Annotated in this window: 49 protein-coding genes and 2 pseudogenes; 22 read left to right on the forward strand and 29 right to left on the reverse strand. The window is 57.4% G+C overall.

Going from position 1 to position 57671, the window contains the following annotated elements:
- From KGA98_RS20825 to KGA98_RS20840, 4 genes and pseudogenes are all read left to right on the forward strand, one after another.
- Positions 1-120, forward strand: a pseudogene (locus KGA98_RS20825) (IS110 family transposase); the annotation flags it as partial.
- A 123-nt stretch (positions 121-243) separates the two neighbouring features.
- A complete protein-coding gene (kynU, locus tag KGA98_RS20830) occupies positions 244-1494 on the forward strand; it encodes a kynureninase (protein ID WP_223503531.1) in 1251 nt (416 codons plus the stop codon).
- A 99-nt stretch (positions 1495-1593) separates the two neighbouring features.
- Positions 1594-2907 carry an OprD family porin gene (locus KGA98_RS20835; protein ID WP_223503533.1) on the forward strand — a complete coding sequence of 438 codons (1314 nt, stop codon included), beginning with the start codon at positions 1594-1596 and terminating at the stop codon, positions 2905-2907.
- Between the two features lie 85 nt (positions 2908-2992).
- Positions 2993-4402 (forward strand): amino acid permease, encoded by a 1410-nt coding sequence (locus tag KGA98_RS20840; protein WP_223503535.1) that lies wholly within the window; start codon positions 2993-2995, stop codon positions 4400-4402.
- 57 nt (positions 4403-4459) lie between these two features.
- Here KGA98_RS20840 and KGA98_RS20845 read toward each other — a convergent pair whose 3' ends face one another.
- From KGA98_RS20845 to KGA98_RS20895, 11 genes are all read right to left on the reverse strand, one after another.
- Positions 4460-5368: a MurR/RpiR family transcriptional regulator gene (locus KGA98_RS20845; RefSeq protein WP_057715361.1), complete on the reverse strand. Its 909-nt coding sequence runs from the start codon at positions 5366-5368 to the stop codon at positions 4460-4462.
- A 127-nt stretch (positions 5369-5495) separates the two neighbouring features.
- A complete protein-coding gene (locus KGA98_RS20850; RefSeq protein ID WP_057715360.1) occupies positions 5496-6260 on the reverse strand; it encodes an ABC transporter ATP-binding protein in 765 nt (254 codons plus the stop codon).
- 18 nt (positions 6261-6278) lie between these two features.
- Positions 6279-7391, reverse strand: a complete 1113-nt coding sequence (locus tag KGA98_RS20855; protein WP_223503537.1) for a succinylglutamate desuccinylase/aspartoacylase family protein — start codon at positions 7389-7391, stop codon at positions 6279-6281.
- A gap of 9 nt (positions 7392-7400) precedes the next feature.
- Positions 7401-8099, reverse strand: coding sequence for an ABC transporter permease (locus KGA98_RS20860; RefSeq protein WP_090454843.1), 699 nt, complete (start codon positions 8097-8099; stop codon positions 7401-7403).
- A gap of 12 nt (positions 8100-8111) precedes the next feature.
- Positions 8112-8801, reverse strand: coding sequence for an ABC transporter permease (locus KGA98_RS20865; RefSeq protein WP_057715357.1), 690 nt, complete (start codon positions 8799-8801; stop codon positions 8112-8114).
- A gap of 91 nt (positions 8802-8892) precedes the next feature.
- Positions 8893-9669, reverse strand: a complete 777-nt coding sequence (locus KGA98_RS20870) for an ABC transporter substrate-binding protein (protein ID WP_057715356.1) — start codon at positions 9667-9669, stop codon at positions 8893-8895.
- Between the two features lie 459 nt (positions 9670-10128).
- Entirely contained in the window at positions 10129-10929 is an 801-nt protein-coding gene (locus tag KGA98_RS28760) for a hypothetical protein (RefSeq protein WP_411736675.1), read from the reverse strand.
- A 75-nt stretch (positions 10930-11004) separates the two neighbouring features.
- The gene (arsH, locus tag KGA98_RS20880; RefSeq protein ID WP_057715353.1) at positions 11005-11700 is read right to left on the reverse strand and encodes an arsenical resistance protein ArsH; all 696 of its coding nucleotides are present in this window, start codon (positions 11698-11700) and stop codon (positions 11005-11007) included.
- Between the two features lie 11 nt (positions 11701-11711).
- A complete protein-coding gene (locus KGA98_RS20885; protein ID WP_090454846.1) occupies positions 11712-12182 on the reverse strand; it encodes an arsenate reductase ArsC in 471 nt (156 codons plus the stop codon).
- A 28-nt stretch (positions 12183-12210) separates the two neighbouring features.
- Positions 12211-13494 (reverse strand): arsenic transporter, encoded by a 1284-nt coding sequence (locus tag KGA98_RS20890; RefSeq protein WP_218498394.1) that lies wholly within the window; start codon positions 13492-13494, stop codon positions 12211-12213.
- Between the two features lie 23 nt (positions 13495-13517).
- Positions 13518-13865, reverse strand: coding sequence for a metalloregulator ArsR/SmtB family transcription factor (locus tag KGA98_RS20895; RefSeq protein WP_090454848.1), 348 nt, complete (start codon positions 13863-13865; stop codon positions 13518-13520).
- 158 nt (positions 13866-14023) lie between these two features.
- Here KGA98_RS20895 and KGA98_RS20900 point away from each other — a divergent pair, with 158 nt between their 5' ends.
- Positions 14024-14524, forward strand: a complete 501-nt coding sequence (locus tag KGA98_RS20900; protein ID WP_223503541.1) for a GNAT family N-acetyltransferase — start codon at positions 14024-14026, stop codon at positions 14522-14524.
- On the opposite strand, the pseudogene KGA98_RS20905 reads toward KGA98_RS20900, so the two are convergent.
- The 5 genes and pseudogenes from KGA98_RS20905 to KGA98_RS20925 all read right to left on the reverse strand — a co-directional run.
- Positions 14520-14616: pseudogene (locus KGA98_RS20905) on the reverse strand (DeoR/GlpR transcriptional regulator); the annotation flags it as partial. The gene KGA98_RS20900 and the pseudogene KGA98_RS20905 sit on opposite strands and share 5 nt — an antisense overlap.
- Before the next feature lie 114 nt (positions 14617-14730).
- Complete coding sequence (locus tag KGA98_RS20910) at positions 14731-16068, reverse strand: CitMHS family transporter (RefSeq protein WP_150814835.1); 1338 nt, start codon at positions 16066-16068, stop codon at positions 14731-14733.
- A 118-nt stretch (positions 16069-16186) separates the two neighbouring features.
- Positions 16187-16930, reverse strand: coding sequence for an acetoacetyl-CoA reductase (gene phbB / locus KGA98_RS20915; protein ID WP_154862222.1), 744 nt, complete (start codon positions 16928-16930; stop codon positions 16187-16189).
- A 132-nt stretch (positions 16931-17062) separates the two neighbouring features.
- On the reverse strand, positions 17063-17851 hold the full coding sequence (locus KGA98_RS20920; protein ID WP_223503543.1) for a hydroxypyruvate isomerase family protein: 789 nt from the start codon (positions 17849-17851) through the stop codon (positions 17063-17065).
- A 28-nt stretch (positions 17852-17879) separates the two neighbouring features.
- Positions 17880-18539 (reverse strand): aspartate/glutamate racemase family protein, encoded by a 660-nt coding sequence (locus tag KGA98_RS20925; RefSeq protein ID WP_150814833.1) that lies wholly within the window; start codon positions 18537-18539, stop codon positions 17880-17882.
- A 228-nt stretch (positions 18540-18767) separates the two neighbouring features.
- On the opposite strand from KGA98_RS20925, the gene KGA98_RS20930 reads away from it, so the two are divergent.
- Entirely contained in the window at positions 18768-19706 is a 939-nt protein-coding gene (locus KGA98_RS20930; protein ID WP_043302255.1) for a GntR family transcriptional regulator, read from the forward strand.
- Here the strand turns inward: KGA98_RS20930 and rraA are convergent.
- Entirely contained in the window at positions 19699-20181 is a 483-nt protein-coding gene (rraA, locus tag KGA98_RS20935; RefSeq protein ID WP_223503545.1) for a ribonuclease E activity regulator RraA, read from the reverse strand. The two genes, KGA98_RS20930 and rraA, sit on opposite strands and share 8 nt — an antisense overlap.
- A gap of 194 nt (positions 20182-20375) precedes the next feature.
- Here rraA and KGA98_RS20940 point away from each other — a divergent pair, with 194 nt between their 5' ends.
- The 5 genes from KGA98_RS20940 to KGA98_RS20960 all read left to right on the forward strand — a co-directional run bounded on the left by KGA98_RS20940 (position 20376) and on the right by KGA98_RS20960 (position 25911).
- Positions 20376-21512, forward strand: a complete 1137-nt coding sequence (locus KGA98_RS20940) for an isocitrate/isopropylmalate dehydrogenase family protein (protein ID WP_223503547.1) — start codon at positions 20376-20378, stop codon at positions 21510-21512.
- Between the two features lie 116 nt (positions 21513-21628).
- Positions 21629-22897 carry a 3-oxo-tetronate kinase gene (otnK, locus tag KGA98_RS20945; RefSeq protein ID WP_223503549.1) on the forward strand — a complete coding sequence of 423 codons (1269 nt, stop codon included), beginning with the start codon at positions 21629-21631 and terminating at the stop codon, positions 22895-22897.
- On the forward strand, positions 22887-23768 hold the full coding sequence (locus KGA98_RS20950) for a LysR family transcriptional regulator (RefSeq protein ID WP_223503551.1): 882 nt from the start codon (positions 22887-22889) through the stop codon (positions 23766-23768). The genes otnK and KGA98_RS20950 overlap by 11 nt, the downstream gene beginning before the upstream one ends.
- Positions 23769-23809: 41 nt before the next feature.
- Positions 23810-24874: a lactonase family protein gene (locus KGA98_RS20955; protein WP_223503553.1), complete on the forward strand. Its 1065-nt coding sequence runs from the start codon at positions 23810-23812 to the stop codon at positions 24872-24874.
- On the forward strand, positions 24871-25911 hold the full coding sequence (locus KGA98_RS20960) for an AbrB family transcriptional regulator (protein WP_223503555.1): 1041 nt from the start codon (positions 24871-24873) through the stop codon (positions 25909-25911). The genes KGA98_RS20955 and KGA98_RS20960 overlap by 4 nt, the downstream gene beginning before the upstream one ends.
- Before the next feature lie 49 nt (positions 25912-25960).
- Here the strand turns inward: KGA98_RS20960 and KGA98_RS20965 are convergent, their stop codons facing one another.
- Entirely contained in the window at positions 25961-26689 is a 729-nt protein-coding gene (locus KGA98_RS20965) for an ABC transporter substrate-binding protein (protein WP_223503557.1), read from the reverse strand.
- A gap of 215 nt (positions 26690-26904) precedes the next feature.
- On the opposite strand from KGA98_RS20965, the gene acnA reads away from it, so the two are divergent.
- Positions 26905-29583, forward strand: a complete 2679-nt coding sequence (gene acnA, locus KGA98_RS20970) for an aconitate hydratase AcnA (RefSeq protein WP_223503559.1) — start codon at positions 26905-26907, stop codon at positions 29581-29583.
- Positions 29584-29904: 321 nt separating this feature from the next.
- Here the strand turns inward: acnA and KGA98_RS20975 are convergent, their stop codons facing one another.
- A complete protein-coding gene (locus tag KGA98_RS20975) occupies positions 29905-30156 on the reverse strand; it encodes a hypothetical protein (RefSeq protein ID WP_150813717.1) in 252 nt (83 codons plus the stop codon).
- A 343-nt stretch (positions 30157-30499) separates the two neighbouring features.
- Between KGA98_RS20975 and KGA98_RS20980 the strand changes: the two genes are divergently transcribed.
- Positions 30500-30979: a hypothetical protein gene (locus KGA98_RS20980; RefSeq protein ID WP_223503561.1), complete on the forward strand. Its 480-nt coding sequence runs from the start codon at positions 30500-30502 to the stop codon at positions 30977-30979.
- Positions 30980-31263: 284 nt separating this feature from the next.
- Here KGA98_RS20980 and KGA98_RS20985 read toward each other — a convergent pair whose 3' ends face one another.
- The 3 genes from KGA98_RS20985 to KGA98_RS20995 form a co-directional block, all read right to left on the reverse strand.
- Positions 31264-31902 (reverse strand): aldolase, encoded by a 639-nt coding sequence (locus tag KGA98_RS20985; protein WP_150813715.1) that lies wholly within the window; start codon positions 31900-31902, stop codon positions 31264-31266.
- Positions 31899-32864 carry a GntR family transcriptional regulator gene (locus KGA98_RS20990; RefSeq protein WP_111281955.1) on the reverse strand — a complete coding sequence of 322 codons (966 nt, stop codon included), beginning with the start codon at positions 32862-32864 and terminating at the stop codon, positions 31899-31901. Before KGA98_RS20990 ends, KGA98_RS20985 begins: the two co-directional genes overlap by 4 nt.
- A gap of 155 nt (positions 32865-33019) precedes the next feature.
- The gene (locus KGA98_RS20995) at positions 33020-34642 is read right to left on the reverse strand and encodes a methyl-accepting chemotaxis protein (protein ID WP_223503564.1); all 1623 of its coding nucleotides are present in this window, start codon (positions 34640-34642) and stop codon (positions 33020-33022) included.
- A 317-nt stretch (positions 34643-34959) separates the two neighbouring features.
- Between KGA98_RS20995 and pyk the strand changes: the two genes are divergently transcribed.
- The 7 genes from pyk (at position 34960) to KGA98_RS21030 (ending at position 42791) form a co-directional block, all read left to right on the forward strand.
- Positions 34960-36408, forward strand: coding sequence for a pyruvate kinase (gene pyk, locus KGA98_RS21000; RefSeq protein ID WP_223503566.1), 1449 nt, complete (start codon positions 34960-34962; stop codon positions 36406-36408).
- Positions 36409-36422: 14 nt separating this feature from the next.
- Positions 36423-36584, forward strand: a complete 162-nt coding sequence (locus KGA98_RS21005; RefSeq protein WP_008017143.1) for a hypothetical protein — start codon at positions 36423-36425, stop codon at positions 36582-36584.
- Positions 36577-37878, forward strand: coding sequence for a phosphopyruvate hydratase (eno, locus tag KGA98_RS21010; protein ID WP_223503567.1), 1302 nt, complete (start codon positions 36577-36579; stop codon positions 37876-37878). Before KGA98_RS21005 ends, eno begins: the two co-directional genes overlap by 8 nt.
- A gap of 3 nt (positions 37879-37881) precedes the next feature.
- Positions 37882-38679: a triose-phosphate isomerase gene (gene tpiA / locus KGA98_RS21015; RefSeq protein ID WP_223503569.1), complete on the forward strand. Its 798-nt coding sequence runs from the start codon at positions 37882-37884 to the stop codon at positions 38677-38679.
- A gap of 79 nt (positions 38680-38758) precedes the next feature.
- Positions 38759-40384, forward strand: coding sequence for an NADP-dependent glyceraldehyde-3-phosphate dehydrogenase (locus KGA98_RS21020; RefSeq protein WP_223503571.1), 1626 nt, complete (start codon positions 38759-38761; stop codon positions 40382-40384).
- An 8-nt stretch (positions 40385-40392) separates the two neighbouring features.
- A complete protein-coding gene (gene gpmI / locus KGA98_RS21025; protein WP_223503573.1) occupies positions 40393-41916 on the forward strand; it encodes a 2,3-bisphosphoglycerate-independent phosphoglycerate mutase in 1524 nt (507 codons plus the stop codon).
- Between the two features lie 158 nt (positions 41917-42074).
- Complete coding sequence (locus KGA98_RS21030) at positions 42075-42791, forward strand: TerC family protein (RefSeq protein WP_223503576.1); 717 nt, start codon at positions 42075-42077, stop codon at positions 42789-42791.
- Positions 42792-42865: 74 nt separating this feature from the next.
- On the opposite strand, the gene KGA98_RS21035 is transcribed toward KGA98_RS21030, so the two are convergent.
- The 7 genes from KGA98_RS21035 to KGA98_RS21065 all read right to left on the reverse strand — a co-directional run bounded on the left by KGA98_RS21035 (position 42866) and on the right by KGA98_RS21065 (position 56028).
- Entirely contained in the window at positions 42866-43717 is an 852-nt protein-coding gene (locus KGA98_RS21035) for a DUF2950 domain-containing protein (protein WP_223503578.1), read from the reverse strand.
- An 80-nt stretch (positions 43718-43797) separates the two neighbouring features.
- Positions 43798-45357, reverse strand: a complete 1560-nt coding sequence (locus KGA98_RS21040) for a DUF3300 domain-containing protein (RefSeq protein ID WP_223503581.1) — start codon at positions 45355-45357, stop codon at positions 43798-43800.
- Between the two features lie 165 nt (positions 45358-45522).
- A complete protein-coding gene (locus KGA98_RS21045) occupies positions 45523-46797 on the reverse strand; it encodes a flavohemoglobin expression-modulating QEGLA motif protein (protein ID WP_223503583.1) in 1275 nt (424 codons plus the stop codon).
- A gap of 87 nt (positions 46798-46884) precedes the next feature.
- Positions 46885-49011 (reverse strand): TonB-dependent receptor family protein, encoded by a 2127-nt coding sequence (locus KGA98_RS21050; RefSeq protein WP_223503586.1) that lies wholly within the window; start codon positions 49009-49011, stop codon positions 46885-46887.
- A gap of 106 nt (positions 49012-49117) precedes the next feature.
- Complete coding sequence (locus KGA98_RS21055; RefSeq protein ID WP_057715344.1) at positions 49118-49858, reverse strand: Mut7-C RNAse domain-containing protein; 741 nt, start codon at positions 49856-49858, stop codon at positions 49118-49120.
- A gap of 56 nt (positions 49859-49914) precedes the next feature.
- Positions 49915-51048, reverse strand: a complete 1134-nt coding sequence (locus KGA98_RS21060; RefSeq protein WP_150813700.1) for a response regulator — start codon at positions 51046-51048, stop codon at positions 49915-49917.
- Positions 51049-51165: 117 nt separating this feature from the next.
- A complete protein-coding gene (locus tag KGA98_RS21065) occupies positions 51166-56028 on the reverse strand; it encodes a HAMP domain-containing protein (RefSeq protein ID WP_223503588.1) in 4863 nt (1620 codons plus the stop codon).
- Between the two features lie 283 nt (positions 56029-56311).
- On the opposite strand from KGA98_RS21065, the gene KGA98_RS21070 reads away from it, so the two are divergent.
- The gene (locus tag KGA98_RS21070) at positions 56312-56953 is read left to right on the forward strand and encodes a response regulator transcription factor (protein ID WP_057715341.1); all 642 of its coding nucleotides are present in this window, start codon (positions 56312-56314) and stop codon (positions 56951-56953) included.
- Between the two features lie 319 nt (positions 56954-57272).
- The gene (locus KGA98_RS21075; protein ID WP_150813722.1) at positions 57273-57572 is read left to right on the forward strand and encodes a hypothetical protein; all 300 of its coding nucleotides are present in this window, start codon (positions 57273-57275) and stop codon (positions 57570-57572) included.
- The last annotated feature ends 99 nt before the right edge of the window (positions 57573-57671 follow it).

The raw sequence follows: 57671 nt of genomic DNA on the forward strand, positions 1-57671 counted from the left end.
GCCAGAACTCAGGCCTTGGTCATTCTTGCCCGCAAGCTTTGCCGAGTGGCATTCGCCCTCATGAAAAACCAGAGCGAATACCAGCCGAATTTGAAGTTGCAGGGTTCCCCTGCAACATAGAATCTCCCACAGGTTTTGAGTGTTAACTGATCAGTATCAGATGAATTGCCTTTATTCAGGGCGCCTGAACCGGCTGATGCAACCTGCCCGGATGGCGTCGCATAACAAAAAACAGGACACCCGATGACGACAAGAAACAGTTGCCTGGCGCTTGATGCCCAGGACGCGCTGGCGCCCCTGCGCCAGCAATTTGCGCTCCCCGAAGGGATTATCTATCTCGATGGCAATTCCCTGGGTGCGCGGCCGGTCGCTGCATTGGCTCGTGCGCAAGCGGTGGTTGCCGAGGAATGGGGCAATGGCTTGATCCGCAGCTGGAACAGCGCAGGCTGGCGCGAGCTGTCCGAGCGATTGGGCAATCGCCTGGCCGGTTTGATCGGCGCGGGGGAGGGTGAAGTCGTGGTGACCGATACCACCTCGATCAACCTGTTCAAGGTGCTGAGCGCTGCCTTGCGCGTACAGGCTACAAGGTCGCCGCAGCGGCGAGTGATCGTCAGCGAATCGAGCAACTTCCCCACCGACCTGTACATCGCCGAAGGCCTGGCGCAGATGCTGCAACAGGGTTACACCCTGCGTCTGGTCGACAGTCCGCAAGCGTTGCCGCAAGCCATTGACCAGGACACGGCAGTGGTCATGCTCACCCACGTCAACTACAAGAGCGGCTACATGCACGACATGCAGGCCCTGACCGCGCTGACCCACGAATGTGGCGCGCTGGCCATCTGGGACCTGGCCCATTCCGCTGGCGCGGTGCCGGTCGACCTGCACCAGGCGGGTGCCGATTACGCCATCGGCTGCACCTACAAATACCTCAATGGCGGGCCGGGCTCCCAGGCCTTTGTCTGGGTTTCGCCGCAGTTGTGCGATCTGGTGCCACAACCCTTGTCCGGTTGGTTCGGCCATTCGCGGCAGTTCGCCATGGAGTCGCATTACGAACCGAGCAGCGGCATCGCGCGTTACCTGTGCGGCACCCAACCGATTACCTCATTGGCGATGGTCGAGTGTGGCCTGGATGTGTTCGCCCAGACCGACATGGCCAGCTTGCGCCGCAAATCCCTGGCCCTGACGGACTTGTTCATCGAATTGGTCGAGCAGCGTTGCGCGGCGCACGAGCTGAAGTTGATCACGCCCCGTGAGCACGCCAAACGTGGCAGCCACGTCAGCTTCGAACACCCCGAAGGTTATGCGGTAATCCAGGCCCTGATCGAGCGGGGCGTGATAGGTGACTACCGCGAGCCGCGCATCATGCGTTTCGGTTTCACCCCGCTGTACACGACCTTCACCGAAGTCTGGGATGCGGTACAGATCCTCGGCGAGATCCTCGACCGGAACACCTGGTCGCAAGCGCAATTCCAGGTTCGCCACAGCGTGACCTGAACCCCCGATGTCCGTGTCCTGCTGCGGGATTTTCCACGCGGCAGGGTTTCGGTCGTCCAATAACCAGTTCTGCAATCACAATAATAAGGAGCACGCAGAATGAAACTGTCCCTCTGGCCTGCCTTGCCGCTCGCCATCTCCAGTTGCCTTGGCCAAATGGCCTGTGCTGCCTCTGACAACGGATTTGTCGAAGACAGTAACCTGACCCTGACCAACCGTAACTTCTATTTTTACCGCAATAACCTCAACAACCCGGGCGGGCAGAACTATCGGGACGAGTGGGCCCACGGGATCATGCTCGATTACCGCTCCGGCTACACCCAGGGAACGGTGGGGTTCGGCGTCGATGCCTATGCGCAGTTGGGCCTCAAGCTCGACAGTGGCAAGGGACGCACGGGCACGGGTTTGTTGCCGGTCGACTCCGATGGTCGTCCCGAGGATGAGTACTCCGAAGCGGGCGGTGCGGTGAAGGCGCGGATTTCGCAGACCGAGCTCAAGTACGGCAACCTGACACCGCTCAACCCGGTGTTCGGCACCGGCAATGCGCGATTGTTTACCAGTGTTGCCACCGGCTTTCAGCTGACCAGCAATGAACTCAAGGCGTTGCAACTGGACATCGGTCACTTCACAGCCGGTAACGACAGCAATTCGACCAATGCCGATGGCGCGCTCAAAGCGCTGTACGCCGGCGTGGAAACCCGCAGCGTCGATTATCTGGGCGGCAGTTACGCCCTGAGCGATCAACTGAGTGTCAGCCTCTACGGCTCGCAGTTCACCGACATCTGGCGCCAGTACTACGGCAACGCCAACTACACCTATGCCTTTGGTGAAGGCCAGTCGCTGAACCTGGATTTCAATCTCTATCGCACCAACGACAGCGGCCAGAGCCTGGCCGGCAAGATCGACAACACCACCTGGTCGCTGTCCACCGCGTACAGGTTCGGCGCCCATCGAGTGACCCTGGCGTACCAGCGGGTCGATGGCGATGAGCCGTTCGATTACCTGGGGTTCGATCGGCAACCGGGCACCTCGATTATCCTCGCCAACTCGATTCAGGTCCTCGACTTCAACGCCCCCAACGAACGGTCCTGGCAACTGCGTTACGACCTGGACATGGCACCTTTCGGCGTGCCGGGCCTGAGCTTCATGTCGCGTTACGTCAGTGGCGACCACATCGATGACAGCCAATACGACGGCGGCCCCAATGGCGCCTACGGACGTTACGGCGATGACGGCAAGCGCTGGGAGCGCGACATCGAGGCGCGCTACGTCGTGCAGTCGGGCAAGGCCCGAGATCTTTCAATCCGCGTGCGTCAGGCCAGTGTGCGTTCCACCGCGCAGGTCGCCCGCGCCGACACCACGGACAACAACGAAGTCCGGGTGATCATCGAGTATCCACTGAGTATTTTCTGATCCGTGTCCTGCTGTGTGTGGCTGATCCCCACCGTTAAACCCACGACGTGCTCTTCAAGAAAGACAAAATCCAGAGGACATAAAAATGACCGATAACTCCGGTTTCGAAACGATATCCAACCGTGAACACGGCCTGCGGCGTCAGCTGACGTCGGGGCAGATGAGCATGATCGCCATTGGCGGTGCAATCGGCACCGGGCTGTTCATGGGCAGCGCCTATGCCATCGGTTATGCCGGGCCGAGCGTATTGCTCAGCTATGCCATTGGCGCAATCATCACGTTGCTGCTGATGGGCTGCCTGGCGGAAATGACCGTGGCCCATTCGACCTCGGGTTCGTTCGGCGCCTACGCCGAATTTTATGTCAGCCCGCTGGCCGGGTTCCTGGTGCGTTATGCCTACTGGGCGGCGATTGTGCTCGCGGTGGGCACGGAAGTGACGGCGGTGGCGATGTACATGAAGTACTGGTTTGCCAACGTGCCGGAGTGGATATGGATCGTCTCGTTCTCCAGCGTGCTGATCGTGCTCAATGCCATCAGCGTGAAGACTTTCGGCACCTTCGAGTACTGGTTCTCGACCATCAAGATCGGCGCGATTGTCGGCTTCATCATCCTGGCGGTGTACGTGGTGTTCGGTTCCGGCAATCCGGAATACGGCGTGCACAATTACACCGCTCACGGCGGCTTCTTTCCCAATGGTCTGCAAGGGATGTGGATAGCGGTGATCGTGTCGATCTTCAGCTACCTGAGCGTGGAGATGATCGCGGTGGCTGCCGGTGAGGCAAAAGACCCGGAGCAAGCGGTGAAGAAAGCCTTTCGCGGGACTATCGTGCGCCTGGTGGTGTTCTACCTGCTGACCCTGGCGTTGATGCTGGCGATCGTGCCTTGGGTCCAGGCTGGCCATGCCCAGAGTCCGTTCGTCACGGTGATGCAAGCCATCGGCATTCCCGGCGCCACTGGCGTGATGAATTTCGTGATCCTGATTGCGGCGTTGTCAGCCATGAACAGCCAGTTGTACATCACCACGCGCATGATGTTCAGCCTGTCCCGTGCCGGCTACGCGCCAAAATCCATGGGGGTGTTGAGCAAGACCGGGATCCCGCTGAACGCGCTGTTGCTCTCCAGTTCAGGAATCGCCCTGGCGACCTTGCTCAACATCCTGTACCCGGAAAGTTCGTTCACCCTGATGATGGCGATCTCGATGTTCGGCGCGATCTTTACCTGGTTCATGATCTTCCTGACGCACTTCTGTTTCCGTCGTTTTCACGAACGCAATGGCAACCGCAAACTGTCGTTCCGCATGCGCCTGTTTCCCTACAGCACATTGCTGGGGCTGGTACTGATGGGGGCCGTGATGATCACGACGTACTTCACTGAAGCCTTCAAGATGACCCTGGTATTCGGTGTGCCGTTCCTGCTGGTGCTGTCGATTGTCTACGGTGTTTTCTTCAGGAAAACCAGGGCCGTTGCGGTGCTGAGTGCGCAGCCCAAGCCATAGCCTGAAGGGCGTGCCGGGGCGGCAATCAGCAAGAAGCGGGCGCTGGATTTCCATCGCTCACTTTTTCGCTGGTTTACCGCTGGCAGGGATGTGCAGGTACGACATCACGCTTTCAGTCAGTTCGGTTGCCAGTTTGACCGCTTCTTTATTGCGTGCCATCACGCCGGCGACCAAGCCTTCGATCAAGGCCAGTACGGCGATGTTGGAACTGGTCAGCACCGGGTGATCGCAAGGCGCAAACAGCGTGTGCTCGGCAATGCCGGTGAGCGGCGAGGCGGGTGAGTCGGTAATTGCCAGCACTGATGCGCCACGTTCATTGGCGAAGCGTGCCAGTTGCAGGGTGTCGAGGGAGTAGCGTGGCAGGGAGATCGCCAGCAGCACGTCCTGGTCGGTGATGGCGGCCAGACGGTAAGCGGCGTTTTCGTTACCGCCCTCCATGCTGATGGCAGTGGCGTCCGCGCAAAAGGGCATCAGGGTCGAGGCGGCGAGACCGGCGAAGTAGACACTGTTGCCAAAGCCCAGGATGTAGATTTTGCGCGCTTTGGTCAGGCGAGTGACGAAGGCTTCAAAGGTGTCGGCGTGGTTGTTGCTCGCCGCGGTGGCCAGGTTGCTGCTGGCGCTCTGGAGTTGCTCATGCAGACCAAACGCGCCGCCCGGGCGATGGGCAAGTTCGTTGCGCAGTTTGTCGACCGGCGACACCATCTGCTGCAACGTTGCGACCAGTTCGGCCTTCATGCCGCTGTAGCCACCGAGGTCCAGTGCTTTGGCCAGGCGGTTGACGGCGGCGGGTGAGGTCAATGTTTCGTGAGCCATCTCCTCGATGGTCAGCGTCGCGGCTTTGAGCGGGTGACGCAGGATAAAGTCCGCGACCTTGCGCAATGACGGCGGCAGTTCGGAAACGATTTCCGTCAGTTTGCGCATGACCGGCGCGGCATAGACTGTGGTGTCTTTCGATGGGGTGGGCATATCCGGCTCAACATTTCCTGAAGGTGAGAGAAGGGCTGTGCCTGATGCCCTGACAAGGTTGGCTGGAGTGTATCCGAAGCCAACCTTGTCAGGGCAGCGCCGAGCAGTCGATGGGTAGGCGGCGGTCTTACTTCAAGCTCCCGGCCAGAAACTGCCGGAGGCGTTCGGACTGCGGGTTGACCAGCACTTCGCGCGGGTCGCCGCGCTCTTCGACAACGCCCTTGTGCAGGAACACCAGTTGGTTCGAAACCTCGCGGGCAAAGCCCATTTCGTGAGTCACCACCACCATGGTGCGGCCTTCCTGCGCCAGATCCTGCATGACTTTAAGCACTTCGCCGACCAGTTCGGGGTCGAGCGCCGAAGTCGGCTCATCAAACAGCATCACTTGCGGTTCCATCGCCAGTGCGCGGGCAATGGCCACGCGCTGCTGCTCGCCACCGGACATATGCGCCGGCCAGGCGTTCATGCGGTGCGCTACACCAACTTTGTTCAGGTAGTGCTCGGCCTTTTCCCGTGCCTCTTTCTTGCCCAGGCCCAGCACATGCACCGGGGCTTCCATGACGTTTTCCAGAGCGCTCATGTGTGACCAGAGGTTGAAGTGTTGAAATACCATCGATAGCTGCGAACGCATGCGTTGCAACTGCCTGGGTTCGGCCGCCTTCAGCCCGCCAAGCTTGTTGGCCACCAGCTTGAGCGGTTCGCCATTGAGCACGATATTGCCCGCATTGGGTTGCTCCAACAGGTTGATGCAGCGCAGGAACGTACTTTTGCCAGAGCCGCTGGAGCCGATGATACTGATCACGTCACCGGCTTGTGCTTGCAGGGACACGCCGTTGAGCACCTGGTGCGCGCCGTAACTTTTATGCAGGTCCTGAACTTCAAGTTTGTACATGGTTTGAACTCTCTGGAATCAGTCGCTGAGCAAGCGACCCTGGCGAATGGGGGTAGAACCGGCAACTTTGGCCAGCCACAATCCAGGCTGGGCAAAGCGCAGCCGTTCGCGGGCATAGAGAATGCCGTCGGTGCTGGCGCTCACCACGCTATGGCGGTCGGTCAGCGGGTCGATGACCTCGAACAGCGGATCGCCGACCTTGACCTGCGCGCCCAGCGGTTGCAGAAAACTCACCACACCGGGATGGGGCGCACAGGCGTACTGCGCGCCGGCGAATGGCACGGCCTGGCAATGGCTCGGCGGTGCCGCTGGCCAGTCACCGCTGATCAGGCCTTGTTCGGCGAGATACCCGAGAATGGCTTGTGCACTGTCGACGCATTGCTCGCGTTCGGTGTCTGCCATGCCACGCAGTTCGATGGTGGTGGCCACGCACGCCAGGGGAATGCTGGCTTGGGGAAACAGCTCGGCCAGGCGTAGCCATGCAATGGCGCAGGCTTCGTCGAAGGCGCTGCCGCCCGCATCCTCGGCCAATAACGTGACCCCGGCACCGAGGCGAGCGGCCAATGACTGCAGGCGTGGCCAGTTTTGCGGCATCGCATACAACAACATGATCGATTCGAAATCGCAGTGCAGGTCCAGCACCACATCGGCGTCGCAGGCATGCTGCAGCAACAGGCGGCGCAGGCCGTCGAGTTCCGAGGTCGGTGCCGGCATGGCGGCGAGGGCATCGCCCATGGCGCGGCGGATGAGTGCGATGTTGGCGTCGGCATCGCTTCCCAATCGGCCTTCCAGCAGCGGTGCAACGGCATCGACCAACTCCGGGAAGTCGCGATTGAAGTTCTTGCCGCTGGAGAACTCGAAGCGCCCCTGATGGGTGGCCTGGAACATCTGGGCGATACCGATCGGATTGGCCATTGGCACCAACTCGATCACCCCGGTCAGGCGGCCTTGTGTTTCCAGTTCCAGAAGACGGCGCTTGAGCTCGACGGCGACGCGCATCCCTGGCAATTCGTCGGCATGCAATGACGCCTGGATGTACGCTTTGCGTGCTCCACTGCCAAAACGAAACAGTGACAGTGTTCGTTCGGTGCCCGAGGCACTCCACGGCAACAGGTATTGAATGTGCTCCATAGCAGCTCCTTAGTGCTTGCGCGGTGCCAGATACGCCAGCCAATGGCGCTCGGCCAGCTTGAACAGGCGCACCAGAATGAAGGTCAGGGCGAGGTAGAAAAGGCCGGCGGTGATAAACGCCTCGAACGGTAGATAGAACCGTGAGCTGACAGTACGCGCGGCCCCGGTGATGTCGACGAGGGTGACGATGGAGGCCAGGCTGGTGGTTTGCAGCATCATCAGCACCTCGTTGCTGTACTGCGGCAATGCCCGGCGCAAGGCCGACGGCATGAGAATGCGGCGATACAGGGTCAGGCGTGACATGCCCATGGCCCTGGCGGCTTCGATCTCGCCATGGGGGGTGGATTTCAAACTGCCGGCCAGCAGCTCTGCGCTATAGGCGCTGGTGTTGATCGCGAAGGCCAGGCAGGCGCAAAAGGTGGCGCTGGAGAGGTAAGGCCAGAGCACGCTTTGGCGCACTGCTTCGAACTGCGCCAGGCCGTAATAGATCAGGAACAATTGCACCAGCATCGGCGTGCCGCGAATCACGTAGGTATAGAGCCAGGCCGGGAAGTTGATCAGCGGTGATCGCGACACCCGCATCAACGCCAGTGGAATAGCCAATACCAAGCCCAGGGCCAGGGAAATAAGCAGGACTTTGAGGGTCAACAAGGCGCCATTGAAGTACAGCGGCAGGTTTTCCCAAATCAGGTTGTAGTCGAGAATCATGGGCGGCTCCCCTCACAATTCGGCGGCTTTGATGCCGACCGAGTAGTGTTTTTCCAGATAGCGCAGCACCAGCAATGACAGGCTGGTGAGCATCAGATACAGCGCCGCCACCGCGAGGAAAAACGTGAATGGCTCGTGTGTGGCATCCGCTGCGTTCTTGGCTTTGAACATCATGTCCTGCAAGCCGATCACCGAAATCAGCGCGGTGGATTTGGTCAGTACCAGCCAATTGTTGGTGAACCCGGGAATGGCGAAACGAATCATCTGCGGTACCAGAATTCGCCAGAACACCTGCGCACCGCCCATGCCATAGGCCACGCCGGCTTCGGCCTGACCTTTGGGGATTGCCATGAAGGCGCCGCGAAAGGTTTCCGAGAGGTAGGCGCCAAAAATGAAGCCCATGGTGCAGACGCCGGCGATAAAGGGGTTGATGTCGATGTAGCGGGTGTAACCGAGCGCCAGGGCAATGCGGTTCACCAGATCCTGGCCGCCGTAGAAGATCAGCAGGATCAGCACCAGGTCTGGAATGCCGCGAATCAGGGTGGTGTAACTTTCCCCGAGCAGGGCCAGCCATTTGAGCGGTGACAGGCGAAAGGCCGCGCCGACCAGGCCCAGGGCAATCGCCAGGGACATGGAAGTCAGGGCCAGGTTTATGGTCAGCCAGGCGCCATCGAGAATGCTCGATCCGTAGCCGTGAAGCATGATGAAGTTCCTCAAGCGAGCGCCGCGAGGCGCGCAAGACAAGCCCGAATCGGCGCCTGCAATAGGCCGGCACCGGGGCTATGGGTAAGGCTTACTCGCCGTAGATATCGAACGCGAAGTACCTGGCCATCACTTGCTGGTACTTGCCATTGGCGCGAATGGCGTCGATCGCGGCACTCAGGCGCGCAACGTTGGCACTGTCGCCTTTGCGCACGGCGATCCCGGCGCCACGGCCAAAATACTTCGGGTCGTTGATGTCCGGCCCGGTCAACGCAAAACCCTGGCCGGCCGCTGTCTTGATAAAGCTTTCGTCGGTGTTGACGATGTCGGCGAGGGTGGCGTCCAGACGACCCGAGGCAAGATCGAGAAAGGCTTCATTTTGTGAGGAGTAGCGCACCACGACGACGCCGGCTTTTTCCAGTTGCTCGGTGGCAAAACGATCGTAAGTCGAGGAGCGTTGCACGCCGACTTTCTTGCCCTTGAGGTCCACCAAAGGATCATTGATCACGTTGCCGGCCTTCATCGCGAACTTGCCCGGTGTGTGGTAGTACTTTTTGCTGAAGTCCACGGACTTCATCCGGTCTTCGGTGATTGACATCGACGACAGCACGGCATCGATCTTGCGCACTTTGAGCGACGGGATCATGCCGTCGAACTCCTGAATGACCCACTCGCACTTGACCTTCATTTCTTCGCACAAGGCGTTGCCGATGTCGTAATCGAACCCGCTGACGTTGCCCTCCGGTGTCTTGAAGGAGAAGGGTGGGTAGGCGGCTTCGATACCGATACGCAGGCTGTCTTCGTCGGCATGTGCCAGGAAGCTGAAAGCGCATAGCGCCAGAGCACCTAGAAGTTCTGTCTTGTTCATATTGTTGACTCCTTGGAAGGCATTTGGGGGAAACGGGTGCCCGCCATCCAGGTTGGCGTGGTGGATCAGTCCTGTGATCGGCGAAGCTATAAATGACACAATAAAATTCTATTTGCAAATAAACTGAAAATAAACATATCAGTTTTGATCGCGACGATGCTCCATTGGGCCCGGTAGACGTTTTTGCTCAACCCATGGGTAAGCCCTGATGCTCATTTTTTGAACTCGGGCTGAAAGCACTTATCCAAAAAAATATGGGAATGTTTCCCACGCAACGATGCCAACTGGCTTTCAGGGATCGTGCGGATACCGCAGTAGCTCGTTCATGCTGCAGATTGATGGCCGTGCCGGTTGGCCGGCTGCTCCAACGGGCGGCCGGGAACTCACTGGACATTGCGTTCGATACGGAGATGAGTACGCAACTCCATGCGGAGGTGCATCATGCTGCTCAAGAAATGTTTATTGGCTCTGGCAATCGGCGGAGTCCTGTCGGCTTCGACTGTCCTGGTGCCCGATTACATCGGTAGTTTCTCCAGCGCGTATGCCAAGGATGGCGGCAGCGGTGGAGGCGGTGGAGGTCACGGCGGTGGCGGTGGCTCCGGCGGTGGCGGTCACGGTGCCGGCGGCCATGGAGGAGAGGGTGGCGATCATGGTGCTGCAGGCCATGACGGTGACGGTCATGGAGGTCCGGGGCGCGGCGACGCTGACCATGGTGGTGTAGCCGGGAACAAAGGCCCGGGCAATGCCCATGACAACGATGCCGCCGATGCAGCCAGGGACGCAGCCAGAGCTGATGCCAATGCAGCCCGGGACACCGCCAGAGCGACTGCGGATGCCGCCCGTGATGCGGCAAAAGCCACTGCCGATGCCGCACGGGATGCCGCCAGGGCTGAAGCAGATGCCGCCCGGGATGCCGCAAGAGCGGCTGGCGTACCGCGCGCAGAAGCGGATGCAGCCAGGGACGCTGCCCGGGCCACTGCAGATGCAGCGAGGGACGCCGCCAAGGCTGAAGCAGATGCCGCCAGGGATGCTGCCCGGGCTACCGCGGATGCTGCCAGGGACGCCGCCAAAGCCGAGGCGAACGCAGCCAGAGAAGCTGCCAAAGTTGAGGCGAAAGACGCCCGAGAGGATGTGGCGGACGCCCCGGACGAACCGGATTTCGACGCGGTTGAGGTAGAGAACTAGACCTGCACGTTCGGCAATGAACACGGCAGGCATACCGTAGAAAACGTCCCGGGAGCTTGAGGGACGTATCGGCAAAGAGTCGCAAGCCCCGAAGCATCGTGGGGTTTGCGACTTGTTTCGGCTATCGAGCCAAGGCGAACATTTCTACAGTCAGATCGACCGCTGATTCACGCGCTGACTCAGTTCCTGCGCGGACTCTTTGCGTTCCGAGTAGCGGTCAACCAGATCGGGGCGATCCCGTAGCAGCAGGGTGAATTTCACCAGTTCCTCCATGACGTCCACCACCCTGTCGTACAGCGACGAGGGTTTCATGCGATTGGTGTCGTCAAACTCCAGAAAAGCCTTGGGCACGGAGGATTGATTGGGGATGGTGAACATGCGCATCCAGCGCCCCAGTACACGAAGCTGATTCACCACATTGAAGGACTGGGAACCGCCGCAGACTTGCATGACCGCGAGGGTTTTCCCTTGGGTTGGGCGAACGGCCCCCAACGCCAACGGCACCCAGTCGATTTGCGCCTTGAACACCGCAGACATGGAGCCGTGGCGCTCTGGCGAGCACCAGACCTGTCCTTCGGACCATTGCATCAGTTCGAGCAGCTCCTGGACTTTTGGGTGATCGGAGGGCGCGTCGTCCGGTAGCGGCAGGCCTGACGGGTTGAAGATCCGTGTCTCGGCGCCGAAGTGTTCGAGCAACCGGGCTGCTTCCTCGACCAGCAGGCGACTGAACGACCGCGCACGAGTCGAACCGTATAGCAACAGGATGCGCGGTTTGTGCTGGTCGTCGCGCCCACTGTCGATGGGCTGGGTCAGTGATGTGTCGAGATTGGGCAGGGGATGAGTCATGGGGGCTCCGGTCATAGCGTGCCGATGCGGTCGAGTTCCCGCTTCAGCGCATCGCGGTCGAGTTGTGCAAAAGGCAGGTCGAGGAATGCCCGGCAGCGCGTTTCGATGCGCGCCAGGGTTGAGTGGAACGCCGCCGATACCGTCGCGTCATCCCCCTTTATGTCCGATGGGTCTTCCAGGCCCCAATGAGCTTTCAACGCCGGCCCGAAGTACACGGGGCACGCCTCACCAGCGGCCTTGTCGCAGACCGTGATGACGATGTCCGGCGGGTTGGCTTCGAAAGCCTCATTGCCTTTGCTGCTCAAGCCGTCGATGGCGATGCCGGCTTCTTGCAACGTGCTCAGGCTGCGGGGCAGCACCTGTCCCTTGGGGAAGCTGCCGGCACTGATCGCCTCGAAACCTTGCGGGGCGAGATGGTTGAACATGGCTTCGGACAGGATGCTGCGACAGCTATTGGCGGTACACATAAACAGAACGCGCATGATGATTCCTCTTTGCAGTCGCACTGGGCTAAACGCTCAGGCGCAGGGCCAGGGCAGACAAGGTGATGAACAGAATCGGCAGCGTCAGGACCACGCCGACCTTGAAGTAGTAACCCCAGGTAATGCGGATGCCCTTGCGCTCCAGCACATGCAGCCAGAGCAAGGTGGCAAGACTGCCGATGGGGGTGATTTTGGGACCGAGGTCAGAACCGATGACATTGGCGTAGATCATGGCTTCTCGCACCACACCGGTGGCGTCACTGGCCTGAATCGACAGGGCACCCACCAGCACCGTGGGCATGTTGTTCATGGCCGATGACAGCAACGCCGTGAGCAGGCCAGTGCCCAGCGCGGCACCCCAGATGCCGAATTCGGCCATGTGGTTCAGCGCCATGGTCATGTAGGTGGTCAGTCCGGCGTTTTTCAGCCCGTACACCACCAGGTACATGCCCAGCGAAAAGATCACGACCTGCCAGGGCGCCTCGCGCAGCACCCGTCGCGTTGAAATCACATGCCCACGTGCAGCCACGGCGAACAGCATCGCGGCACAGACCGCTGCAATGGCACTGATGGGAATGCCCAAGGGTTCCAGTGCAAACAGCCCGATCAGCAACAGGGCCAGGACAATCCAGCCGACACGGAAGGTCAGGGGATCACGCACGGCGCGTCGCGGGTCCATCACGTCATCGAGAGAGTAGTGCCTGGGGATGTCACGCCGGAAAAACCAGTACAGCACCACGAGCGTGGTCGCCACGGCAACGAAATTGACCGGCACCATGATGGCGGCGTACTCGCTGAAGCCCAGGTCGAAGTAGTCGGCCGAAACGATGTTGACGAGGTTGGACACCACCAGGGGCAGGCTCGCCGTGTCGGCAATGAAACCGGCCGCCATGACGAACGCCAGGGTAGACGCTGGCGAAAAACGCAGTGCGAGCAGTATTGAAACAACGATGGGGGTCAGGATCAGGGCTGCACCGTCGTTGGCAAACAGCGCGGATACGCCGGCCCCCAGCAGAATCGTGAAGACGAACAGGCGCCGCCCGTCACCCTTGGCCCAGCGCGCCACATGCAATGCCGCCCACTGGAAAAACCCGGCCTCATCGAGCAGCAGACTGATGATGATGAGCGAGATGAAGGTCGCGGTGGCGTTCCAGACAATGGCCCACACCAGTGGAATATCGTCCAGCGTCACGACGCCTGCCAGCAGGGCCAGGATGGCTCCCAGGGAGGCGCTCCAACCGACGCCCAGGCCCTTGGGTTGCCAGATGACCAACACCATGGTGAGCAGGAAAATGATAAACGCAGTAAACATGCGGAGTCTCGATGAATGAAGGGTCAGCAGCAGGCGGAAGTGTTGAGCGGACGGTCGCCCATCGCGGCAAGGCGAGTGCTGTCGTCCGCAAGCCAGTCGGCGTTTGCCAGCAAGGTTGTCTCGAGAACGTCGCGAACCCACGCGGGCAGATCGGGATTGAGCCGGTAATACACCCACTGCCCCTGGCGGCGGTCGAGAAGCAGGCCGCAGCCGCGAAGCTGGGCAAGGTGGCGGGAAATTTTGGGCTGACTGTCGTCCAGGGCGCAGACCAGCTCACACACGCATAACTCGCCTTCACGAGTGATGAGCAAAGTGGCCCGGGCGCGGGTTTCGTCGGACAGACATTTGAATACGGCGGCAGGATTGAGCATTGGCGTGGCTCGATACATATGGTTATTCGAATATACGATTTTCCATATGTGTTGTGCAAGCCGCTCGGGCTTGCGAAGGGAAGGCTCGGCCCGACCAGGTTGTTCAGGTATGAGATAGACTCGAGCCCATTCGGCACAAGGCACAGGAGAGGCGGTGAATGGAATCATTTAGCGTACGCGAGCTGAAAATGACTGATGCTCAAGCGTTGCTGGCTTTCGAAATCCAGAACCGTGAATGGTTCGAATCCCATATCGATGCGCGCGCCCCTGCTTTTTACTCGTTGCAGGGTGTCGCCGATCATATCGAAAGCTATTTGTCCGATTTCGCCATCGGCGCCTGGCACCCCTTTGTCATCGAGGATTCCAGTCAGAGAATCGTCGGTCGAGCCAATCTGAAAAGCATCGACTCATCGACGGGTTCTGCCGAAGTCGGCTATCGGATCGATCAACGCGTGTGCGGGCAGGGGCTGGCAACACGGGCGCTGAGGCACCTGATCCAGGAGGCCCGGATACGCTGGGGACTTGCGCAACTGGTTGCGTATGCCTTCAGGGAGAACGCCGGCTCCAGAAAAGTCCTGGATCGGTGCGGATTCAAGCTTGAGCAACTCTCCTGCAACAACACAGGGGGCGAAGATCGATTCGTCCTGTCGATCAGATGATGCTTGCGCAACTGTCGCAGCATCATTTCACGGCGTTGTTCAGGGATCATCGGTGCGGCGATATCGGCGGCGATGTCATTTTGGCTAAACATTCGGGCTCCAAAGTGATCCTTGATTGAGCGAACACAAAAAATCCCGAAAACATTTCTGTTTCCAGGATTTTTCATTGTTTCGATGCGGTGATGCTATTTGCTCTCGATTTTCCCTTAGACACCAACTGCCAGAGGGAACAATCCCAGCAGCAGACAGGCGAGCAAGATCAGGAAGCTCAGCGCGAACGCCCATTTCATTGTGTATTTCTGGTGGTCGCTGAATTCCACACCTGCCAAGCCACAGAGCAGGTAGGTCGAGGCCACGAGAGGGCTGAGCAAGTGGACCGGTTGACCCACCAGTGAAGCCCGTCCAATTTCTGCCGCGGAGATGCCATAGGCCGCTGCAGCTTTGGCAAGCACTGGCAGCACACCATAGTAGAAGGCGTCATTGGACATGAAGAAGGTGCCCGGAATACTCGCCAACGCGGTGATTGGCGCCATGTACGGACCCCAGGTCGCCGGTAACATTGCCAGGAAGCTCGCTGACATCGCATTGACCATGCCCGTACCGGACAGAATACCTGCCAGGATGCCGGCTGCCAGGAAGATCGCGATCTGGTTCAAAGCCGTTGGAGCGTGCGCGGAAATACGACGGCGCTGATCGTTCATGTGCGGGTAGTTGATCACCAGCGCAATGGAGAACGCGACCATGAACAAAATGGACAGTGGCAGTATTTCCACCACCAGGCCGGCCATCAAGGCGATCGTCAGGCCAGCGTTCAGCCAGAACAGTTTTGGGCGACGCAGTTCGGCATTCTCGTCTGACATGGATGGCAGACCTTCGTCGTCAGCCTCATCCTCAAAGACGGTGGCGGCAGCACCCAGCGATAAGCGCAGCGTGCCCAAGCGTTGACGCTCGCGAATACCGATGAAGTAAGCCAGTGCAAGAACACCCAGGAAGCCCACCACCATAACCGGGATAAGCGGGATAAACAGCTCGGCAGTATCGACTTGCAAGGACGCTGCAGCACGTGCCAGAGGACCGCCCCACGGCAACAGATTGGTGACGCTCGCCGCAAGAATCACTACACAGGTGAGTGACAGTGGTTCGAGTCGCAGGCGCTTGAACAGAGGCAGCATCGCGGTGACGGTAATCATGTACGTTGTGGAACCGTCGCCGTCCAGCGATACCATCCCTGCCAGCAGTGTTGCAAACACGACGGCCTTCATCGGGTCGCCATTGATCAGCTTGATGAACTTACGAATGACCGGATCGAACAGACCGGTATCGAACATCACGCCAAAGTAGAGGATCGCGAACATAACCATGACCGCGGTTGGAGCTACCTTTTTCAGACCCTCGATCATCATGCCGCCCATGTCCGGGCCAAAACCCGCCAGCAGAGCGAATACGATAGGGACTATTGTCATCGCTACCAACGGTGACAACCGCTTGGTCATGATCAGTGCCATGAAGGTCACGATCATGCCGTAGCCGAGTATTGAGAGCATTTGTATCACCTTGACGTAAAGTACAATTGTTTTTATGGGATCTGCGCAAAAAGCGCATCAAGGTTCCCGCTGCATTTTGGTCTGATCCAGCGGGTTGCCGCTGAGTCTCACACGAGTATCAACTCATGTGAAGACCACCATTTAGCGAGAAGTCAGCACCGTTCGCATACCCAGCCTCATCGGAGGCAAGCCAGGCACATACGGCGGCGATTTCCTCAGGCGTTCCAAGGCGTCGAGTCGGAATGTCCTGGATGATGCGGTCCATGATGTCGGCGGTAGTAACGGACTTGAGTTTGGGAGTGGCAATGTAACCAGGGGATACGGTATTCACCGTGACGCCACGGGATCCCACTTCTCGTGCCAAAGCACGGGTGAAGCCCCGGATTGCAGACTTGGCGGTGGAGTAGTTGACCTGACCCACTTGACCCAGTTGGGCGTTGACTGAGGAGATGTTGATAACGCGTCCCCAGCCTCTTTCAGTCATGCCATCGATAACCTGTTTGGTTACGTTGAACAGAGAGTTGAGGTTGGTGTCGATGACGGTTGTCCAGTCGTTGGGCTGCATTTCCTGAAAGACAACGTTGCGAGCGGTGCCAGCATTGTTGATCAGGACATCGACTGGCCCGACATTTTTCTTGATCTGCTCAAAGGCTTGGCGGCAAGAGTCCCAATCAGCAACGCTTCCTTCAGAGGCGATGAAGTTGAAGCCAAGCTCCTTTTGCTGAGCGAGCCAAGTGTCTTTCAATGGGGAATCGGGACCGCATCCTGCGACAACGGTAAATCCGTCTCGGGCGAGTCGCTGGCAAACTGCTGTGCCCAGGTTTCCCATGCCAGCAGTAACAAAGGCGATCTTCTTGGTCATGCGTTAACTCCTTTTGTGTTTTTTGTGGGGAGTATTGCGTGCAACCTTCAAGGGCTACTGACCCTAATAAACCCCACTCGAAATTGTTTTGCAAGGTAACGCAGTACAATTTATCCAAAAAGAAACGATTTCTTACCAACGGTCATGTTCATGCGGGTTGGGTTTCATGATCCTCCATAGGTCTTCGAGCCCGTCGAACGTGGAGGCGCGAGGGCGATACTCGCATCCCACCCAGCCTTGATAGGCATGGTCTTCAAGCATGGAGAGCAGTTTTGGAAAGTCGATATTGCCAGTACCAGGTTCATTCCGGCCCGGGAAGTCGGCCACTTGGACATGACTAACGCGCGGCCACCATTGATTTAGCTTTCGCAGACAATCCTCGCCCAGAAGCTCCGTGTGGTAGGTATCCAAGATCAGGCCGAGGTTGGGAAGGGCCTCCAGCATTTCCTCTGCAAAGTCGAAGCGGCTCATTAGGTAGCCCGGAACCTCAGTTGAGCTGATCACTTCAATCAAGGGTTCAATGCCTTCGCCAGACAAGAACTCGGCCGCGTACTTCAGGTTACGTCGATAAATACCGCTGTCGGCAATCACCCCAAGCTCAGCGAGCGACACACCAGACATCAGGTGCACCATTTTGCAGTCGAGCACCTTTGCGTATTGAACGGCTTGGTTCACTTCTGCCAGGACATCCTGCTTTGAGCGACAAATGCCAGTGGTGCCTTTTGTTAAGCCTGATGGCGCGGCAAATTGCACCATCTGCAGCTGATGCTCATTGAGAAGCTCCGCAATGTGCGTCGCTTCGTATTCATAGGGCGAGGGGAACTCGACCGCTCGAAATCCTGATTTCGCGGCCGCAGCAAACCGCTCTAGAAATGGCAATTCCGTAAATTGGAATCCAATGTGTGCGTTTAATCTGGTCATGCCTTACTCCGAGGTTTTTCGACCTGCATCAAGCGTTCAAAAGGTTACGAAGTTTCAACACTGCGCTATCTGGCGTGGTCAGCACTGAAAGGCCGCTCGCTTGGCTTGCCAATTGCGCTGCGCTGGTCATGGAAAACTGCGCGAAACACAGCAGTTCGCTGCTCGTAGGCGCGCGAGCCGAATCAACAATCAAAGCGTCATGACGATCTGTATTTCCCATGCGCAGTTCGTCAAACGCTTCAGGGCAGACCCGTGTATCGAGTTCAATCTCTACGCCGAGTTGCCGCGCATAGCTTTCAAACTCCTCAGTCATCGATGTAATGGCTGGTTTGAAGGTCGCAAGGATAGTGATCCTTTGGGTGCGTTGAATGGCCTCCTCGATCATGGCTTCGTTCGGTTTGAGCACTGGGATGCTCAGCGACCGCTTGCACAGATCAATGGCGTCACCAAAAGCGGAACACGTAAACAAGATCGCATCAGCCCCTGACTCCGCCGCATAGGTAGCCAGTTTCAAAAAACGTTCATTCAATGCTGGAGTGAGTTCACCGGCTTCCGCCAAGTCGCTGGAAAGCGAGTCTTCCAACAGATTTGCGAGCTTGGCCTCGGGCCAGAGCCGAGTGAAAGCTTCAGTGATGGGGGCGATTGCCACCGGCGTTGCATGAATCAAATAGATACGTGGTGCAGTCATGACGTATTCCTGGTTTGTAGTAGATCAAGTTGATGGACGGTGAAGCCTTGGCATTTCGGTGGCGTGTTGATGTGCATCAGGTGTGTTATTTTTCTTTCAAGTCCCGGATTTGGGTGTCATGGCTCCACCCCAGGCCTTTGCATCGAATCCATCCTCCTCTGATAACCGGTTTCCATGAATTCAGCAGAATTGACTCCTCCACAACCATTGGCGGGCGAACAATCCAAAATGAAGCCCAAGATAAAAAAAGACCTTGCGGAGCAGTTGGCTCCCAAGATCATCGATATGGCGAGAGCCAGGTCGATGCGCGCCGGTGATCCGCTGCGCGAGGAGTCTTTTGCCAAAGAGTTGGGGGTCTCCCGTTCGCCGATTCGACGTGGTTTCGCTTTGTTGGCTGAGTTGGGCCTCGCGACCAAGGAACCGAATCGGGGCTATTTCCTGACGGCTGACGCGCGAGGAATCGACAGTCGTAAGCTCCCCTTGGAAGTCGACCCTTTTGAAGATTTCTATCTGCGTGTCGTCGATGACGTTCTTCGCGGCGACATCCCAACGACTTTTTTTGAAGCCGAGTTGATGCGCAAATATGAGGTGCCTAGAGGGCAACTCATGAAGGTCCTGAACCGGTTGGCCAATGAGGCGATGATTGAGCGCAAGCCTGGGCAGGGGTGGGAGATCAATAGTTTTCTGCATGACTCCAAGGCCCATATTCAGAGCTACCGTTTTCGTATGGCTATTGAACCGGCTGCCGTGCTCGAACCTGGCTACGAGGTGGATAAGGCTGCGTTTGCCAAAGCTCGTGAGACCCAGCAAAAAATGCTGGATGGAGACATTTTCAACCTGTCGCGATCTCAGTTGTTTCAGATCGGTGCACAGCTTCACGAACTGGTGGTCCGTTGTTCGGGCAACGCTTTTTTTCTTGAAGCTATCCGCCGGCAAAACCAGTTGCGTCGATTCATGGCCTACAAGGCCAACGTGGACCGGCCTCGCTTGATCAACCAATGTAAAGAGCACATCCATCTTCTGGATCTCATCGAAAGTGGGCAGCGAGAGGCGGCTGCGGAGTTCCTGCGTAATCATCTCGATGTCGTCGGGCGGCAGAAAACCGACAAAGAGGCCAAGGATGAGCTGGAATACCAGCGCAGCCTTGAGATCTCGGTGGTCAGCTAAGCCGCGACTCGTTCAGCAGCACCACCCCATCGTCATCACCGTATAGCTGGTCGCCATCTGCGATGGTGTGCCCGGCGAATTCCACCGCTATACCAATCTGACCCTCGTTGCGTTTGACGGTCTTTCGCGGTGATGTGCCAACTGCCTTAATGGCAATCGGCATGTCGCGCAGAGCCGCCTTGTCGCGGATATAACCGTAGATCAGTACGCCGGCCCAGCCGTTCCTCACCAAGTCCTCAGCGATCACATCGCCAAACAGTGCGTACCGATCACTACCCCCACCATCCACGACCAACACTCTGCCTTGACCCGGCAAACTGCTTATTTCTTTGATCCTTGAATTGTCCTCAAAGCATTTGAGGGTGAAAGCACGGCCCTCGAAATCATTTTTCCCGCCAAAGTCCCTGAACACTGGGGCCAGAACCCGAACGGTGTCCGGGTACTGGTCGCACAAATCAGATGTTTTAACTGTCATGGAGTGAGTCTCCTGGCTCGATTGATGGATGACCGTTGAGCGAAAAGATTGCACAAACTGAATATTCATGCAATAAAATGCAATCTGTCGAAGGCGATAACGACACTGCTCCAGAAAATGTCAGGACGAACGGGAGCAAATGGTTAAGGATTTCGCCTCGCCAATATTGTACGTTGTATTTACGATATACATAAATGGAGCGGTTTTCAGACAGACCTGCTTCAAAAAATTCAGCTCAAACAATAAGCAAGGGGTGTGCGATGCGTATTTTGGTTCTTCCTGGTGATGGTATCGGTCCGGAAATCGTTGAATCTTCGATGTCGGTCCTGCAAGCAGCCAACAAAAAATTCGATCTGGACCTGAGCTTCGATTACGAGGATGTAGGTTTCGCGAGCCTGGATAAATACGGCACCACCTTGCGTGATGAAGTGCTGGAAAAGGCCAAGGGCTACGACGGCATCATTCTCGGCACCCAATCGCACGCCGACTATCCAGTGCCTGAAAAGGGCGGTCGTAACGTTTCCGCCGGTTTCCGTATTGGCCTGGATCTCTATGCCAACGTACGTCCTGCCCGTACTCGTCCGTTCCTGACTTCGAACATGAAGGAAGGCAAGACGATGGATCTGGTCATCATGCGCGAAGCGACTGAAGGCTTTTATCCGGACCGCAACATGAGCCGCGGCTGGGGCGAAGTGATGCCGACCCCTGATATGGCTTTATCCACGCGTAAAATCACTCGTCATTGCAGTGAGCGTATTGCCCGCCGTGCGTTCGAGTTGGCTATGAAGCGTGACAAGAAGGTCACTGCCATTCACAAAGCCAACAGCTTCCATATGACTGATGGCCTGTTCCTGGAGTGCGTCCGTGATGTGGCAAAGGACTTCCCAGAAGTGGCTCTGGACGATCTGCTGGTCGATGCGTCGACTGCTCACCTGGTGCGCAGCCCTGAGCGTTTCGACGTGCTGGTCGCTACGAACTTCTACGGCGACATCATCAGTGACCTCGCCAGTGAACTGTCGGGTAGCCTAGGTCTCGCCGGCTCCATGATGGCCAGCGATATTCACTGCTGCGCCCAAGCACAGCATGGCTCCGCGCCGGATATCGCAGGTCAGGACAAGGCCAACCCGGTCTCCATGATTCTCTCCGTCGGCATGTTGCTGCAATGGATGGGCGAGCACCACAACAATGAAGCATTCATCAAAGCCGGTCTGGAAATGGACAAGGCCGTGGATGTTGTTCTGAAAGATCCTAAGCAACGCACCCCGGATCTGGGCGGTTCTAGCGGTACCAAAGCTTTTGGTGAGGCCGTCGCCAAGGTCATCCTGGGCTGATCGACACGGGCGGCATGAATGTCATGCCGCCCGTTGTTTGGAGTATTGCTGGATCAATAACAAGAGAATGCCTTTCATCCTTGAGGTAACCAAGGGAGGGGCGCGAGGAGAGAACAGTGAGTCAATTACTACTCGGTTGCATCGCTGACGACTTCACCGGCGGTACTGATTTGGCCAGTACTTTGGTACGGGGCGGGATGCGAACGCTGCAAGTGATCGGTGTGCCTGAAGGGCCCTTGCCAGAAGATATTGATGCTGTCGTTATTGCCCTGAAAAGCCGCACCGTCAGTCCCGAGGAGGCCGTAACTCAATCGCTTGAAGCGTTGGAGTGGTTGCGCGCTGCGGGTTGCCAACAGTTTTTTTTCAAGTATTGCTCGACGTTCGATTCGACTTCTCGCGGGAACATCGGGCCTGTCGCCGACGCACTCGCTGATGCTTTGAAAGTCTCGTTCGCTGTGGCTTGCCCTGCATTCCCGGAGAACAAACGCACGATTTTTAACGGTCATTTGTTTGTCGGTGATGTGTTGTTGAGCGAATCCGGAATGCGCAATCATCCGTTGACGCCAATGACTGATTCCAATCTGGTTCGAGTGCTACAACAGCAGACGCTCAAGCCAGTCGGGCTCGTTGCGCATTCGGTCGTAAGCAAGGGCGCGCAAGCCATTGCAACTGCCTTCAGTAACCTTGAGGCTCAGGGCCGCGGTTACGTCATTGTCGATGCGATAGATGATGAGGATCTACACGCAATCGGTCAGGCTGTTGCGGACCATAAACTCGTTACCGGCGGATCTGGAGTTGCGCTGGGTCTCCCTGAAAACTTCCGCCGTGCAGGTTTGCTGGGCGAATCCGAGACCGCTTCGGTACTACCCGCCATTGAAGGCTTGTGCGCGGTGGTTTCCGGAAGTTGTTCAGTGGCGACCAATAGCCAGGTCGAGCACTGGCAAAAGAGTCGTCCGAGTTTCTCCCTTGACCCGCTGCTCCTGGCGAATGGTCATGATCAGGTAGCCGAAGCACTCGCCTGGGCGAAAGACTTGATTCAGCAAGGGCCGATTCTGATTTACGGCAGTGCGCAGCCAGAGACGGTAAAGCTTGCACAGCAGAAGCTCGGTGTTGAAGCCGCAGGGCAGATCGTTGAAGACGCGCTATCCGCCGTAGCGGTTGGCCTATATGAAATGGGCGTTCGTAAACTCGTGGTGGCCGGTGGCGAAACGTCGGGTGCAGTGGTCAAGGCACTTAAGGTCAAGGCGCTGAGAATCGGCGCGACAATTGATCCCGGTGTGCCTTGGACGCTTGGCTTGCGGGACGACCCAGTTGCCTTGGCACTTAAGTCCGGCAATTTCGGAACAGTAGACTTCTTCGAGAAGGCATTGGCCAATGCGCCATGATCTGCTCAGCCTGGAAATCTTCATGGCAGTGGCGGAGCAGCGGAACCTGACAAAGGCTTCGCAACTCTGCCACTTGGCGACGTCCGCGGTCAGTAAACGGATCAGCGAGCTTGAGGAGAAAGTCGGCTCACCTCTGTTTGTTCGCTACCCCCGCGGAATGGAGCTGACTCCGGCAGGGCAGTCGCTTCGTCATTACGCGTTGCAGGTGAATGAAACTCTCCAGAAGATGGATCAGGAACTGAGTGAATATGGTGCAGGAATCAAAGGCCATGTTCGTTTGCACGCCATTACATCCGCGTTAGCGCAACAGCTGAGCCTGGACATCGGGACATTCCTGGAAACGTACCCCGATATCAAGTTCGACATCGAGGAGCGCGTCGGTGCCGCAATCGTACGAGCCGTCTCGGATGGACGTGCGGATGTCGGCATCATCGCGCAGCAGACGCCGTCCCTTGGGTTAGAAACACTGGCCTATCGCGTGGACGAGTTGGTGATTGCTGTCCCAGAACGCCACCCCTTGGCGGGGCAGACTCAAGCCAGTTTCGAGCAGACGTTGCTCTACGAATTCATTGGTCCTCACGTGGAAAGCTCGGTGCACCTGCTACTGACTGAACAAGCCCAATTATTAGGGAAACCAGTCAGGCAGCGGGTTCGCGTTTCCAGTTTTGAGTGCATGTGCCGGATGGTCTCGACCAATCTGGGTATCTGCATTTTGCCTCGCGATGTGTTGCGCCCTTATCTGCGTCCCTTTCAACTACAAGCTGTGACTCTGGCTGAGCCCTGGGCCAAGCGTCAGTTGCAGATCGTTGCTCGACGATTTGAGGCTCTACCACCTACTGCCCGTGCGTTCGTCGCACACTTGACCGCGTAACAGGCGCTGTTCAATCACCTGTTCACTCTTGAGATGAGTACATGTTTATTTACGTCGGCTGTCGTACCACTCGTGAAAGAAATGCTCGCGGTAATGGGATCAACGTCTACAGCGTCGACTCGCAAACGGGGCAGCTGTCTCACGTGCAGCTCGTCGATGGCTTGGTGAATCCGTCTTTCCTGGCCATCAGCAAACAACAGAATTTCCTGTATTGCGTCCATGGCGATACAGATCAAGCCAGTGCATTTAGCATCAGCGCCGACGGCACGCTGACCTATCTCAATAGCCAGAACACCCATGGTCACAATCCCGCTCATCTGGCGATTTCACCGGACGGTGGTTTCCTGGTGGTGAGCAATCATTACAGCGGTTCAGTGGTTGTGCTGCCGATACTTGCTTCAGGTGAACTGGGCGAACTCTGTGACCAAGTGCTGACCGAGGGGCCAATCGGACCACATCGAGTGGAACAGAAAGGCCCGAAGCCTCATTTCAATCCATTCGATCCCAGTGGAAAGCTAGTGGTCGTGCCGGACAAAGGGCTCGACCGGATATTCACTTATCGTTTTGACTCGCAACTGGGCAAGCTGCTGCCGGCAGCTTGTCCGTTTGTGGCCACTCGCAAAGGGGCAGGGCCACGGCATGTTGCGTTTCATCCCGGATTGCCAGTGGTCTACTCGGTCAATGAACTGGATTCCACCGTTGGCACCTACCGCTTTAACAGCGAAAGCGGAGAGCTTCTGCCGCAGCAGGTGATCTCTGCGTTGCCTGATTCTTTTACCGGCGACAGCACCGCCGCCGAGATCGAAGTCGATGGAGCTGGGCGATTCTTGTATGCCTCCAATAGAGGCAATGACAGCATCGCGATCTTCAGCATCGACCCGCAAACGGGTTGGCTGACGTTCGTGTCGGCGACGCCAACGAAAGGCCGCACGCCGCGATTTTTTGCGCTCTCACCCGACGGACAGTTCATGTACGTCGCCAATGAGGACAGCGATACGATCGTGGTTTTCAGTGTTGACCCAGCAACCGGAGGCTTGACCCCGACGGGTAACCTGATCGAGACCGGGAGCCCTGTGTGCATGGTCTTCGGCGGTCCTTGGACATGAATACGTTTTTCACCTCAATGGGATTGTGGTGGGCGACACCGCTCGTTGGCATTGCCGGGGCTCTGATCGCCAGTTACTTGAATTGGCCTTTGCCATGGATTGTTGGATCGATGTTAGCGGTGATCCTGGTGCGTTGCCTGGGCTGGCGCGTGGGAGAGATTCCCAATGGCCGTCTGACCGGACAGTGGATGATCGCGACTTCCATCGGTTTGCACTTCACGCCTGTGGTGCTGGAACAGATCCTGGGGCATTTCGCGATGATGCTGTTCGCGGCGTTTCTCACCCTGTTCCTTGCACTGCTCGGCGTAGAGTTTATGCGGCGTCGTGGAATGGATCTGACGACTGCATTCTTCGCGTTCATGCCCGCCAACTTTGCAGAAATGATTCAATCGGGAATCAGGCATAAGGCCGACGTCAGTCAGATTGCTGCGGCGCATAGTGTGCGTTTGGTCGTGATTGTTCTCTGCGTGCCGCCTGCGATGTTTTTCACCGCGAGAATCTCGCCGGCAGTGGTCCATGCTCGCTTGCCGAGTGATTGGTATTGGTTGCTACCGCTGCTGATCGGCGGAGCGCTGACGGCAATGATCTGGAAGCGGTACAAATTACCGAATCCCTGGATGTTCGGTCCGATGGCTTTGTGTGCTCTCTTCACGGCCAGTTTCAATCTTCAAACGGCATTGCCCGTGGAACTCAGTCATTACGGGCAGCTCATGATCGGTTGCGCACTCGGTGGTTACTTTGATCGCCAGTTCTTCAGAGCCTCGCCGACTTTCCTGCTCAAGGTTTCGTTGTTCAACTTGATCATGATTTTCTGCACTCTGGTTCTGGCACTTGGAATCGGATACTTACTGGGCTTTCCGGTATTGACCCTAGCATTGGGCATGATGCCGGGCAGTAGTACAGAGATGTATCTGACGGCCGAAGCCCTAAACCTAGGTGTCGGTATTGTCACGGCGATGCAAATTATGCGCTTGGTGGTGGTGATGCTATGTGCCGAACCCGTACACAAAGTCTGGCTGAAACGCCTTCGCCGCTGAGCGGGCAAGTGCGTTTCAAGCCACCATGGACGATGTATTAATTGCCCTGCTAGGGGGCGACAGTGACGTCGCTCTGACCGCTGTCGACGAGAGCTTTGAGGACGAAACCGCTGGCTTTCTGTTCTTCCAGGAACGCTCTGACGTAAGCCGCGCCTGCGACGCACTCCACGGGAACGCCCATCGCTTGGCGAATCGAGGTGAAGTAACCGTCCAGCACGCGCAGTTCGTTGTTGGCCTCGGCAACTTTGAGCAGTGGCTGACGCACGCCCGCAGCTGCATCCAAGTCTTCGTCGAGAAATAGGTCTACCGCGGCGGCCGATGTCGGCGCACGGACGAGGGTCGCGTGCTGCTGCGTTCGGCTCAGGTACAAGTCATAAGCAGCACCCTTACCGACGGCGATTCGCACACCTGGTTGATCCAGATCTTCCATCTTGAAGAATCTGGAGCTGTTCTTGACCAGATAAGTGCCTTCGATGATCACGTACGGTTCGCTAAAAGCGACCTGAGCTTCACGCACGGGTTCGATGGCCAGGAAAGCAATATTCCATTGCTTGTTCGCCAATGCCTCGAACACCTTGCCGGCAGCGTCAAAGGTGATGAATTCAACAGGGACGCCCAGATGCTTGCCCAATTCCACGGCGAGGCTGACGGATACCCCTTGAGGTTGTCCTGTTTCGGTATTGCGCTGTGCAAGAACAGGGTTACCGAAGTTGATGGCTGCTCTGAGTACGCCAGTTGGGGCAAGATCGTTGAGGACTTCTGCGGCAGGGGTGGGCATACAGGTTCTCCAAGGGAAAATGTCATCGGCCCTGAGGGTAGGGAAGTGCGCAGGCCCTGACAATTTCAGGCTCGCCAAGGCTGCGTTCTCCGTGGACGAACGATGGCTTGCTCAACGCTCAATTTTACTCGAGCCTGCCTTTGGTTACGCTGGGTCCAACTGAACGACCGCACAGAGTCGTTTGCTCATGCACTCAACCGGTGAATGATAAGCCCATGATTTCAGCCATCGATGCACGCCATCAAAGTCACCTGCAAGTGGGCGACACCCGTTACGCCTACGTCGATCTGTACAAGATACTGACCCCGGACGAACTACTCGGTTTGCCCTATTCGATCCGTATCCTGCTGGAGAATGTGGCTCGTTGCTCACCTACGGCTCTGGACAATGTCATCGCGTGTATACGCGAGGACGCCCCCGCTTGCGAAGTGCCTTTTTATCCCAATAGGCTGATGTTTCACGATACAACGTGTCTGCCGGCGTTGGCTGACTTTGCCGGCATGCGTGACATGGTTGCTGAAATGGGTGGCGCACCGGAAACCATGAACCCGATGATTCCTGCGGTGCTGGTCATCGATCACTCGGTGATTGTCGAGCGCTACGCCGAGGCGGATGCCGTCGAGAAGAACCTCGACATCGATTACCGCCGGAACTCCGAACGTTATGAGTTCATCAAGTGGGCACAAAAGAGCCTGACCAATTTCAAGGTGGTGCCGCCGGGCACCGGGATCATCCACCAGGTCAACATGGAATCACTGGCCACCGTCGTTTGGGAAAGCCAGACGGCCGACGGCCAGCCGCTGCTGCATCCTGACGATATCGTAGCGACTGACAGCCACACACCCATGATCAACGCCATCGGCGTGCTGGGCTGGGGCGTGGGTGGGCTGGAGGGGCAGGCTGCCATGCTGGGCGAGCCGGTGCCGATCAGCTTTCCCGAGGTCGTCGGCATTCGGTTGAACAACGAACTGCGGCCCGGTGTGACAGCTACTGATCTGGCATTGCGCATCACTCAGATGCTGCGTGCGAAAGGCGTGGTGGGTAAGTTCGTTGAGTTCTGTGGACCTGGTCTGTCGAGGCTCAGTTGGGCGGCACGAGGGACGCTGTCGAACATGGCCCCTGAGTATGGAGCCACGGTGGTGTTCTTCCCGTTCGACGACAGCACGATGGAATACATGCATCTGACCGGGCGTAGCGACGACACCATTGCGCGCATTGAAACGTACCTTGAAGCGCAAGGTCTGTGGCGCCACGACTCATTGCCCGAGCCGCATTTTGATGACCTGATCGAGCTGGACCTAGCGGCAATCGAGCCAAGTGTTGCAGGACCCCATCAGCCGCACCAGTGGCGCAAACTGGCGGACGCCGCACCATCCTTTCGCCAGGATATTCTGGGTGAGCGGGAGGGCATCATTGCTCGCTCCTCGGATAGTGAAGCCGAATACTTCGAGCCTTCTTTTGGTCAGGCGTTGAGCCATGGCGCAATCTCTTTAGCGGCGATCACCAGTTGCACCAACACCGCGAATCCGAGCCAGATGATTCAGGCCGGATTGCTGGCACGCAACGCCCAGCGTCGCGGTTTGCGCAGCAAGCCTTGGGTCAAGACATCGTTGTCGCCTGGCTCGCGGGTGGTGGCGGACTACTTGGAAAAGGCCGACCTCTTAAGCGACTTCTCAGCCTTGGGTTTTGACTTGGCCGGGTTTGGTTGCATGACCTGCATCGGTAACTCCGGCAGCCTCGAAGAGCACATGGAGCGTTTTTCGGATCAGGGCCTCAAAACCGTGGTCGTACTGTCCGGTAACCGTAACTTCGAAGGGCGCGTTAATCCTCGGGTGCAGGTCGGTTACTTGGCTTCGCCGGCGCTAGTCGTCGCCTACGCGTTGGCCGGCACCATTGACATGGATATTCAGACTGAGCCGTTGGGCCAGGATGCGGCAGGCAACGACGTGTATCTGCACGAGCTGATGCCGAGCGAAGAGCAGATTCAGGCACTGGTCAGCCAGACCGTTCGCCCGGACCTGTTCCGCAAGCGCAACGCCATGCTGTGGGACGGTACTCATCACTGGCAGGCACTGTCGGCCAGTGGCAGCGTGCAATTTCCCTGGGCGCCGAATTCTACTTATCTGCGTCGACCAATCTATCTGCAAAACGTCAAACCTCAGGCCTCCACTGAGTTGTCGATTCATGACGCGCGTGTGTTGATGGTACTTGGCGACAACGTCACCACCGACCACATCTCACCGGCCAGTGCGATTCCACTCGAAAGTCAGGCTGGACAGTGGTTGACCGAGCGCGGCGAAAACCCCAACGATCTCAATCAATATTCAACCCGCCGCAGCAATCACGAAGTGATGATGCGCGGTGCGTTCGTCAATCGAGCGGTGAAGAATCAGCTGTTGGAGCAACAGCCGGGAGAGGGCGGCTTTGCCACGGCGTTCGACGGTTCCATTCAGCGCGTCTACGACGCAGCACTGAGTTACGTCGTCAAAGAGGTGCCGCTGGTGATTTTCGCCGGATTCAATTACGGCGCGGGCTCCAGCCGTGACTGGGCCGCCAAGGCGCAAGCCACACTGGGCGTCAAAGCCGTCATCGCACAAAGTTTCGAGCGCATCCACCGAAGCAACCTGATCGGCATGGGTATCCTGCCCATTACCTTTGCAGCTGGTGCTGATGCTCCGAGCTTGCGGCTGAGCGGTAATGAATCGCTAGATTTCAGTGGCTTGGAGACGTTGCAGGTGGGGGCAAACTCAGTGAGCCTAACGATCAGTTGTGCTGACGGAAGCCAGACGTCGGTGTCGTTGACTCTGCAGCTGGATTCACAACAGGAAATTCTGTACTTGAAGCAGGGTGGGATCCTGCCTTACGTCGTGCGCAAGGTTGTGGCGCAAGCATAGTCTTAATCGATACGGGTCTTGTAGACCTGTTGCTGCCTGCCCCAGATCTAGCCCGAACAGCAAAGTACTGGCCAGCTTCCGCGCAGCGGCTCAGTCGCCGTTATTCGCTACACGGAATGTCGCCAGGGCTGATAGCAACTACCCCCACATAAACTGTTGTTCCATTGGTGCTTTAACAAACTGCATAACAGCGTAGTTGGCCGAAAGTGGCCTGTCGTTAAGGACTACTTTCAACCCAAAGCTGACGGTGGCGACAGGCAGAAATCGGCTGATTCTGTTAAAAAAGTCGACCATGGTTTTCGCAGCAGAAAACAACCCGACCTATTCGCCGCGATGGCTTTCCATGTCGGCAATGACCTGTGCAGATACGTCGAACACGAGGCGGTGGTTGTCGAACAGATCGTCCTGATCCGATACGAGATCGACGGCGACATGCCCGCAGTTGAACATCAGTAATAGTTGACCGCCGCCCGGCAGCGGGACGATACGAATAGCTTCGGCTTCACCTGTGGTCGAGATGATGGCTTTGGCGATAAGCAGACGGGTGTGTGAATCAATCGAAAGAGTAGGCATGGTAGCTACTCCGCTTTAGCGAGTATTTTTCAAGCGCCCCCACAAGTAGGATTAAATCGGCGCACCTTTGAGTGTAGCCCACGCGCACAGACTGCATAGAGGGATCAGGATCGGCGACCGGCAGAGAACGACCCATAGCTGACGGTGGCGCCAGGCAATAAACGGCCAAAGGCAGTCCGTCGTGGTGCCCAAAAAGCCGGAGTGACTCAAATTTCCTCAACCAGGGTATTCAAAGTCTCGCCGTGCTCAAACCACCTGCCGCAGCAGCGGTCACCACGTGGCACAACCTTCGGGATGAAACTACGCTGATGAAACACTGGTTTCCCTCCGATGGAGCTGGAAAATGGAAAGGATTTCTTCTACCGCTATCGTGTTCACCGTGCTCGTCGCGCTTTCCAATACAGTTTCCGCTGAAACCCGCTCTCATAAAGATGCTCGCACATTCGTAGCCCAGGCACAGATCGGCAGTAACCTCTCTACTCTTGCACTTTTGGCAGCGAAAAGAACGATCACCTACGCGATGATCGTCACAAAACTGGGAAGTGCAGATGCAAGCAGTGCCGTGTCTGACGAAATCAATGCATTGCTGCCGCAGTACCAGCCTAAGTGGGATGAGAACCTTGCTGCAGCCTATGAGAAGTCATTCTCTCAAGAAGAGTTGTCATCACTCGTATCTGAAGGCCGCGCATCAAAATACGCGGGAAAAGTGAAAGAACAGCAATCCGAAATTGGTAGAGATATGCAGTCGAGTTCCGAACCAATTCTGATTGCTCTTGTTACCGAGGCGCTTAAGGCGACCCTGTCCAAATACATCCCGAAATAGACGGTAAAACAGGGCGGCCGGCATTGCGACCTCGAACGAAAACGCGCGCAAGACACAGGAGTCGTACATCAAGCTCGCCGGTTCAGTGGTGACCTGGGCTCCACCGAGGCACGACAAGCCCGTTAGAAAAACATCTGAGCAAAGGTATGTATGTGGTTGAGACGGACTTGAAAGAGTTCACTTCGCTAGCTGCTTCAGTGGCGAGCTGATTGGGCATTATGAGTAGCAAGGCGAACGACTAGTCATTGGCTCAATCGAACGCCTTGTCTTGGTCCTCAGTAGGGTTACCACTTAACAGAGAAGACCTGTCGTAGATCTTCAATAGCGTCTTCACCCAGTGACGCAGGTTTAGGATTGCTCATCATCCAAAGCTTTGCCGTTTCCTCAAGTTCTTCCAGCGCAAAGCTGGCTTTTGATACAGAGCTTTCCCAAACAACTGGGCCCAGCCGCTCCAGCATCACGCCCCGAACCTTGTTGGCCAATTGCGCCACTTGCCTGGCCACATCAGGAGAGCCGGGACGCTGATAGGCGATCAATGGGATGTGGCCAACCTTCATGATTTGGTAAGGGGTCAATGGTGGAAGGATGTCGTCGTTGGCCCAGACCCCTGCAAGTGTTAGAGCTACGAGCGAGGTCGAATGAGTGTGAACTACACCGTTGACTTCAGGGTTGCGGTCATACACCTGGCGATGCAATTCCAGGGTCTTCGACGGTTTGCTGCCCGAGACCCAAGTGCCGTCCTTGCCGACTTTTGCGATCTCTTCCGGCTTCAATCTTCCCAGGCAGGCGTCGGTGGGGGTGATCAACCAGCCATCGTCCAGGCGTGCGCTAATGTTGCCTGCGCTGCCCACGGTATAACCGCGTTCATAGAGGCTTTTTCCGACGATGCAGATTTCTTCGCGCAGTTGTTCTTCGGTACTCAACGTGTGCTCTCCTCGAGAAGTGATGTGAGGCCAGTGCTGAGGCCAGAAAGTGAAGGGGTGGTTTCGGCAGATTCTGATCGCAGTTTCAGGATCGGCGATTTGTGAGCAAAAGAGCCGCTCAAGTGTTGCTTCATCAAATGCGCGGCTTCCAGGTTATTGCCCTGTTCCACCAGCTCGATCATCCGAATGTGTTCGGCGCATTGTTTGTAGAGACGCTTGCGGTCGATCATCGAGCGGTACTCGATGAGCCGCCGCATGTTGTTCATCTGGACCAGAATCATGTGATAAAGCGGGTTGCCAGAGAGCTTGATGAACTCTTCGTGGAAGCGAATACCATTTTTCAAGAGGACGTCTGCCGGCAGGCTATCGATGCCACCGTTGAGCATGTCCTGCTGCTCTTTTTTAAGACGTTGGAGCTTGGCCAGGTCGTGCAGGTAAGTCGGCTCCAACAGTGCCGCTGGCTCGATCAGCGAGCGCACCTTGTAGATTTGCTCAAGGGTTTCCGGTGTCTTCGCCACATCCAGAAAACGCCAGCCATAACCAGGCTTTGGCTCAGCCCATCCTACTTTGGCGGCGCGATTGAGAATGTCGATGACCTGGGCTTTGGTCAGGTCATAGCGAGTGCGCAGAAACTGCTCCGTTACTTCACTCGGAATTGCGTTGTTCAACCAGTCTTCCGAGAGTCGGTAGTATTCATCCGGCTCTTCAAGAGGAAGTACCTCGTCTTGGATCTGCGATGGATCCTGTACTGATTCCAGTACGAAGAACCCGCGATTGGGCAGCTGCTCCAGAACACATTGTTCCGAGAGCAAGACCAGTGCTTCGCGCGCCGGAGAGCGAGAGACGTTGAATTCGTCGGCGACTTTTTGTGCGCTCAAGTGAGCGCCCAGCGATAGCTCACCGGTCTGGATTTTCTGCCGGATCTCGGCAGCGATTCGTTGTACGAGGGCGCTTGAGGCCATATCTGTGATCACTTACGAAATGGGGTGGCGACAAACACAAACCGGTTGAGCCGGAATGTGAGATCAAATGAGGCATACCTCAATTCGATCAGTTTTTGTCGCGCATGACTACTTTTTAGCGTGTCATTATGCAAAAAATTGCATGAGCGTATTTGTTACATCTTGAAGTGTTGAACCATTGAATTCAGCTCAAGGGCCAGTAAACCAAGGGATTGAGACGCACTAGTGGTTTGTTGCGAGCCTGTGGCTGATTGGACAGACAGGTCTCGGATGTTGAGCAAGTTTTGGTCGACCGAACGCGCAACATGGGCTTGTTCCTCAGTCGCCGTCGTGATCATCAAGTTTCGTTGGTTGATGTCGTCGTTGGCGGCCACGATTTCTGCCAATGCACTTTGGGTGGACTGGGCTAGTGAGAGGGTGAGGCGGGTATTTTCACTGCTGCTGAGCATGGTCGACACGGCAGTATCCGTGCCGTTCTGGATCCCGCTGATCATGTCTTCAATTTCTCGCGTGGACTGCGCGGTACGGTGAGCGAGCGCGCGGACTTCATCGGCGACAACGGCAAAGCCCCGCCCCGCATCACCCGCCCGCGCAGCTTCAATGGCAGCGTTCAGCGCCAAGAGATTGGTTTGTTCGGCTATCGTGCGAATCACGTCCAGAACCTTGCCGATGCCTTGTGCCTGATCCGCCAGACCTTCCACTTGTTTTGAGCTAAGTTGCACGTCTCGGGTGAGTGTTTCAATTGCACCGAGGGTTTCTACCATGCGCTGTTGGCCACGAAGAGCAATGTCCCGGGAAGCCAACGACAACTCTGAAGTAGACAGCGCATTACGGGCCACCTCCTCAATGGCAGCTGTCATCTCATTGACCGCCGTGGCTGCCTGTTCGATCTCTGCATGTTGCTGATGAATGTCCTGGCCTGACGCCTCTGTAACGGTGTTCAGTTGGGCGGTAGCGGAGGTCAGTTGCTTCGAAGATCCGGAGATTTGGCTCAGGGTTTTGATCAGATTGTTCTGCATTGTCGCCAGGGATTCGAGCAGACGAGTGGCTTCATCATTACCGGTCGGTTGGATGGGCTTACTCAAATCACCTTCGGCAATTGTTCTCGCTGCTCTTACGGCTTCATTCAGCGGTGCAGTGATGCTGCGGGTCAGTAACCACGCCACCAGGATTGTGCCGATACCAACCAAAATGATGACCAGCACCACGCCTCTAACGGCACGTTGATAGGCATCGATTGATTGATTACCCGCGGCTTCTGCCCCTTGGTTCGAGCGATTAATCAGGTCATCAAAGTTTTTGGTCATCTGGTCGTACGAGTCCCGGATGGTCATCAAAAACTCCCTTGCACCAGGTTTATCGCCTTGCCGAGATAGCTTGAGTAATTCGAGGTGATTCTTTGCATACACCTCTAGGCTCGCGTTGAACGCGCTCAAACGGCCCTTGTCTTCATCGCTGGTCAGCAACTGAGCATAGGTCTGCATTTGCTCCCGGACTTGCTGCAACCGCCCGGCAGTTTTGTCCTCGTAGGACTGCATGTCTTTTTCGCTGACCGAAAGAATGTGCTGCATCGATCCCATCCGATAGCGATTCAGCGCGGCATTAGCGGCACCCAACGCACGGACGCGCTGGAGCCAGTTGTCCTTGATTTGGATCGATTGATCTTGAACCTCGTCAATTTGCCGCAACGCGAATACCCCTAGAGCAACGCTCAGCGCGGCAATGATGAAGAACCCGAGAACCATTCGACTGGCGATTGAGAGGTGTCTTGGCAGCATGAGCATTGTCCCTTCGGCAGAGTAGTGCGATCCGGGTCTTGGCCGGATGCGTGTATTTGTGCTGACTAAAATATCATTGCATTTTGGTGTGTCAATGTGCCAATATTTTTTGGACGATTTTTCGAGACGGCTCACCTCAATGATTTGTGATCAAGGCAGAAGTGCTGAGATTTAAAGGATTTAATCGAGCCGAGGTTGTTAGGGATACCAATCAGACCGCTTTGCTCTGATTGGCTATTTGCACGCTAATAGCCATAAGCAGAATCAAGATTTCCTTTGCATTCAATAATAAAACCCTGTTCGAGGAAGCATCTGTCATGCAGCGCAGAACCAAGATCGTGGCCACATTAGGGCCAGCAACAGAATCATTCGAAGCCATCGAGGGATTGGTGAAAGCGGGCGTCGATGTCGTGCGTCTGAATTTTTCCCACGGCAAGGCTGAGGATCACATTGCTCGTGCCAGATTGGTCCGTGAGTTGGCTGCCAAGCACGGTCGCTTCGTGGCGGTACTGGCGGATTTGCAAGGTCCGAAAATTCGAATTGCGCGTTTTGCGGAAGGAAAAGTGATCCTCGAAAAGGGGCAACAGTTCGTTCTCGACGCTTCCCTGGACAAGAATGCGGGGGACAAGCAACGAGTCGGTATCGACTACGAAGCGCTGATTACCGATAGCCGCCCAGATGACATACTGCTGCTCGATGATGGACGAATTGAGCTAAAGGTCTTGAAGGTCGAGGCCACGCAATTGATCTGCGAAGTTCTGGTCAGCGGGCCGCTTTCGAACAACAAAGGGATCAACCGAAAGGGCGGAGGGTTGTCTGCATCGGCGCTGACCGAAAAGGACTTCGCCGATATCAAGACTGCCGCAGAAATGCAGGTGGATTATTTGGCTGTGTCGTTCCCGCGAGATGCCTCTGATATGGAGTTGGCTCGTCGGCTGCTGCATGAAGCAGGAGGGCAGGCAGGTCTGATCGCCAAGATTGAGCGTGCAGAAACCGTCAATGACCTACGCATTCTGGATGCGATCATTGAAGCGTCGGAAGGTGTAATGGTCGCTCGTGGCGACCTCGGTGTTGAGATTGGCGACGCAGAATTGGTTGCCGTGCAAAAGCTGATAATCGACCGTGCTCGTACACTGAATCGCGTGGTAATCACTGCGACGCAGATGATGGAGTCGATGATCACTCAATCGATGCCGACGCGCGCTGAAGTGTTCGACGTCGCCAATGCGGTGCTCGATGGCACCGATGCGGTGATGCTTTCAGCTGAAACCGCAGCAGGTGCCTATCCGATTGAGACGGTTGAGGCCATGCACCGGATTATCATCGGCGCCGAAAAGCACCCTCAGTCCCATCGCTCCAAGCATCGCGTCGATCAAGTGTTCCACAAGATCGATGAATCCATCGCCATGTCGGCAATGTATGCAGCGAACCATCTGCATGGCGTGAAAGCCATTATCTGCATGACGGAAAGCGGCGATACCCCTCGTTTGATGTCGCGCATACGTTCACACCTGCCCATTTTTGCATTCTCTCGCAACCTGGCTACTCAGAATCGGGTCACGCTTTTTCGTGGTGTCACCACCATTCCTTTCGACAGCGATGATTTCGCCCCAGAGTTGGTGAACGAGAAGGCCGTAGCGGAACTGACCCGGCGTGGCGTCGTGAAGGCCGGCGATCACATTCTGATTACCAAAGGCGACTACGCCAACGCTCAAGGCGGTACTAACTCCCTTCGAGTCGTGTGTGTCGGTCAAGCCATTCGCTGAGTGAGGAACCACTGATGAGTGAGATCAATTCAGCAGACCAGGACGCGACTGAAAGTGAATCGTGGCCAAGAGATTTCGATTTTCGTGAGCAGTACGCGGAGCAGCAGGAATTATTGAAGTCGCAGAGCGATGACACGTTAGCTCCGAACCATCCGAAGGGGGAAAACCATGCTTAACAAGAACAGCCAAATTCAACAGATCAGTGCTCGGGAAATCCTGGATTCGCGAGGGAACCCGACTGTTGAAGCTGTGGTAACTCTCGCGAATGGAGTTACTGCTACCGCCAGCGTCCCTTCCGGTGCCTCGACTGGTTCACGTGAAGCGCTTGAGTTGCGAGACAACGCATCGCGCTACATGGGCAAAGGTGTTATGCGGGCGGTCGAGAATGTAAACAACCCGATCCGCGAGTGCCTGATCGGACTGGATGCATTGAATCAGCGCGAAATTGACAATGTCATGATCGCCCTGGATGGCACAGAGAGTAAGAGCATCCTGGGAGCCAACGCGATTCTTGCCGTTTCGCTGGCGACAGCCAAGGCGGCTGCCAAGGTTCAGAACATTCCCTTGTACGAACACTTGGCTGCGCTATACGGCTCGCCGGGCAAATTCAGCATGCCGGTTCCGATGATGAACATCATCAACGGTGGTGAGCACGCCGATAACAACATCGACATCCAGGAGTTCATGATTCAGCCAGTCGGAGCATCGTCGTTCCGGGAAGGGCTTCGCATGGGCGCCGAAGTGTTCCATTCCTTGAAGAAAGTTTTGTCGGAGCGTGGCCTGAGCACCGCGGTGGGGGATGAGGGTGGTTTTGCTCCTTCACTGGCCTCCAACGAAGAAGCACTGGTTGTTATCAAGGAGGCAGTGAGTAGAACGGGTTACGAGCTGGGCAAAGACATTACCCTGGCACTCGATTGTGCTGCCTCGGAATTTTACGAGGGCGGTCAATATGTGCTCGCCGGTGAAGATCAGGCATTCAACTCGGCAGGCTTCGCCGATTACCTCGCGATGCTCTGTGACAAATACCCGATTATTTCTATTGAAGATGGGATGGACGAAAGCGATTGGGACGGCTGGGCAGGCCTGACTAAAAAGCTTGGTCACGTGCAATTGGTGGGTGACGACCTCTTCGTGACCAACACCAAAATACTGCGAGAAGGAATTCAGAAAGGGATCGGTAACTCGATCCTGATCAAGTTCAATCAGATCGGAACACTCAGCGAAACGCTGGACGCCATCCGCATGGCGCAGGATGCCGGTTATACCGCAGTCATTTCCCATCGTTCGGGTGAGACCGAGGACACCACAATTGCCGACCTCGCCGTCGCCACTTGCGCGGGACAGATCAAAACAGGATCTCTGAGCCGCTCGGATCGTGTGGGTAAATACAACCGTTTGTTGCGTATTGAAGAGGCCTTGCAGGAGCGAGCACCTTACAACACGGCCGCGCTTCTGAACAGGAAAGCCTGAATCATGCAGACCTCTTCGAACAAACAAAAATTGGTGATCGGCAATTGGAAAATGAACGGTAGTAGCGCTGCCAATGCGTCATTGCTGCGTAGCGTACTTCCGGTGATTTCACGCTTTGAAGGTGTTGAAATTGCAATTTGCCCGCCGTTTCCTTACCTGACGACCGTGGCTGATCTACTTGATGATTCAGACGTTTTGTTGGGTGCTCAGAATCTTAGCTCCCAGCTATCAGGCGCTCATACCGGTGAAGTCAGTGCTTCGATGCTCCATGACATCGGCTGCCGCTTCGTGTTGGTCGGGCATTCGGAGCGCCGGGCGCTTTACTCAGAGGACGATGACCTTGTGGCAAAGAAATTTGCTACGGCGCTTCGAGCCGGGCTCATTCCGGTTTTGTGTGTCGGCGAAACACTTGCTCAGCGTCAGTGCGGCGAAACGGAAGGGATCGTCACTAGTCAGCTGAGTGCGGTACTGAAGGCTGTTGGTATTCAGGATCTGGCTAAAGGCGTTATTGCCTACGAGCCTGTCTGGTCCATAGGTACTGGCGAAACTGCGACGCCAGAGCAGGCGCAAGCAGTGCACCGACACATTCGGCAGTGGCTGGCGATCGAGGACCGCGCAGCCGCCGCTGATTGCCGGATTTTGTACGGTGGAAGTGTGAAGGCCGACAACGCAGAGCAACTGTTCAAGCAACCCGATATTGATGGCGGCTTGATAGGCGGAGCCTCTCTGGACGCGATGTCTTTCGCTGCCATTTGCTGGGCGGCTCAGGCCAATCCAACTACCGAATCTATCGCGGTCTGAATTCTTTTCAATGCATAGGTGCTGCGTGTCCGTTCATTTCTTTCGGGCAGCGCCTGGTGTAGGCACAGAGGTATAAAAAATGTCTTTAAACAATCGACTTGAAGCACTGTTTCCGAGCGCTGACGAAATCCCTGCTGCTTTCCGTCCAGGACCGGCCATCGAACAGCGCGACTATCTCGTTAATGGCGAGCTGCGATTGTGGGACGGTCCATTAGCTCCGGTTCGTAGTCCTGTGTGCCTGAAAAAAGAATCAGGATACGAGTCCGTAATTTTGGGTAGCACTCCGCTGTTGGACGCGCAAACTGCCATGACTGCACTGGATGCTGCGGTGCAGGCATATGATCGCGGTCAAGGCGCGTGGCCGACCATGCGTGTGGTCGAGCGTATTCGTCATGTCGAGGCTTTCCTCAAGCGTATGCGTGAACAACGCGAAGCCGTGGTGAAGTTGTTGATGTGGGAGATCGGCAAGAACCTGAAGGACTCGGAGAAAGAGTTCGATCGCACCTGCGATTACATCGTCGACACCATCAATGCGCTGAAGGAGCTGGATCGTCGTTCCAGCCGTTTCGAGCTTGAGCAAGACACCTTGGGGCAGATTCGCCGCGTTCCCTTGGGTGTGACGCTGTGCATGGGGCCGTACAACTATCCCCTGAACGAGACGTTCACTACGTTGATCCCGGCTTTGATCATGGGCAACACCGTCGTGTTCAAACCCGCCAAGTTTGGTGTGTTGCTGATTCGGCCTTTGCTAGAAGCGTTCCGTGACAGCTTTCCGGCAGGGGTCATCAACATCATCTACGGTAGCGGCCGAGAAACCGTCAGCGCTTTGATGGCCAGCGGCAAGATCGATGTCTTTGCCTTCATCGGTACCAACAAGGCTGCCAGTGATCTCAAAAAACTGCACCCGAAGCCGCACCGCCTGCGTGCCGCGCTCGGGCTGGATGCGAAAAACCCAGGCATCATCCTGCCTGATGTCGATTTGGATAACGCAGTCGCGGAGGCTGTAACCGGGTCGCTTTCGTTCAATGGTCAGCGTTGTACCGCACTAAAAATCCTGTTCGTCCATGAAACCGTCGTGGACGCTTTCCTGGATAAATTTCAGTCGAAGCTTGCACAGCTGAAACCGGGCATGCCTTGGGAGGCAGGTGTGGCATTAACTCCACTGCCGGAGCCAGGCAAGACTGACTTTCTCACTGGTCTGGTAAACGACGCGGTGAGCAAAGGTGCCAAAGTAGTCAATGCTGGTGGCGGTGAAGTCTGCGAAACATTCTTCTACCCGGCCTTGTTGTACCCAGTGACATCTGACATGCGCGTGTACCACGAGGAGCAGTTCGGGCCCGTAGTGCCGGTGGTGGTCTATCGCGATCTGGAGACAGTTATCAACTATGTCCTCGATTCAGATTTCGGCCAGCAGTTGAGTATCTTCGGCAACAATTCAGCGCAAGTTGGTCGTCTGGTCGATGCATTTGCAAACCAGGTCGGGCGTATCAACATCAACGCTCAATGCCAGCGTGGGCCGGACAGTTTTCCATTCAACGGGCGTAAAAACTCAGCTGAAGGGACACTGTCCGTCGACGACGCCTTGCGGGTGTTCTCCATCCGAACGCTAGTCGCCACCAAGTTCCAGGAGAGCAACAAAGAGCTGGTCAGCGACATCATCCGAAATCGTGAGTCGAGTTTCTTGACCACTGATTACATCTTCTAGGGGGAGTGATGACTACGCGCTCTTTGATTATCCTCGACGGTGTCGGCATTCGTCAGGCAACTGACTCGAACGCTTTTGCAGCAGCCAAAAAGCCAACGTTTGATGCGCTGCTTGAGCGCTATGCGAACAGCCAAATCGAAACATCAGGTCTGGCGGTAGGCCTTCCTCAAGGTCAGATGGGGAATTCCGAAGTAGGCCACATGAACCTGGGAGCAGGTCGTGTGGTGTACCAGAGCCTGACCCGGATTGATAAAGCTCTCGCGGATGGAGAGTTCTCTAGCAACCCAGCGTTGTTGGAATTACTCCAGGGAGTAAAAACGCGCGATGGTGCTGTACACGTCTTAGGGCTGCTTTCCCCCGGCGGTGTTCATGGCCACATCGATCAGATTGTCGCGGCATGCGGTTGCCTCGTTGAGCAGGGTGTCGAAAAAATCTATGTGCACGGATTTCTAGATGGCCGAGACACTCCGCCCAAGAGCGCGCAGGCATCGCTGGATGCCTTGGAGAGTGAATTCGCTCGCTTGGGCGCGGGGCGGATTGTCTCGTTGGTCGGTCGTTACTATGCAATGGATCGCGATAACCGCTGGCCGCGGATCGAAACCGCTTACCGCCTGATTGTTTCGGCGAATGCTGAACATCAAGTGGCAACCGCTACTGAAGCTTTGTCAGCGGCTTACGAACGTGGTGAATCGGATGAGTTCGTCAAGCCGACAACGATTGGGCAACCTGTCAGTGTCGGCCCCGATGACGCGATGATCTTCATGAACTTTCGACCTGATCGTGCACGCGAATTGACCCAAGCATTGATCAAGCCCGAATTCGAAGGGTTTGAACGACCTTTTGTTTTGCCAAAGGATCGGCTGCTGACATTGACCCGGTATTCCGAAGAGTTGGACTGCCCATGGGCATTCGCTCCGGAGGCGATCAGCAACAGCTTGGGGGAACACTTGGCCATTCTTGGGAAGACGCAATTGCGCATTGCTGAAACCGAGAAGTACGCCCATGTGACGTTCTTTTTCAACGGCGGTAGAGAGCAGCCTTTTGAGGGGGAGGAGCGAATCCTGATTCCTTCTCCTGACGTTGCTTCCTACGATCTTCAGCCTGAGATGAGCGCCCCCCTGTTGACGGACAAGTTGGTCAACGCCATCGCTGGCGGCGCATTCGATCTGATCGTTTGCAACTATGCCAACGGCGATATGGTGGGTCATACCGGCTCCTTTGACGCAGCCGTCAAGGCGGTTGAGGTGCTCGATGAATGTCTGCGCCGGGTGGTGGAAGCAACCCTCGCCGCCGGCGGTGAATGCCTGATTACAGCCGACCACGGCAATGTCGAACAAATGCTCGACATCGAGTCTGGCCAGGCACACACGGCTCATACCTTGAATCCCGTTCCGCTGATTCTGGTCAGTGAGCAACCTGGCCGAGAGGGACTGAAGAATGGCCGGTTGTGCGATATCGCTCCTACCTTGTTGCAGATGCTGAGCTTGCCGATTCCGTCTGAGATGGATGGCAACTCACTTCTTACCGTCTGATTGGCTTACAGGTGCCATCAGTGCATCGCCGCACCGACGATTGGTTTGGTCGCCCCCGTCGAGGCGATGTGGCTTAACACGACTCGCTCATTTGAGCATGCGGGCATTGCCAGTTTTGGTAGTGCCTTTTTTTCTGGGCAATCGAGAGTTATGAAGTTATGGAATGGTTTCTCAATCCGGAAATCTGGATCGCGTTTTTTACCCTGACAGTGTTGGAAATTGTTTTGGGTATCGACAACATCATCATGATTTCGATTCTGGTCAGCCGCATGCCGAAAGCAATGCAGCCGAAAACACGTTTTTTTGGCTTGGCCCTGGCCATGGTCACTCGCATTCTTTTACTGCTGTCCATCACCTGGATCATGCGCCTGACGGCTGATCTCTTTCATGTCTTTGATCAAGGGATATCAGGCCGTGATTTGATTCTGTTTTTCGGTGGATTGTTTCTGTTGTGGAAAAGCAGCAGCGAAATTTTCCAGGAGTTGGAAGGTGCCGAGGAGGGCGAGTCAGCGTTTGGCAAGAAAGGCGCGGGCTTTCTGAGCACGATCATTCAGATCGCAATCATCGATATTGTCTTTTCCCTGGATTCGGTCATCACGGCGGTTGGTATGGTCTCTCACGTACCGGTGATGATCGCTGCCATTGTGGTCGCTGTGCTGATCATGATGCTGGCTGCCGGAGCGATCAGCGCATTTATCGATAAGCACCCGAGTTTGAAAATGCTTGCCCTGGCATTTTTGAATGTCGTGGGCGTCGTGCTCATCGCAGACGCCATGGGGCAGCACGTACCAAAAGGCTATGTTTACTTTGCCATGGCTTTTTCGCTGGCGGTCGAAGCATTGAATATTCGGTTCAGGATACAAAAGCCTGCATGAATCATTGAAAACGGGGCAAGGACGCCTCGTTTCAGCAATCCACAGTTCTCATGTCAGGTCATCGTGACAACGTGTCAATGCATCGTGACAATTGGGGCCTGATCTTCAGCCACCTCTTTCCAGCTGTCATCCGGATCAAAGCGTTTCATCGCCAGCGCCAGTTTTTCACCTTCGGGCCCCAGGTCTTTTTCGAATACCTGGCCTTCATGACTGATCATGAAACTCATCACACCGGTGTCGTTGTACTTTGCCGGCCAGGCGATCAGCGCAAAGCCGCGGCTCATCTTGTCACCGATGAGGTAGCTGTAGGCGCCACCCGGTGCCGAAGGACCCTGGCCATGAAGGATGCGGAAGCGATAGCCATGCCACTCTTCATCGGCAATGGCTTTGCCGAACGAAGGCCCCAGCGGGCTGATCTGGCCGCTGTCGTCTTCGGCCCAATAGAGTCCGTCGTGCATGCCGGGGGTGCTGAAGATTTTCTGCGCATACTCGAGTGCGCCATCATCGTCCCGATCCACTGACGCATAGTCCATCTGGGCGTCGTGATAGGCCAGCACCGATTGCACCGCGGCAAGTTCATTGCGGCCGATTTGACGTGCACGGATCTCTGCACTGCCGGCCTTCATGTCGAAGCGCCAACCGTTCTCGTTCTTTGTAAGGGGGATAGGCAGTGTCCAGTTCTCACTGCCGACCGCCAGGACAGCCTTGCGGTCACTGGTGTTTTCAAAGTGGTGTTGCTCGCGGTACTGCTGCAAGAATGCATCCACATCTTTGCGCTGCACGCCTTCGCGGGGGATGTAATTGTGCCAGTCATTGCCCAGCAGTTCGGTCAGGCGTGCCTGGTCGGCGTGTTCCGTGCCCAGTGCTTCGACAAAGGCTTCCGCGGCCTTTTCCGGGGTTGGAAAGGCCTGCTGTGCCGTCGCCATGCACGACCACAACAAGCCGGCGGCTATAACCAGGACATGAGGGAGCAAGCCCGTGAGTCCCTTCAATCGAGGATGGTTGTTCAACGACGGCCCCCCCTTTGACGCGATGGTGGATTGGACGGCCGGCTGACCTGGTGGCCGGCTGATCGCGAAGCACTGGGGCGTTGGGCGGAAACCTGGCTGGCCCGGCCACGATTGGCCTGGACGTTGGCCTGGGACGGTGAGCGTGCGCCGGCGAACGCATTGTTGCGGGCACTGCCGGCACTGGCGGCAGGCCGTTTATTCGTCGCTTGCCGCGTCTGCGCGGAGCCTTCTCTGCGCTGATTCAACTGGGCGCTCTGGTTCCTGGGTTGCTGGGTCTCTCGCCGGGGCTGCTGATTCTCCCGGGTGTTCCTGGCCGTGCCCTGGCTTCTGTCCGCCGCTTTCGGTCTGTCTGCACCGGCCTGTAACCGGTCGCCGCCCGAGGCCCCGGACTGGAGTTTGCGTGTTTGATCACGGGCTTCGCGGTTGCTGGTGGCAGGTCGTTCGATACCGTGCCTGTCCATTGAGGTGCGGGCATTTTCACGGGCCTGGGCGCGTTGGGCATTGTCCCCGCGATAGGCTTCACGCTGATTGGCACCGTTGAGTTGGCGGCCGTACTGTGCGCGGCTTGCGTTGTCTCGATAGGGCATGCCATTACGGTGCACCGGGTTGTGTTGCCATTTGTTGTTGGTGATCCGGTTGTTGGCATTGATGTTGTTGTAGCGATTGACGTCGATGTCGATGTCGTTATTGCCCCAGTCACATTCACCCCACAACGATCCAATGATCGCCACTCCGGCACCGAACGCGAGTCCGGCCATCAGGGCCTGACCAGGGTAATAGGCCGGCGGCGGTGGATAGTACGCGGGCGGCGACGCCGGGTACGGCCAGGTGCCGTAGGTGGTTGTCGGGTTATAGGTGGGGACGTACACCACCTGCGGATCGGCAGGCTGAATGATGATGGTGGAGTTGCTGGCGGGGGCCGATTCAGGGGCTGGAGCTGGAGCTGGAGCTGGAGCTGGAGCCGCAGTCGTGGTCGCCGGTGCCGCGACATTCTGGATCGTCACGTTCTGATATTGGTTGCTCTGCAGATTGCCGGCTGCCTGTGCCTGGCGCCGCAAGCGTTGCGCGCTTTCCATGACATCGTCGGGCTGCGCCAGGAAGGCATCACCCAGGCGCTGGACCCAGACGGGATCCTGTCCCAGCAATGCCAGAACCTGCGGGAAGGCGACCAGTGCCTGCACGCTCGGATCCCAGGGCTGGTTCGCCACCTGTTTGACCGCGTCGTCACCCTTGGCGTCCGGGTGCGCTTTGGACCAGTTGACCGCCTCCCCGACTTCCCCGGGGTAGGTGGTGGCCATCAGCACCTGTGCAAACAGTGGGTCCGGGTAAAGCGCAATGGGCGCCAGCATCTGATCCAGTTGTTCCTGGGTGAATACCGGGTCCTTGGCCACCGGGGCGACGGGCGCTGCATTGGCTGTGCTTGCCGGTGCGGGGGCTGCGGCGGGTGCCGGAACCGGGGCCGGTGCGGCAGCGGTCCCATCCGTACCCAGTGCCAGGCAGGACGATCCGCTCAAGAACAGTACGGCCGACAACGCGTAAAGTAATGGATTGTGCATTGCACCCCCCATGGGGTCAGGCAGGCTTGAAATGAGTGGATCATTCCCTGGCAGGTGAAGCCGACTTTGCAAGCCACAGAGCCTGGCCTCGACACCGCTTCCTAATGGTAGCAGTTGATTTTAAAAAACCAGGTTGAGTTTAAAACGGTGTGATCCTGTTCCTTGTCAACGTGCACTGGCATCGCTTTCGTGTTCTTCGGCGAATGCCATGAACACATCCAGGTCCAGCACCTCCAGCTTGATCTGGGCGATGAACGCCGAGAAGGCCAGGTTGGCGGCCAGCAGGCGCAGGTCGCTGGCCCAGGCCGGAAGATAGACCGGCCCCTTGAGCCAGCCAGACTCGAACAGGGGCGCCAGGCGCATGGTGTCAGCCAGGCTGAGGCGCCCTGCAAACAGATGCCCGATCAGTTCCGGCCGGTTATCGCGGATAGCAATGCGCAGCAGGGTGTGGACGCCGAGCAACCCGGTCAGGTAGGCGGCGTCCTTGGTGAACGCCGAGCCGCCCCGCAGGTCGGCACCGCGGAACACCCGTTGGGTTGAGCGAAAGGATTCCTCTTCTGTCTGTCCGGCCGCCAGAAAACCTTCGAACACCTGGATGAAATCCGCACCCTCCAGTGCCTGCTGGACGGCGAGCACGCGCAAGGCCAGGCGCCGCAGGCGGTTGATGTCCATGCTGCCGGTGAACAGTTCGGCCAGGGTGGCAATGCCTTCCTGGGTCTGGGTGGTGCGGGGCGCCCCCAGGCCCAGGCTGGTGAGGTTGGGCTGGCGCGCGCCGTTCTGTGCCGTGGCGACATGCACGAACGCCTCGTGTTGCAACAGCTGATGCTTGTCCAGTTCCGAGAACAGCGCGCTGGCCCGCAGGCGAATGCGGCTCGATCCGGCGATGGCCTTGGCGGCCAGGTTCGGATCGAGCACGACCGTGATTTGTCCGACGCCGAAGAATCGGTCCAGTTCCGGTTGAATCCAGGCGGCGAACGCCTTGGCCGGGATCTCGGCCGGGCAGGGTGGAATCCGCGCACTGCCCAGCAGCGCGTCGGTGGTCTTGAGGAAGAACCGGGCCGCGTCAAGCATGCTTAATTGCAGGCGTGTGTAATAGAAATCCGGGCGCCGGTACAGCGCGGATGAATACTGCGTAAAGGCGGGAGTACCGATGGCTCCCAGCATGTGTCCGGCCGTGGCATAGCTACGGGCGGTCATGGCCAGGTAATTGCCGGCCGGATGCCCCACATCGCAACGGCGGATAAAGGTTTCCAGGGCGGCGATGTCGGCGCTGTGGTCGCGGGGCTGCAACTGGACCTTGGGTAACTCGGCCCGCCCGCCGCGCCATTTCGCCAGGAAGTCTTCCTCGACGCCGTCCGGCCAGGACAGGGCATCCAGCACGCGGATCTTGCGGGTCAGGCCGGGCAGGGCGGCATCGAGTTCGGACAGGGCGGCGCTCATGGATAGCTCCTTGAGGGACGAAGTGACGTTACAAAAGCTTAGTCGTCGCGCGCGGTTGTGTGCGTTTACGAAGTGAGGAAAACGGCCTCAGAGCAGGCTCCACGACACCCCGATGTACATTGCCATGCCCTCACCGGGGGTGGATCGTGCCGCGTCCAGCCCTTTGTCGTCGTAGCCCGGCGTGACCGTGGCGGCATAGTGCTTGTCGGTCAGGTTGCGCAGGTCCAGCCAGGTCTGCCAGTCGCCCTTGGGCGCGTTGTAGCCCAAGGTCGCGCCGAATATGGCATAGGGATCGGCGTAGAAGCTGTTGGCGTAATCGACGGCCACCTTCGACACCCATTGCGTGTTGACCGCGGCGAAGAAGCCTTGTGGCCAGTCGTAGCGCAGTTCGCCCTGGTAATAGTGCATCGGCAGGCCCGGCAGGCGGTTGTCGCCGAAGCGCTCATCGTCGCGGTAGTGGAAGTCACTGAAGGTATAGCTCTGGCGCAGGCTCAATTGGCCGCCATCGTCCGGCGACCAGAGGGGGCTCAGCAGGCTGGCTTCCACGCCCTGGTGCACGGTCGGGCTGGCGTTGAGCTCGTAGGGCGTGGTGGCGTTGGCGTCCGGCAGCACCGAAAGCAATTCGTGGCGCACCTGGGCGTAGTACCAGGCCAGGCTCCACTGCCCCAGCGTGCTGTCCCCACGGCCACCGATTTCCAGGGTGGTGGCGGTCTGGTTTTGCAGCGTGACCGGTTCGCGCTGGGCGCCCGTGGCGACGCCACTGCCGGCGGGGAATCGGATGTTCGAGCTATAGATCAGCGACCACGGGTGTGGTGCCTCGACCGAGCGGCTGAGATTGCCGAACAGTTGCAGGTCCGGTGTCAGTTGGTAACGCAGGCCCACGCGCGGGGCGTAGTCCCAGTCGTGCAGGCTGGTCTTGCCACCTTCTTGCGGGTAGGTGACAGCGCTTTCACGGCGGGTGTAGATCGCGGCAAGGCCGGTGGTCAGCCACAGGTCGTCGGCGATCTCCAGGTCATTGCCGACATGCAGGACCGTGTCCGAGCCCTGGTAGGTGAAGTTGCGAATCAGCGTGCCCGGTGCGTAACCGGCGGTGTTGCCGGCGGGGATGCGCACGAACTCGCTGGCACCGGCGTTGGGCAGGTGTTTGGTCACTCGCAGGCCCAGGGTGCTTTGGCTTTCCAGCCCCCAGAGCGTGTCGCGACGCTTGTAGTCGAACGTGCCGCTGACATCCGTGTACGCCACCTTCAGGCGGTTGGGGCCCTCGCTCAGGTCCATGGGATAGTCGTGGTAGACAAGGCCGGTCTGGATGCTCGAATCGTCATCGATGTACCAGGTGGTCTTGTTGCCGATAAAGGTGCTGCCCGGCTCGTCGCGGCGGTCGTCCCGCGCCACGTAGGCAGGGTTGGCCGCCCGTGGGTTGTGCTCGATGGAGTGTTTGGTCACCCGTCCCGCGAGGTCGTTGTCGGTCTGGCGGTGACGCAGGTAGAAGCGTGTTTCCAGATTGGGGTTGAAGCGATAGCCGAAGTTGGCGATGACACCCTGGCTCTCGCTGGCCGTGTGGTCCTGATAGCCGTCGGCGTTGGCGTCGGTCATGGCCACGTAGTAATCGAAGGCGCCGAGCACCTGTCCGGAGCTGACTTGGCGCTGCTGATAGCCGTGACTGCCCGTTGCGTAGCGTACCTGCAACTTCGGCGCGTTGTAGCCGGTATGGCTGACGTAATCGATTGCACCGCCCAGAGCCAGGGCGCCCCGGTCGAATCCGTTGGCGCCGCGCAGCACTTGCACATGGTCGAGCCACAGCGGTTCCAGCAATTCATAGGGCGTGCCGCCGGGGCCGGTCAGCGGCAGACCGTCGAGCATGGCGTACAGACCCGAGGCATGGGCGCCCGGTGCACGGTTGATCCCCGATCCGCGGATCGAAATCTTCACCCCTTCGTTGCCCGCCGACTGGGCATAGATCCCCGGCTGGTAAGCCAGCACATCCTGATTGCTGGCCACGCGGCCCTGCAACGGACGGCGCATGTCGACCACGTTGGTGCCGCCGGGCACCTGGGCCAGCCGGGCCCTGGCGTCCTCGATCCCCTGGTCTTCGTCGCTCTGGTCCTCAGCGCCAATCAGCACTTGTCCCAGCTCCAGGCCCTGAGCCTCGGTCATGGCCGGACAAACAAGGGCCAGGCCCAGCAGCGCAGCGGGCAAGGAATGAGGCGAGGGCATTGGGAAAACTCCAGACGTACGGGAACGGGCAATGAACAGTGCGACGCAAGAAGGAACGAAGGGAGCACATGGCAATTTTGTTATTTTGCCCGCCAAGGGCTGGCGGCTATCGATTCAGCAGCGGTGCCAGCAATGCGCACATACCGCGCCAGTGCGAGCCCTCCCAGTAAACCCGTTGGCAGGCGTCGCAGCGCAGGAAGTGCGAATAGAGGACGCCAATGCGTGGCGGCACCTGCGTCCGGGCCAGTTCCAGGCTGATCTCGTGCAGCGGCAGGTTGCAATGCAGGCACAGGCTGAATGGCCGCGCACTACGCGCCAGGTCGAGGCGCTCGTACAATTCGCGCAGCTGCAGCGACGGTTTCAGGGCATGCACATAACAGCCGTGGCTGATGATTCGCCGCTTGAGCAGTTCGCGGTCGCGGGTCAGTACGATGCGTCCTTGCTGCGCAGCGATCTCGGCGATCTCGCTATCCTCGAAGCCATTGTCGTAGAGGGTGTCGAAGCCGCTCATGCGCAGCAGGCTGGCCAGCCCGCCAAGGTGCGCATCCGCGACGAAACGCAGCACCCGTAAAGGTTGCGCACGAACCTTGAGCAGCGGGCTGATGTCCAGCGCTTCGAACTTGGGATACACCGCCAGCCGGTCATTGTCGAGGATCACCCGCTCCAGGCCCACCGACTCGCCGTTGAGCAGCACCAGTTCGACCTCGGTGTGCGGTATCCCGAGCGCCTCGATCATGTGCTTGACCGTCGCCCCTTGCGCGCACTCACAGGTGAAGGGTTGCCGCCGCCGTTCGGCCGGCAGGAAATCGTTGAGCTCCTCGTAGAAGCGGAAAGTTGCACTGGTCATGTTGAACAGTATGGCAGGGCTGCAGTGTGGTTGTTCTGGTGTTGATGCCAGCCGGGTCAGTCCAGTGGCAGCGATATCGTTAATCTCGTTCCTTTGTCCGGTGCGCTGTCGATCGTGAACTCCCCGCCCAGCATGCTGATGCGTTCCTTCATCCCCACCAACCCGAACGAGTTCAGTTTTTTGCGATCCGTCATGCCTACGCCGTTGTCTTTGATCTGCAGGTAAAGCCGGCGACCCTCCCTGGAGAGTTCGATATGCACCTGTGTCGCTTGCGCGTGCCGGGCAATATTCGACAGCGATTCCTGCACGATGCGGAACAGAGTGGTGGCGGATTTTTCATTCAGATCGCAACGGAAGTTTTCGTCTTTCGCCGACATCGTGCAATCGATCGCGCTGCGCTGCCGGAACTCTTCAAGTTGCCACTCGATCGCTGCCTGCAATCCCAGATCGAGTACGGGAGGCCGAAGATCATTGATGATACTGCGGACACTGCGGATGGCTGTATCGAGGTGATTCAGAGCATCGCTGGCCTTTTCGTTGAGCTTGGGGTGCATGGTACTGGTGCGCGTCTGCAACATGGAGACATCGATTCGCAACGCCAGCAGACTCTGCCCCAGCTCGTCATGGATGTCCCGTGCGATCCGCTTTCGCTCTTCTTCCTTGATGTGCTCCTGATAGGAGGCCAGTTCACGCAGCTGCAGCTTCGATTGCAGCAATTCTTCGGCCTGCATCGTCAGTTTGCGCTGCAAGTAGAACAGGTCGACAAACACCTGGATCTTGGCGCGAAGAACCTCGGCCACAATCGGCGAGAAGATGTAATCGACTGCGCCGGCCGTATAACCGCGGAAACGCTCGGAATCGGTGTCGGCCTCCGCCGTGACGAAGATAATGGGCGTGTGGGCCGACTTCGGGCGGCCGTGAATGAGTGCAGCGGTTTCAAAACCGTCCATCACTGGCATTTTCACGTCGAGCAGAATGACGGCGAAGTCGCGCTGCAATAGCAGGCGCAGCGCCTCGCGTCCGGAAGTCGCCGTGGCAATATCGAGGCCCATGTCGGCAATCACCGCGGCGAGCGCCGTGAGCTTGGCGGGATTGTCATCCACCAGCAACACGGATGCTGGCACGCCATCAGGCGGGAGCGGGTGCCGCACCTGGGCTCTTTCATTGAATACCGGGGGTTCCTGCTGCATATTTATGCCACTTCGGTTTGCGTTAGCGCCTCTTGCCGTTACGGCAACACCGGTAAAGTCGAGCCGGCCTTGCGCACTTTGCCACCTTTGCTGTCGCGCAATGAGCGCGGCACAGAATCATCGATAGAGCCATTTGCGCATCAGTGACAGTAGCTGGTCGGTATCCACCGGCTTGCTGACATAGTCCGAGGCTCCTGCTTCGATGCACTTTTCACGGTCACCCATCATCGCCTTGGCCGTCAGCGCAATCATGGGCAGGGCTTCAAATCTTTTGAATGTACGGATCTGGCGCATGGTTTCAAAGCCATCCATCTCGGGCATCATGATGTCCATCAGCACGATGTCGGTATCGGGCTGCTGCTGCAGCAGTTCTATGGCGGTTCGGCCGTTTTCGGCCGTGGCCACCAGCATTTTGTTGCTCTCAAGCACGCTGGTCAGGGCAAAAATATTGCGCACGTCATCGTCGACCACCAGGGCCTTTTTACCCTCGAGACTGTCCGAACCTTCATAGAGTTTTTCCAGCATTCTGCGCTGGGTCTGCGACAGCCTGGCGACGACACGGTGTAGAAACAGAGCGGTTTCGTCGAGTATGCGCTCGGGGGACTGAACGGCCTTGATGACGCTCTTGCCGAGCAGTGTCCTGAAACGCTCGTGTTCCGGTTTGGTCAGCGTCTCTGCACCATAGACGACGATCGGCAATTCACGCATGGCGTGGTCTTCCTGCAACGCCTCGAGAAACCTGATGCCGGATGCGTCGGGCAGTTTGAGATTGATTGCCATGCAGTCGTAGCGTTTCTTTGCCAGTTTCTTCATGGCGTCAGCGCCGCTGTCGGTCGCTGTGATCTTCACGTCGGTGTTATCGAGCAGATCGAGGATGCGAGCGCGGTTCCCTTCGTCGCCGTCGATGAGCAGCAGGTTCCGGGTCTTGCGCCGAGCGAATGCCACGATGGCGGCCAGCGCATTTTGAATCTCGTCGGCTGTGACCGGCTTGAGCAGATAGTCGAAAGCGCCATAGCGCAGCCCGCGGGTGTGGTCGTCAGCGATCGAGATGATCTGGACCGGGATGTGACGCGTGGCGAAATTGCGCTTCAACTGTTCGAGCAGCGACCAGCCATCGATGTCCGTCAGGCCCGGGTCCAGCGTGATCGCGGCGGGTTTGAAGCGCTCGACAAGCTCCAGCGCATCCGCGCCACGGGTCGTGACGATAGCCCTGAACCCCTTCTGGTGCGCGGCCTCGAGCAGAATGCTGGCGAATCGGGCGTCGCCCTCGAGCATCAGCAGCACTTGATCCCCGGGTTGGACAGACTCGCGGTCGTCCAGTACCTGTGCGGTCGGGTTTGACATGAGGTCGCGCTTGACCTGGCCAGGTACTGCCTCTGTCGCTGATTCGTCTAGCGTCTGACCCTGGGCATCCTGTGTACGCAAGGGCACGTACAGCGCGAAAGTACTGCCCTTGCCGATCTCACCGGGGATCAGTCGCAGCTCACCGCCCAGCCGGTGTGCGAGCTCGCGGCTGATCGACAGGCCGAGGCCGGTGCCGCCGTATTTTCGTGAAGTTCCGGTATCTCCCTGCTGGAACGCTTCGAAGATCAGCTTCTGCTTGCCGGCAGAGACGCCAATGCCGGTGTCGGTGACCACGAAGGCGACCACCGCATCGGCACGATTCAGTTCGCTGTTATCCACGCTCCACCCGGACACAGCGGGCGCGATGCTGATCTTGACGCTGCCTTGCTCAGTGAACTTGAAGGCGTTGGACAGCAGGTTCTTGACCACCTGCAGCAGGCGCTTTTCGTCGGTCCGGATGACGGGGGGCAGGGTAGGCGCCAGTTCAATCGTGAAGGAGAGGCCCCGGCTTTCGGCGACCGGCCGGAAGGTGCGTTCGATCTGGTCGTGCAGATCGGCGAACAGCGCTTCATTCAGATCCAGTGTGACCGTACCCGACTCGATCTTGGACAGATAGAGAATCTCGTCGATCAGCTCCAGCAGGTCTTTGCCCGCGCTACGGATGGTCTTGGCATATTCGACCTGCCTGGGAGTGAGATTGTGTTCCGCGTTGTCGCTGAGCTGGCGGGCCAGGATCAGCAAGCTGTTCAATGGCGTTCTGAGCTCATGGGACATGCTGGAGAGGAATTCGGACTTGTACTTCGAGGTCAGTGTCAGTTGCTCCGCCTTCTCCTCCAGCGATAGCTTGGTGATTTCGACTTCGCGGTTCTTGCGCTCGACTTCGGCTTTCTGCTCCGCCAGCAGTCCAGCCTTGTCCCCCAGTTCCTCGTTGGTCTGCCTCAATTCTTCTTGTTGCTTTTGCAGTTCCTGCGCCAGCGATTGCGACTGCTTGAGCAGTTCTTCGGTACGCATATTGGCTTCGATCGTGTTGAGCACGATACCAATCGATTCAGCAAGCTGATCAAGGAAGGTTTGATGAATGATGCTGTAGCGCGTGAACGAAGCCATTTCGACGACGGCCTTGACCTTGTTCTCGAACAGGATCGGCAACACGATGATGTTCAGCGGGGCGGCGGCACCCAGTCCGGATGAAATCGCGACGTAATCTGCGGGTACATCGGTCAGCAGGATGCGCCGCTTCTCGTAGGCGCATTGCCCGACCAGGCCCTCGCCGAGCCGCCACTCATCGTTCACATTGATGTTTCCCTTGTACGCATAAGCGGACAGTAGCTTGAGTTTCGCAGGGTCGGGCAGGCTTTCGTTCATCATGTAGAACACCCCGTGCTGGGCGTTGATCAGCGGAGCCAGTTCAGACAGCACCATCTTGGAGACTGCCGCCAGATCGCGCTGGCCCTGCAGCAGACGGTTGAATTTCGCCAGATTGCTCTTGAGCCAATCCTGCTCCGCGTTTTGCCGCGTGGTTTCCCGCAGGTTGCGGATCATCTCGTTGACGTTGTCCTTGAGCTCCGCCACTTCACCCTTTGCTTCCACCTCCACGTAACGCGTCAGATCGCCCTTGGTCACGGCAGTCGCCACATCGGCGATTGCGCGCACCTGATTGGTCAGGTTGGCCGCCAGACCGTTCACGTTGTCGGTCAGATCGCGCCAGGTGCCGGCAGCACCCGGCACGTTGGCCTGGCCCCCCAGCTTGCCCTCGACGCCCACTTCACGCGCCACCGAGGTCACCTGATCGGAGAACAGCGCCAGCGTATCGGTCATACCGTTGATGGTGTCGGCCAGTTCGGCGATCTCACCCTTGGCTTCCAGTGTCAGTTTCTTCTTCATGTCGCCGTTGGCTACCGCGGTCACCACTTTCGCGATGCCTCGCACCTGGCTGGTCAGGTTGGCGGCCATGAAGTTCACGTTTTCGGTCAAATCCCTCCAGGTGCCGGACACGCCTTGCACCTGTGCCTGTCCCCCGAGCTTTCCTTCGGTGCCGACTTCGCGCGCCACCCGCGTCACTTCGGCGGCAAAGCTATTGAGCTGGTCCACCATGGTGTTGATGGTGTTCTTCAGCTCCATGATTTCGCCCTTGGCTTCCACGGTAATCTTGCGCCCCAGGTCGCCTTTGGCCACCGCCGTCGTCACGTCGGCGATGTTGCGCACCTGATTGGTCAGGTTGGCCGCCATACTGTTGACCGAGTCGGTCAAATCTTTCCAGGTTCCACCGACGCCTGTCACCTTGGCCTGGCCACCGAGCTTGCCGTCGGTCCCCACTTCGCGAGCCATGCGCGTCACTTCGTCGGCAAAGGTCGAGAGCTGGTCCACCATCGTGTTGATGGTTTCCTTGAGTTGGAGAATTTCTCCTTTTGCTTCGGCTGTGATCTTGCGTGACAGGTCGCCGTTGGCCACCGCCGTCGTCACGTCGGCAATGTTGCGCACCTGGGTGGTCAGGTTGGCCGCCATGCCGTTGACCGAATTGGTCAAGTCCTTCCAGGTACCGGACACGCCGGTCACTTCGGCCTGTCCGCCCAGTTTGCCTTCGGTTCCGACTTCCAGTGCGACGCGTGTCACCTCCGCGGCGAAGCTGGAGAGCTGGTCGACCATCGTGTTGATGGTGTTTTTCAGTTCGAGAATCTCGCCCTTGGCTTCAACCGTAATTTTCTTGCCGAGGTCGCCACGCGCCACCGCCGTCGTCACCTGTGCGAGGTTGCGCACCTGGGTGGTCAGGTTGGCTGCCATGCCGTTGACCGATTCGGTCAAGTCGCGCCAGGTGCCTGATACGTCGCGCACTTCCGCCTGACCGCCCAACTTGCCTTCGGTACCGACTTCCAGCGCCACGCGGGTCACCTCCGCAGCGAAACTCGAGAGCTGGCCGACCATCGTATTGATGGTGTTCTTCAGCTCGAGAATCTCACCCTTGGCTTCGACGGTAATCGTCTTGCCCAGATCGCCTTTGGCCACCGCAGTCGTCACGTAAGCGATGTTGCGCATCTGGGTGGTCAGATTGGCGGCCATGTCGTTGACGGAGTCGGTCAGGTCTTTCCAGGTGCCGGACACCCCTTTGACATTGGCCTGCCCACCGAGAATCCCTTCAGTGCCGACTTCGCGCGCCACGCGGGTCACCTCGGAAGCGAAGGAGCCCAGTCGCGTCACCATGGTGTTCACGATCTCGGCGGATTTGAGGAACTGACCCCGCAGTCTCAGGCCGTTGAGTACCGGCGGTACCTGCTGGTTCAAATTACCCTCGGCAACCGAACCGACAACGCGAATGATCTCGTTCATCGGGCTGATGAGGTCGCTGGTGAGCGCATTGCTCGAGTTGACGATCTTTTGCCATGAGCCTTTCATCATCGGCAATTCGATACGCTCATCGACCTTGCCCTGCTTGCCGATCAGACGCGCCACGCGTTCGAATTCGGTGGTGGTGTCGGCTGCCATGTCGATGATCTCGTTGAGCGTGTCGGCGATCTTGCCCGGCATGCCGGTCCAGTCTTCCGGCATACGCGTAGTGAAGTCACCTTTGCGCAACGACTTCAGCGCTGCCAGCAACGTCTTCATGTCGAAAACTTCGATCGGTGTCGTCACTGTGGCCATGCCTCTGTCCAGTCATATTTGATGCCACGGGCAAGGCATTACCCATGGGCGTGCAGACAATCCTAAGAGCTTAGGCGCCGCTAACGCCTGAGGCAAAAGTGCAAGTGTGCTCTGTGCCTGCTAACGTCAAACTCTGCAGTAGATTCCATGGCTTGCTGGCCACTGGCCGCAGGGCTGGTGTGGGAATGCATGGGCGCGCGCCACTGTGCCGGCGGGTTCAACATCATCTGTACGTCGAGACACGATACGGCCGGGGCCATGCGGGTGCGAATGGAAAATACAGATGATTGACCACAAAATCAGAGTCTTGCTGGTGGATGATCACAGCATCGTGCGTAGCGGCGTACGACGCATGCTGGAGACTGCCGGCGAGATCGACGTAACGGGTGAAGCCGAGACGGCACAAGACGCAATGCTCCTTGTCCGGGAGCAGGATTTCGACGTGGCGCTGGTGGATATTCAGCTTCCCGACAAGACCGGCCTCCAACTCCTCAAACTCATGCGTGCGCACAAGCCCAAGCTCGCCGTTCTGATGCTGAGCATGCATTCGGTCGAGGCCTATGCGTTACGCGCAATCAAGCTCGGCGCTGCGGGCTACCTCACCAAAGATATTTCCGCAGCCACCCTGGTTACGGCAGTTCGCAAGGTGGCCTCAGGTGGCAAGCACGTCAGTCCTGAGCTGGCGGAAAAACTGGTCAACGCTATCGGCAAAGGCGACGCGGCGCCCCACGAAGCGCTATCCGACCGGGAGCTTGAAGTACTCAAGCTCCTCGCTGCAGGCGAGAGAATTGTCCGCATCGCTCAGATATTGCACTTGAGTCCGAGTACCGTCACGACGTACCGGGCACGTATCCTGGAAAAAACAGGGATGGACAGCAACGCGAAACTGGCCCGCTATGCACTCGAAAACGGCCTGTTGACTTAGATCGCCCTGCCATCCGACGCAGCCGGGCACCAGACTGTTTGTAGTGGAATCACTACAAGCTCTTGGTCGATAGCTCTACAAAGAAGTCCTGCTAACGTCGATAGCGCGAGCCGTTCCAATCAAGCATATTTACCTCTCGGCAAATTTTCGTTCGCTCAATGGAGTTGTCTTCGTCAAAGTCTTGTACCGCCATGGCCTTCAGGATATGCATGAGAGCAAGTTTCACGAGTCAGAAAAGACTCCGGAATTGATACTCGCAAGTTGAGCGCGGAGTGCACGCTGCATTCATGTTGAATCAATGTTCAAACTGGAGGGCATCATGATGATAGGTTATTGGTTATGCGCATTGCTGTGGGGAGTGGTGCTGCTGGAGGAGATCCAACTCATACCCCGACAGGAATGGAAAGACGAGGGTCTGAAAAAGGTTCTGTTGCTGCGCCGGACTAGAAACCGGACAGGCTACTTTATTGCGTTGATCGCGGGCGCCATGTGTCTTTATAGCGAAATCCTGGTGGCGCCGGTCGATCAGAGTGTTTTCAATCCGGAGCTGATACTTGCCCTATGTGGTGTTCTTTGGGGTGCATATCTGTCCGTAGTCTGCATGAAGGGGAAGCGATAGATGCCTGTCTCCATGACTACTGCGGGTAATTGAGATTTCACTATCGTCGCCCGGCGGGGAGACTTTGCCGGTCAGGCGCTCAACTCAAATTTTGCGAAC

This window comes from Pseudomonas sp. BF-R-24 (assembly GCF_019947335.1).
In the GTDB taxonomy this organism is placed as follows: domain Bacteria; phylum Pseudomonadota; class Gammaproteobacteria; order Pseudomonadales; family Pseudomonadaceae; genus Aquipseudomonas; species Aquipseudomonas jessenii.

Bases quoted from the DNA above. Each gene is read 5' to 3' on its own strand.
- kynU (WP_223503531.1), top strand. From the start codon at position 244: ATGACGACAAGAAACAGTTGCCTGGCGCTTGATGCCCAGGACGCGCTG.
- KGA98_RS20835 (WP_223503533.1), top strand. From the start codon at position 1,594: ATGAAACTGTCCCTCTGGCCTGCCTTGCCGCTCGCCATCTCCAGTTGC.
- KGA98_RS20840 (WP_223503535.1), top strand. From the start codon at position 2,993: ATGACCGATAACTCCGGTTTCGAAACGATATCCAACCGTGAACACGGC.
- KGA98_RS20845 (WP_057715361.1), bottom strand. From the start codon at position 5,368: ATGCCCACCCCATCGAAAGACACCACAGTCTATGCCGCGCCGGTCATG.
- KGA98_RS20850 (WP_057715360.1), bottom strand. From the start codon at position 6,260: ATGTACAAACTTGAAGTTCAGGACCTGCATAAAAGTTACGGCGCGCAC.
- KGA98_RS20855 (WP_223503537.1), bottom strand. From the start codon at position 7,391: ATGGAGCACATTCAATACCTGTTGCCGTGGAGTGCCTCGGGCACCGAA.
- KGA98_RS20860 (WP_090454843.1), bottom strand. From the start codon at position 8,099: ATGATTCTCGACTACAACCTGATTTGGGAAAACCTGCCGCTGTACTTC.
- KGA98_RS20865 (WP_057715357.1), bottom strand. From the start codon at position 8,801: ATGCTTCACGGCTACGGATCGAGCATTCTCGATGGCGCCTGGCTGACC.
- KGA98_RS20870 (WP_057715356.1), bottom strand. From the start codon at position 9,669: ATGAACAAGACAGAACTTCTAGGTGCTCTGGCGCTATGCGCTTTCAGC.
- arsH (WP_057715353.1), bottom strand. From the start codon at position 11,700: ATGACTCATCCCCTGCCCAATCTCGACACATCACTGACCCAGCCCATC.
- KGA98_RS20885 (WP_090454846.1), bottom strand. From the start codon at position 12,182: ATGCGCGTTCTGTTTATGTGTACCGCCAATAGCTGTCGCAGCATCCTG.
- KGA98_RS20890 (WP_218498394.1), bottom strand. From the start codon at position 13,494: ATGTTTACTGCGTTTATCATTTTCCTGCTCACCATGGTGTTGGTCATC.
- KGA98_RS20895 (WP_090454848.1), bottom strand. From the start codon at position 13,865: ATGCTCAATCCTGCCGCCGTATTCAAATGTCTGTCCGACGAAACCCGC.
- KGA98_RS20900 (WP_223503541.1), top strand. From the start codon at position 14,024: ATGGAATCATTTAGCGTACGCGAGCTGAAAATGACTGATGCTCAAGCG.
- KGA98_RS20910 (WP_150814835.1), bottom strand. From the start codon at position 16,068: ATGCTCTCAATACTCGGCTACGGCATGATCGTGACCTTCATGGCACTG.
- phbB (WP_154862222.1), bottom strand. From the start codon at position 16,930: ATGACCAAGAAGATCGCCTTTGTTACTGCTGGCATGGGAAACCTGGGC.
- KGA98_RS20920 (WP_223503543.1), bottom strand. From the start codon at position 17,851: ATGACCAGATTAAACGCACACATTGGATTCCAATTTACGGAATTGCCA.
- KGA98_RS20925 (WP_150814833.1), bottom strand. From the start codon at position 18,539: ATGACTGCACCACGTATCTATTTGATTCATGCAACGCCGGTGGCAATC.
- KGA98_RS20930 (WP_043302255.1), top strand. From the start codon at position 18,768: ATGAAGCCCAAGATAAAAAAAGACCTTGCGGAGCAGTTGGCTCCCAAG.
- rraA (WP_223503545.1), bottom strand. From the start codon at position 20,181: ATGACAGTTAAAACATCTGATTTGTGCGACCAGTACCCGGACACCGTT.
- KGA98_RS20940 (WP_223503547.1), top strand. From the start codon at position 20,376: ATGGAGCGGTTTTCAGACAGACCTGCTTCAAAAAATTCAGCTCAAACA.
- KGA98_RS20950 (WP_223503551.1), top strand. From the start codon at position 22,887: ATGCGCCATGATCTGCTCAGCCTGGAAATCTTCATGGCAGTGGCGGAG.
- KGA98_RS20955 (WP_223503553.1), top strand. From the start codon at position 23,810: ATGTTTATTTACGTCGGCTGTCGTACCACTCGTGAAAGAAATGCTCGC.
- KGA98_RS20960 (WP_223503555.1), top strand. From the start codon at position 24,871: ATGAATACGTTTTTCACCTCAATGGGATTGTGGTGGGCGACACCGCTC.
- KGA98_RS20965 (WP_223503557.1), bottom strand. From the start codon at position 26,689: ATGCCCACCCCTGCCGCAGAAGTCCTCAACGATCTTGCCCCAACTGGC.
- acnA (WP_223503559.1), top strand. From the start codon at position 26,905: ATGATTTCAGCCATCGATGCACGCCATCAAAGTCACCTGCAAGTGGGC.
- KGA98_RS20975 (WP_150813717.1), bottom strand. From the start codon at position 30,156: ATGCCTACTCTTTCGATTGATTCACACACCCGTCTGCTTATCGCCAAA.
- KGA98_RS20980 (WP_223503561.1), top strand. From the start codon at position 30,500: ATGGAAAGGATTTCTTCTACCGCTATCGTGTTCACCGTGCTCGTCGCG.
- KGA98_RS20990 (WP_111281955.1), bottom strand. From the start codon at position 32,864: ATGGCCTCAAGCGCCCTCGTACAACGAATCGCTGCCGAGATCCGGCAG.
- KGA98_RS20995 (WP_223503564.1), bottom strand. From the start codon at position 34,642: ATGCTGCCAAGACACCTCTCAATCGCCAGTCGAATGGTTCTCGGGTTC.
- pyk (WP_223503566.1), top strand. From the start codon at position 34,960: ATGCAGCGCAGAACCAAGATCGTGGCCACATTAGGGCCAGCAACAGAA.
- KGA98_RS21005 (WP_008017143.1), top strand. From the start codon at position 36,423: ATGAGTGAGATCAATTCAGCAGACCAGGACGCGACTGAAAGTGAATCG.
- eno (WP_223503567.1), top strand. From the start codon at position 36,577: ATGCTTAACAAGAACAGCCAAATTCAACAGATCAGTGCTCGGGAAATC.
- tpiA (WP_223503569.1), top strand. From the start codon at position 37,882: ATGCAGACCTCTTCGAACAAACAAAAATTGGTGATCGGCAATTGGAAA.
- KGA98_RS21020 (WP_223503571.1), top strand. From the start codon at position 38,759: ATGTCTTTAAACAATCGACTTGAAGCACTGTTTCCGAGCGCTGACGAA.
- gpmI (WP_223503573.1), top strand. From the start codon at position 40,393: ATGACTACGCGCTCTTTGATTATCCTCGACGGTGTCGGCATTCGTCAG.
- KGA98_RS21030 (WP_223503576.1), top strand. From the start codon at position 42,075: ATGGAATGGTTTCTCAATCCGGAAATCTGGATCGCGTTTTTTACCCTG.
- KGA98_RS21035 (WP_223503578.1), bottom strand. From the start codon at position 43,717: ATGGCGACGGCACAGCAGGCCTTTCCAACCCCGGAAAAGGCCGCGGAA.
- KGA98_RS21040 (WP_223503581.1), bottom strand. From the start codon at position 45,357: ATGCACAATCCATTACTTTACGCGTTGTCGGCCGTACTGTTCTTGAGC.
- KGA98_RS21045 (WP_223503583.1), bottom strand. From the start codon at position 46,797: ATGAGCGCCGCCCTGTCCGAACTCGATGCCGCCCTGCCCGGCCTGACC.
- KGA98_RS21050 (WP_223503586.1), bottom strand. From the start codon at position 49,011: ATGCCCTCGCCTCATTCCTTGCCCGCTGCGCTGCTGGGCCTGGCCCTT.
- KGA98_RS21055 (WP_057715344.1), bottom strand. From the start codon at position 49,858: ATGACCAGTGCAACTTTCCGCTTCTACGAGGAGCTCAACGATTTCCTG.
- KGA98_RS21060 (WP_150813700.1), bottom strand. From the start codon at position 51,048: ATGCAGCAGGAACCCCCGGTATTCAATGAAAGAGCCCAGGTGCGGCAC.
- KGA98_RS21065 (WP_223503588.1), bottom strand. From the start codon at position 56,028: ATGGCCACAGTGACGACACCGATCGAAGTTTTCGACATGAAGACGTTG.
- KGA98_RS21070 (WP_057715341.1), top strand. From the start codon at position 56,312: ATGATTGACCACAAAATCAGAGTCTTGCTGGTGGATGATCACAGCATC.
- KGA98_RS21075 (WP_150813722.1), top strand. From the start codon at position 57,273: ATGATGATAGGTTATTGGTTATGCGCATTGCTGTGGGGAGTGGTGCTG.